Annotated in this window: 53 protein-coding genes (2 of these 53 only partly in view); 29 read left to right on the top strand and 24 right to left on the bottom strand. The window is 61.4% G+C overall.

From position 1 onward, the window contains the following. A protein-coding gene (locus QU606_RS02885; RefSeq protein WP_024077763.1) for a response regulator crosses the window boundary here: on the bottom strand, positions 1 to 298 show its 5' portion. It extends 149 nt beyond the left edge of the window; only the first 298 of its 447 coding nucleotides appear in the window; its start codon is at positions 296 to 298; its stop codon lies beyond the left edge, outside the window. Between the two features lie 245 nt (positions 299 to 543). Between QU606_RS02885 and QU606_RS02880 the strand changes: the two genes are divergently transcribed. From QU606_RS02880 to QU606_RS02845, 8 genes are all read left to right on the top strand, one after another. Next, entirely contained in the window at positions 544 to 2466 is a 1923-nt protein-coding gene (locus tag QU606_RS02880) for a putative nucleotidyltransferase substrate binding domain-containing protein (RefSeq protein ID WP_172831362.1), read from the top strand. Then, complete coding sequence (locus tag QU606_RS02875) at positions 2463 to 3170, top strand: PolC-type DNA polymerase III (RefSeq protein WP_304998101.1); 708 nt, start codon at positions 2463 to 2465, stop codon at positions 3168 to 3170. The genes QU606_RS02880 and QU606_RS02875 overlap by 4 nt, the downstream gene beginning before the upstream one ends. Before the next feature lie 98 nt (positions 3171 to 3268). Continuing rightward, positions 3269 to 3787, top strand: a complete 519-nt coding sequence (locus QU606_RS02870) for an RNA polymerase sigma factor (protein ID WP_304998100.1) — start codon at positions 3269 to 3271, stop codon at positions 3785 to 3787. Next, positions 3784 to 4752: a FecR domain-containing protein gene (locus QU606_RS02865; RefSeq protein WP_304998099.1), complete on the top strand. Its 969-nt coding sequence runs from the start codon at positions 3784 to 3786 to the stop codon at positions 4750 to 4752. Before QU606_RS02870 ends, QU606_RS02865 begins: the two co-directional genes overlap by 4 nt. A 204-nt stretch (positions 4753 to 4956) precedes the next feature. After that, positions 4957 to 7386 (top strand): TonB-dependent siderophore receptor, encoded by a 2430-nt coding sequence (locus tag QU606_RS02860; protein WP_304998098.1) that lies wholly within the window; start codon positions 4957 to 4959, stop codon positions 7384 to 7386. Positions 7387 to 7449: 63 nt separating this feature from the next. After that, positions 7450 to 8553, top strand: coding sequence for a PepSY domain-containing protein (locus QU606_RS02855; protein ID WP_304998097.1), 1104 nt, complete (start codon positions 7450 to 7452; stop codon positions 8551 to 8553). Beyond that, entirely contained in the window at positions 8550 to 8732 is a 183-nt protein-coding gene (locus tag QU606_RS02850) for a hypothetical protein (RefSeq protein WP_024077770.1), read from the top strand. Before QU606_RS02855 ends, QU606_RS02850 begins: the two co-directional genes overlap by 4 nt. A 95-nt stretch (positions 8733 to 8827) precedes the next feature. Further along, entirely contained in the window at positions 8828 to 9457 is a 630-nt protein-coding gene (locus tag QU606_RS02845; protein WP_069077127.1) for a glutathione S-transferase, read from the top strand. 186 nt (positions 9458 to 9643) lie between these two features. Here QU606_RS02845 and creD read toward each other — a convergent pair whose 3' ends face one another. Genes creD through QU606_RS02825 form a run of 4 tightly spaced genes read right to left on the bottom strand, consistent with a single transcriptional unit; the run spans position 9644 to position 13687 of the window. Continuing rightward, the gene (creD, locus tag QU606_RS02840; protein ID WP_304998096.1) at positions 9644 to 11017 is read right to left on the bottom strand and encodes a cell envelope integrity protein CreD; all 1374 of its coding nucleotides are present in this window, start codon (positions 11015 to 11017) and stop codon (positions 9644 to 9646) included. Between the two features lie 52 nt (positions 11018 to 11069). Continuing rightward, complete coding sequence (gene creC, locus QU606_RS02835) at positions 11070 to 12509, bottom strand: two-component system sensor histidine kinase CreC (RefSeq protein ID WP_102625032.1); 1440 nt, start codon at positions 12507 to 12509, stop codon at positions 11070 to 11072. After that, on the bottom strand, positions 12509 to 13177 hold the full coding sequence (creB, locus tag QU606_RS02830) for a two-component system response regulator CreB (protein ID WP_024077775.1): 669 nt from the start codon (positions 13175 to 13177) through the stop codon (positions 12509 to 12511). The genes creC and creB overlap by 1 nt, the downstream gene beginning before the upstream one ends. A 9-nt stretch (positions 13178 to 13186) precedes the next feature. After that, a complete protein-coding gene (locus QU606_RS02825; RefSeq protein WP_024077776.1) occupies positions 13187 to 13687 on the bottom strand; it encodes an ATP-dependent zinc protease in 501 nt (166 codons plus the stop codon). A 173-nt stretch (positions 13688 to 13860) separates the two neighbouring features. Here QU606_RS02825 and QU606_RS02820 point away from each other — a divergent pair, with 173 nt between their 5' ends. Beyond that, on the top strand, positions 13861 to 14748 hold the full coding sequence (locus tag QU606_RS02820) for an acyltransferase (protein WP_069077124.1): 888 nt from the start codon (positions 13861 to 13863) through the stop codon (positions 14746 to 14748). Here the strand turns inward: QU606_RS02820 and QU606_RS02815 are convergent. Beyond that, the gene (locus QU606_RS02815; protein ID WP_024077778.1) at positions 14745 to 15317 is read right to left on the bottom strand and encodes a DUF2780 domain-containing protein; all 573 of its coding nucleotides are present in this window, start codon (positions 15315 to 15317) and stop codon (positions 14745 to 14747) included. The two genes, QU606_RS02820 and QU606_RS02815, sit on opposite strands and share 4 nt — an antisense overlap. 136 nt (positions 15318 to 15453) lie before the next feature. On the opposite strand from QU606_RS02815, the gene QU606_RS02810 reads away from it, so the two are divergent. Next, positions 15454 to 15912 (top strand): anti-sigma factor domain-containing protein, encoded by a 459-nt coding sequence (locus tag QU606_RS02810; protein ID WP_304998095.1) that lies wholly within the window; start codon positions 15454 to 15456, stop codon positions 15910 to 15912. A 75-nt stretch (positions 15913 to 15987) separates the two neighbouring features. Here QU606_RS02810 and fdhA read toward each other — a convergent pair whose 3' ends face one another. The 8 genes from fdhA to QU606_RS02765 all read right to left on the bottom strand — a co-directional run bounded on the left by fdhA (position 15988) and on the right by QU606_RS02765 (position 26216). Continuing rightward, the gene (fdhA, locus tag QU606_RS02805) at positions 15988 to 17187 is read right to left on the bottom strand and encodes a formaldehyde dehydrogenase, glutathione-independent (protein ID WP_017847873.1); all 1200 of its coding nucleotides are present in this window, start codon (positions 17185 to 17187) and stop codon (positions 15988 to 15990) included. Positions 17188 to 17368: 181 nt separating this feature from the next. Beyond that, the gene (gene purU / locus QU606_RS02800; protein ID WP_024077780.1) at positions 17369 to 18226 is read right to left on the bottom strand and encodes a formyltetrahydrofolate deformylase; all 858 of its coding nucleotides are present in this window, start codon (positions 18224 to 18226) and stop codon (positions 17369 to 17371) included. 142 nt (positions 18227 to 18368) lie between these two features. Beyond that, positions 18369 to 19001, bottom strand: coding sequence for a sarcosine oxidase subunit gamma (locus QU606_RS02795; protein WP_304998094.1), 633 nt, complete (start codon positions 18999 to 19001; stop codon positions 18369 to 18371). A 123-nt stretch (positions 19002 to 19124) separates the two neighbouring features. After that, complete coding sequence (locus QU606_RS02790) at positions 19125 to 22142, bottom strand: sarcosine oxidase subunit alpha (protein WP_024077782.1); 3018 nt, start codon at positions 22140 to 22142, stop codon at positions 19125 to 19127. After that, positions 22139 to 22441 (bottom strand): sarcosine oxidase subunit delta, encoded by a 303-nt coding sequence (locus QU606_RS02785; RefSeq protein WP_024077783.1) that lies wholly within the window; start codon positions 22439 to 22441, stop codon positions 22139 to 22141. Before QU606_RS02785 ends, QU606_RS02790 begins: the two co-directional genes overlap by 4 nt. Before the next feature lie 15 nt (positions 22442 to 22456). Next, positions 22457 to 23707, bottom strand: coding sequence for a sarcosine oxidase subunit beta (locus QU606_RS02780; RefSeq protein ID WP_010207084.1), 1251 nt, complete (start codon positions 23705 to 23707; stop codon positions 22457 to 22459). Between the two features lie 22 nt (positions 23708 to 23729). Further along, positions 23730 to 24983, bottom strand: a complete 1254-nt coding sequence (gene glyA, locus QU606_RS02775; protein WP_024077784.1) for a serine hydroxymethyltransferase — start codon at positions 24981 to 24983, stop codon at positions 23730 to 23732. Positions 24984 to 25487: 504 nt separating this feature from the next. Further along, on the bottom strand, positions 25488 to 26216 hold the full coding sequence (locus tag QU606_RS02765) for a TraX family protein (protein WP_304998093.1): 729 nt from the start codon (positions 26214 to 26216) through the stop codon (positions 25488 to 25490). Between the two features lie 90 nt (positions 26217 to 26306). Between QU606_RS02765 and QU606_RS02760 the strand changes: the two genes are divergently transcribed. After that, complete coding sequence (locus tag QU606_RS02760; protein ID WP_003176549.1) at positions 26307 to 27347, top strand: low specificity L-threonine aldolase; 1041 nt, start codon at positions 26307 to 26309, stop codon at positions 27345 to 27347. 103 nt (positions 27348 to 27450) lie between these two features. On the opposite strand, the gene QU606_RS02755 is transcribed toward QU606_RS02760, so the two are convergent. Beyond that, positions 27451 to 29268, bottom strand: a complete 1818-nt coding sequence (locus QU606_RS02755; RefSeq protein WP_024077786.1) for an NAD(P)/FAD-dependent oxidoreductase — start codon at positions 29266 to 29268, stop codon at positions 27451 to 27453. 277 nt (positions 29269 to 29545) lie between these two features. Between QU606_RS02755 and QU606_RS02750 the strand changes: the two genes are divergently transcribed. After that, positions 29546 to 30991: a cytosine permease gene (locus QU606_RS02750; protein ID WP_102625029.1), complete on the top strand. Its 1446-nt coding sequence runs from the start codon at positions 29546 to 29548 to the stop codon at positions 30989 to 30991. Next, positions 30988 to 31803: a nitrilase-related carbon-nitrogen hydrolase gene (locus tag QU606_RS02745; RefSeq protein WP_024077788.1), complete on the top strand. Its 816-nt coding sequence runs from the start codon at positions 30988 to 30990 to the stop codon at positions 31801 to 31803. The genes QU606_RS02750 and QU606_RS02745 overlap by 4 nt, the downstream gene beginning before the upstream one ends. Positions 31804 to 31806: 3 nt before the next feature. On the opposite strand, the gene gbcB is transcribed toward QU606_RS02745, so the two are convergent. Continuing rightward, complete coding sequence (gbcB, locus tag QU606_RS02740) at positions 31807 to 32907, bottom strand: glycine-betaine demethylase subunit GbcB (protein ID WP_024077789.1); 1101 nt, start codon at positions 32905 to 32907, stop codon at positions 31807 to 31809. A gap of 281 nt (positions 32908 to 33188) precedes the next feature. On the opposite strand from gbcB, the gene gbcA reads away from it, so the two are divergent. The 14 genes from gbcA (at position 33189) to QU606_RS02670 (ending at position 46470) form a co-directional block, all read left to right on the top strand. Continuing rightward, positions 33189 to 34484, top strand: coding sequence for a glycine-betaine demethylase subunit GbcA (gene gbcA, locus QU606_RS02735; protein WP_304998092.1), 1296 nt, complete (start codon positions 33189 to 33191; stop codon positions 34482 to 34484). A gap of 812 nt (positions 34485 to 35296) precedes the next feature. After that, complete coding sequence (locus tag QU606_RS02730; protein WP_069077121.1) at positions 35297 to 35791, top strand: type II secretion system protein; 495 nt, start codon at positions 35297 to 35299, stop codon at positions 35789 to 35791. Continuing rightward, positions 35766 to 36146, top strand: coding sequence for a type II secretion system protein (locus QU606_RS02725; RefSeq protein ID WP_024077792.1), 381 nt, complete (start codon positions 35766 to 35768; stop codon positions 36144 to 36146). The genes QU606_RS02730 and QU606_RS02725 overlap by 26 nt, the downstream gene beginning before the upstream one ends. Continuing rightward, complete coding sequence (locus QU606_RS02720; protein ID WP_304998091.1) at positions 36133 to 36639, top strand: type II secretion system protein; 507 nt, start codon at positions 36133 to 36135, stop codon at positions 36637 to 36639. Before QU606_RS02725 ends, QU606_RS02720 begins: the two co-directional genes overlap by 14 nt. 74 nt (positions 36640 to 36713) lie before the next feature. Beyond that, complete coding sequence (locus QU606_RS02715) at positions 36714 to 38210, top strand: lytic polysaccharide monooxygenase (protein WP_304998090.1); 1497 nt, start codon at positions 36714 to 36716, stop codon at positions 38208 to 38210. Between the two features lie 293 nt (positions 38211 to 38503). Beyond that, on the top strand, positions 38504 to 38935 hold the full coding sequence (gspG, locus tag QU606_RS02710) for a type II secretion system major pseudopilin GspG (protein WP_069077120.1): 432 nt from the start codon (positions 38504 to 38506) through the stop codon (positions 38933 to 38935). Between the two features lie 6 nt (positions 38936 to 38941). Continuing rightward, complete coding sequence (locus QU606_RS02705) at positions 38942 to 39406, top strand: transglycosylase SLT domain-containing protein (RefSeq protein WP_024077796.1); 465 nt, start codon at positions 38942 to 38944, stop codon at positions 39404 to 39406. Next, positions 39403 to 40587 (top strand): type II secretion system F family protein, encoded by a 1185-nt coding sequence (locus tag QU606_RS02700; protein ID WP_304998089.1) that lies wholly within the window; start codon positions 39403 to 39405, stop codon positions 40585 to 40587. The genes QU606_RS02705 and QU606_RS02700 overlap by 4 nt, the downstream gene beginning before the upstream one ends. 4 nt (positions 40588 to 40591) lie before the next feature. Further along, positions 40592 to 42229: a GspE/PulE family protein gene (locus tag QU606_RS02695; RefSeq protein ID WP_304998088.1), complete on the top strand. Its 1638-nt coding sequence runs from the start codon at positions 40592 to 40594 to the stop codon at positions 42227 to 42229. Then, the gene (locus tag QU606_RS02690; RefSeq protein ID WP_024077799.1) at positions 42210 to 42935 is read left to right on the top strand and encodes a hypothetical protein; all 726 of its coding nucleotides are present in this window, start codon (positions 42210 to 42212) and stop codon (positions 42933 to 42935) included. The genes QU606_RS02695 and QU606_RS02690 overlap by 20 nt, the downstream gene beginning before the upstream one ends. Next, positions 42932 to 43489 (top strand): hypothetical protein, encoded by a 558-nt coding sequence (locus QU606_RS02685; RefSeq protein WP_069077117.1) that lies wholly within the window; start codon positions 42932 to 42934, stop codon positions 43487 to 43489. The genes QU606_RS02690 and QU606_RS02685 overlap by 4 nt, the downstream gene beginning before the upstream one ends. Before the next feature lie 6 nt (positions 43490 to 43495). Beyond that, the gene (locus QU606_RS02680) at positions 43496 to 44032 is read left to right on the top strand and encodes a hypothetical protein (RefSeq protein WP_069077116.1); all 537 of its coding nucleotides are present in this window, start codon (positions 43496 to 43498) and stop codon (positions 44030 to 44032) included. After that, the gene (locus tag QU606_RS02675; protein ID WP_168232775.1) at positions 44029 to 44520 is read left to right on the top strand and encodes a hypothetical protein; all 492 of its coding nucleotides are present in this window, start codon (positions 44029 to 44031) and stop codon (positions 44518 to 44520) included. The genes QU606_RS02680 and QU606_RS02675 overlap by 4 nt, the downstream gene beginning before the upstream one ends. Positions 44521 to 44538: 18 nt before the next feature. Next, complete coding sequence (locus QU606_RS02670; protein WP_024077803.1) at positions 44539 to 46470, top strand: secretin N-terminal domain-containing protein; 1932 nt, start codon at positions 44539 to 44541, stop codon at positions 46468 to 46470. Between the two features lie 355 nt (positions 46471 to 46825). On the opposite strand, the gene QU606_RS02665 is transcribed toward QU606_RS02670, so the two are convergent. From QU606_RS02665 to QU606_RS02635, 7 genes are all read right to left on the bottom strand, one after another. After that, positions 46826 to 47047: an EF-hand domain-containing protein gene (locus tag QU606_RS02665; RefSeq protein ID WP_024077804.1), complete on the bottom strand. Its 222-nt coding sequence runs from the start codon at positions 47045 to 47047 to the stop codon at positions 46826 to 46828. 898 nt (positions 47048 to 47945) lie between these two features. After that, a complete protein-coding gene (locus QU606_RS02660) occupies positions 47946 to 48716 on the bottom strand; it encodes an electron transfer flavoprotein subunit beta (protein WP_024077805.1) in 771 nt (256 codons plus the stop codon). A 10-nt stretch (positions 48717 to 48726) separates the two neighbouring features. Continuing rightward, positions 48727 to 49947, bottom strand: coding sequence for an electron transfer flavoprotein subunit alpha/FixB family protein (locus QU606_RS02655; protein WP_024077806.1), 1221 nt, complete (start codon positions 49945 to 49947; stop codon positions 48727 to 48729). Next, complete coding sequence (gene dgcB / locus QU606_RS02650; RefSeq protein ID WP_304998087.1) at positions 49947 to 51890, bottom strand: dimethylglycine demethylation protein DgcB; 1944 nt, start codon at positions 51888 to 51890, stop codon at positions 49947 to 49949. The genes QU606_RS02655 and dgcB overlap by 1 nt, the downstream gene beginning before the upstream one ends. Before the next feature lie 171 nt (positions 51891 to 52061). Beyond that, positions 52062 to 54122 carry a dimethylglycine demethylation protein DgcA gene (gene dgcA, locus QU606_RS02645; RefSeq protein ID WP_024077808.1) on the bottom strand — a complete coding sequence of 687 codons (2061 nt, stop codon included), beginning with the start codon at positions 54120 to 54122 and terminating at the stop codon, positions 52062 to 52064. Positions 54123 to 54137: 15 nt separating this feature from the next. Next, positions 54138 to 54668, bottom strand: a complete 531-nt coding sequence (locus QU606_RS02640) for a 4-vinyl reductase (RefSeq protein ID WP_024077809.1) — start codon at positions 54666 to 54668, stop codon at positions 54138 to 54140. A gap of 51 nt (positions 54669 to 54719) precedes the next feature. Next, the gene (locus tag QU606_RS02635; RefSeq protein ID WP_024077810.1) at positions 54720 to 55697 is read right to left on the bottom strand and encodes a dipeptidase; all 978 of its coding nucleotides are present in this window, start codon (positions 55695 to 55697) and stop codon (positions 54720 to 54722) included. Between the two features lie 219 nt (positions 55698 to 55916). Between QU606_RS02635 and QU606_RS02630 the strand changes: the two genes are divergently transcribed. Next, on the top strand, positions 55917 to 56318 hold the full coding sequence (locus tag QU606_RS02630; protein ID WP_304998086.1) for a lysozyme inhibitor LprI family protein: 402 nt from the start codon (positions 55917 to 55919) through the stop codon (positions 56316 to 56318). 39 nt (positions 56319 to 56357) lie between these two features. Next, positions 56358 to 56774 carry a DUF3010 family protein gene (locus tag QU606_RS02625; RefSeq protein ID WP_304998085.1) on the top strand — a complete coding sequence of 139 codons (417 nt, stop codon included), beginning with the start codon at positions 56358 to 56360 and terminating at the stop codon, positions 56772 to 56774. A gap of 125 nt (positions 56775 to 56899) precedes the next feature. On the opposite strand, the gene QU606_RS02620 is transcribed toward QU606_RS02625, so the two are convergent. Further along, on the bottom strand, positions 56900 to 57211 hold the 3' end of the coding sequence (locus QU606_RS02620) for an AAA family ATPase (protein WP_024077813.1). 867 nt of this gene lie beyond the right edge of the window; the window shows 312 of its 1179 coding nt (coding positions 868-1179); its start codon lies beyond the right edge, outside the window; it ends in the stop codon at positions 56900 to 56902.

Raw genomic sequence — 57211 nt, 5'->3', positions numbered from 1 at the left:
CCGCGCGAGTGGATCCACGTACCTTGCGGATCAGTTCCAAGCCACTGCTGGGCTCCATGCGCAGGTCAGTGATCAACAAGCCGATGGAGCTGCTGGAGCTCAACAAGTCCCACGCCGCCTCACCGCTGTCAGCGGTCATGCAGCCAATATCATCCAGCCTCAGGATCTCCGCCAACAATTCCCGCGCGTCCTTGTCGTCGTCAACAATCAACACGCGTTGTGGCGGTAAATCAGGCTCCAGCATCACGGCGCTCAGCGCCTCGCGCTCGGCATCGCTCAAAATATCGTGGTCGGACATACGTTTCTCAGCAGTTCTATTCAACTCCCAGCACACTCGTCAGACATCTGCGGAAGGGCGATCAATGTGCACTTCGTCGGAAAGTTTGCCTAGTGGGTGTTCTACGGGGTTTGGACGATAGCCATGTAAGGTTTTTCCCTAGATTTACACCTCGTTGGTCGACCTAGACTTACGTCCAATGGGCACCCGCCGCGCAGGAGTCGACCATGCAGGACGATAACGACAAAAAAATTGCGGTCATGGTTATGAGTAAAGCTGATGCTTTCGCCCAGGCAGGAAAAACAGCGGTATTGCAGAATATCCACGGCACCCTGCAGTTCCTGCAACGCTTCCCGCCGTTCAACCAGATGGAAAACGCCCACCTGGCATTTCTGGTGGAACAGTGCCAATTGCGCTTCTACGCCCCCGGCGAGAGCATCCTCAAACCGTCGGGTGGGCCGGTCGAGCACTTCTATATTGTCAAACAGGGCCGGGTGGTCGGCGAAAGGCCCGACTCGGCCGAAACCACCTTCGAAATCACCACCGGCGAGTGCTTCCCCCTCGCCGCACTGCTTGGCGAACGAGCGACCCGCACCGAGCACAAGGCGGCCGAAGACACCTTCTGCCTGCAACTGAACAAACCGGCTTTTATCAAACTGTTCGCGCTGTCCAGCCCGTTTCGCGACTTTGCCCTGCGCGGCGTCAGCAGCCTGCTGGACCAGGTCAACCAGCAAGTGCAGCAAAAAGCCGTGGAAACCCTCGGCACCCAATATTCCCTGAACACCCGCCTGGGCGAATTGGCCATGCGCCATCCGGTCACGTGCAGCCCCGACACACCGCTACGCGAAGCGGTGACGCTGATGCATGAGCAACAGGTCGGCAGCATCGTGATCGTCGACGAGCACAAGGCGCCCTTGGGGATTTTCACCCTGCGTGACCTGCGCCAGGTGGTGGCCGACGGCACCAGCGATTTCACCCAGGGCATCAAAGGGTCTATGACCCAGGCGCCGTTCTTCTTGACCCCGGACCATAGCGCCTTCGACGCCGCCATCGCCATGACCGAGCGGCATATCGCCCATGTGTGCCTGGTGAAAGACCAGCGCCTGTGTGGGGTGGTGTCCGAGCGCGATCTGTTTTCCCTGCAACGTGTCGACCTGGTCCACCTGGCCCGCACCATTCGTAACGCACCCCGGGTGGAGAACCTGGTGGCGATACGCGGCGAGATCGGCCAGTTGGTGGAACGCATGCTGGCCCATGGGGCATCATCCACCCAGATCACCCACATCATTACCCTGCTTAACGATCACACCGTGTGCCGGGTAATCGAGCTGACCCTGGCGGAAAAAGGCGACCCCGGCGTGCCGTTCAGTTGGCTGTGTTTCGGCAGTGAAGGCCGTCGCGAGCAGACGCTGTACACCGACCAGGACAACGGCATTCTGTTCGACGCCAAGGACGCCGCCGAAGCCGCCGAGATTCGTGGCCGCTTATTGCCGCTGGCGCAGCAGATCAACCAGAGCCTGGCGCTGTGTGGCTTCAGCCTGTGCAAGGGCAATATCATGGCCGGCAACCCGGAGCTGTGCCTATCGCGAGCCGAATGGGCACGCCGGTTTGCCGCGTTTATCCGCGAGGCGACGCCGGAGAACCTGTTGGGCTCGAGCATCTATTTCGACCTGCGGGTGGTATGGGGCGACGAGCAAGGCTGCGAGCAACTGCGCCAAGGCATTCTCGACCAGGTCGCGGACAACCGGCTGTTCCAGCGCATGCTCGCCGAAAACGCCTTGCGCCAACGCCCGCCGGTGGGACGTTTTCGCGAGTTCGTGCTGACGCGCAAAGGTGGCGAGAAAGCCACGCTGGACCTCAAGGTGCAGGGCCTCACGCCGTTTGTCGACGGTGCACGCCTGCTGGCCCTGGCCAACGATGTCCACGCCATCAACACCCTGGAGCGTCTGCGCCAGCTGGTGGCCAAGGGCGTGATCGAACCACTGGATGGTGCCGCCTATGAAGAGGCGTACCACTTTATCCAGCAAACCCGCATGCAGCAGCACCAGTTGCAGACCCGGGAAAACCAGGCGTACTCCAACCGTGTCGACCCCGACAGCCTCAACCATCTGGACCGACGTATCCTGCGCGAATCCCTGCGCCAGGCCCAGCGCCTGCAAAGCAGCCTGACCTTGCGGTATCAACTGTGAGCCTGTTCGGTTGGCTGCGTGCGGCAAAACCCGGACTGGATGCGGCGCAACAGCGGCGCCTGGAACAGTTACCCAAACCTGCGCCGCTGGGCGACGTGTCGCTGCGTCAGCAGCGCTGGGTGGTGGTCGACCTGGAAACCAGCGGCCTGAACCTCAACCGCGACCTGGTGCTGTCGATCGGCGCCGTGGTGATCGAGGACGGCGCGGTGGATTTTTCCCAGCTGTTCGAGCGCACCCTGCAACGCACCGAGACCAAGCTCAGCCCCAGCGTACTGATCCACGGCCTTGGCCCCAGCGCTATCGCCGCCGGTAGCGACCCGGTGGAGGCGCTGCTGGATTTCATGGCGTTCGTCGGTGACAGCCCGCTGCTGGCCTTCCATGCACCGTTCGACCAACACATGCTCGGCCGCGCGCTCAAGGACAGCCTGGGTTACCGCCTGGCCCATCCGTTTCTCGACGTGGCCGACATTGCACCGCTGCTGTGCCCCGAGGCGAACATACGCGAAGCCGGGTTGGACCACTGGCTCGAGCACTTCAACCTGCAAGTCGGTGAACGCCACCACGCCAGCGCCGATGCCCTGGCCACGGCGGAACTGATGCTGATCCTGTTCAGCCGCGCGCGCCAGCAGCAGATCGACACCCCTCAGGCATTGCAAGAGCGTTTGAGCCAATGGAAACGGCGTAAACAAACGCCATCGTTTTAATAGCAACCGCCCGACAGACACCAATTGCGCCCGCCCCACGCCTCTGACACAATCGCGAATAATTCTCGTTAGTTTAAACTTGTTTATTCGGTGATGCCTTGTCGTCGGTCCAGTCCCCACACAGTGAGCTTGTTGGCGCGTTGTATCGCGACCATCGCAGCTGGCTGCTGGCCTGGCTGCGCCGTAACGTGGCCTGCCCGAGCCGCGCAGAAGACCTGAGCCAGGACACCTTCATGCGCCTGCTGTGCCGTGCCGAGTTGCGTGAACCCCGCGAGCCCCGGGCGTTCCTGGTGGCGATCGCCAAAGGCCTGCTGTTCGACTACTTCCGGCGCGCCGCCCTGGAGCAGGCCTACCTCACCGAACTGATGCTGATCCCGGAAAACGAACACCCCTCGCCGGAAGCACAGCAGCTAATCCTCGAAGACCTCAAGGCCATCGACCGCCTGCTCGGCAAGCTGTCGAGCAAAGCCCGCGCCGCCTTTCTCTATAACCGCCTCGACGGCCTCGGCCACGCCGAAATCGCCCAGCGCCTTGGTGTGTCGGTACCGCGGGTGCGCCAGTACCTGGCCCAGGGCATTCGCCAGTGTTATATCGCCCTGTATGGCGAGCCGTTGTGAGCGCGATCAGTTCAAAACCGGTTTCGGCCCGTGTGCTGGATGCCGCCATTGCCTGGCAACTGTCCCTCGACTCCGGTGACGGCAGCCCGGTGGAGCAGGAAGAGTTCGCCAAATGGCTGGCCAGTGATGAAGAACATGCGCGCGCCTGGCGCCAACTGGGCATGCTTGACCAGCGTTTCAGCATGGCCTCGGGCCCGGCGCGGGCGGCGTTGCTGCAATCGCGCGAGGGCATTCGCCAGCGCGTCCGCAAGCTTGGCAGCGGCCTGGCGAGTATTGCGCTGGTGTGCGGCCTGGCCTTGTTTGTCGGTGAACGCTACGTGCCGATTCACTATTGGCTGGCCGACCAACGCACCGCCACCGGTGAACAGCGCACGCTGAAACTGGCGGACGGCACGCTGATCAACCTCAATACCCACAGCGCCATTGACGTGCGTTTCGATGAACAGCGCCGGCTGATCGTGCTGCAGGAAGGCGAGATCTTCGTCGAAACCGGCCACCACGATGCGCGTCCGTTTTATGTGCAAACCCGCGACGGCAACCTGCGAGCGCTGGGTACGCGGTTTATCGTCAAGCGCGAAGACCACGCCACACGCCTGAGCGTGCTGCAATCGGCGGTCGCTGCCCAGCCCGAGGCATTGCCTCAGGAACAGATTTTCAAGCAAGGCCAGCAAGTACTGATGCGCAGCGACGGCCTCGGCCCGCTGCTGGCCCTCCCCCCCGCCACCGACGCCTGGACGCGCGGCATGCTGGTGGTCGACAACGCGCGCCTGGAAGATGTGGTGGCGGAACTGAGCCGTTATCGCCGCGGCCACCTGGGTGTGGATAAATCCGTGGCCGACCTGCGCATCACCGGCAGCTTCCCGTTGCATGACACCACCTTGGCGCTCAACGCGTTGTTGCCGACCTTGCCGGTGCAGATCGAGCAACACACGCCGTGGTGGGTGACGGTCACGGGTAAGCCTTAGGTTCTGTGTAGCTGGGCTATCGCTATCGGGGGCAAGCCCCCTCCCACATTTTGATGTGGGAATACCTTCAAATGTGGGAGGGCGCTTGCTCCCGATGAGGCCCGCAAGCACGCCGCAAAAAATAGTTTCACCCGGCCCTATCACTTTTCGATTCTCGTTCGGCACCTAGGCAATTGAGAAATATTTCCATTCAGGAGCCGCCGTATGTCCCGCACGCTAGACACTTTGTTGCGCCCCAGCCTGTTAGCCGTGGCCATTGCCCTCAGCACACCGCTGGCCAGCCCTGCGCTGATCGCCGCCGAACAAACCTCCAGCCTGCGTGCCTACAACCTGCCCGCCGCGCCCTTGGCCAGCACCTTGAACCAGATCGCCAGCCAGGCCGGCCTGGCGCTGACCCTCAACCCGACGCTGGCCTCGGGCAAGACCTCGGCGCCGGTTAAAGGCCAGTTCGATGCACAGGGCGCGTTGCGCGAAGCATTGCGTGGGACCGGGTTGCAGTTGGAGCAGAGCAGTGCCGGCACGTACACCCTGGTGGCGATTCCTGAGGGTGTGGTGGCATTGCCGATGACCAACATCACCGGCCAGGGTGATGCGGAAAGTGCCTGGGGGCCCGTAGACGGCTACGTCGCGACTCGCACCGCCGCCGGGACCAAGACCGACACCGCGCTGGTCGAAGCACCGCGCTCGATCTCCATTGCCACCCGCGAGCAAATGCAGGACCGCAACGTCCAGAACCTGGATGACGCGGTCAAGTACATGCCCGGTATTGTGTCCGCCAGCTACGGCAGCGACACCCGCTACGACTGGATGCGCGTACGCGGCTTCGAACCTACGCAATTCCTCGACGGGCTGCCCTTGCCGCGCGGCGTGTACGCCAACCCGAAAGCCGAAACCTGGAACCTCGACCGCCTCGCATTGCTGCGTGGCCCGGCCTCGTCGGTATACGGCCAAACCCCACCGGGCGGCCTGCTGGACATGGTCAGCCGCCGTCCCAGCGCAGAATCAAGCCATGCCATCCAGCTGCAATACGGCAGTGACAACTACCGCCAGATCAACTTCGCCAGCACCGGCAAGATCGATGATGAAGGCCAGTTCCTCTATGGCCTCAGCGGCGTGGTGCGCGATGCCGGCACCCAGGTCGATCACATCGACAACAAGCGCTACAACATCGCGCCCAGCCTGACCTGGAACATCGATACCGATACCAAGCTGACCCTGTTGTCGCAGTTCACTCGCGACGATACCGGCACCACCAGCCAGTTCATGCCGATCCAGGGCACCAAGATCAAATCGCCGCTGGGCGAGGTCTCCCACCACAAAAACCTGGGCGACCCGGACTACGAGTTCTACGACCGCACCTACTACGCGCTGGGCTATGCCTTCGAGCATCGTTTCAACGATACCTGGCAGTTCAAGCAGAACCTGCGCTACACCAAGTCGGAGTTGTCGTTCCAGCAACTGACCGTCGGTTCCTACGCGTTCTCCCCGGCTGATGCCGCGGGCAATATCAGCCGCTCGACCACCAACGTTGACGAAAACATTGGCCAGTTCGCTGTGGATAACAATTTCCAGGCCGACTTTGCCACCGGCGACATCACCCATACCCTGCTGCTGGGCCTGGATCACCAGCGCACCGACACCTCCTATCGCGCGATATACGGCACAGCCTCGGGTATCAACATTTTCAACCCGGTCAACACCCAGCCAACCCTGCGCCCGACAGATGTCAGGCCGTTTTACGACTACAACCAGAAAACCGTGCAAACCGGCCTCTACGTGCAAGACCAGATGGCCCTGGATAAGTGGCGCCTGACCTTGGGCGGGCGTGAGGATTGGGTGCATCAGGGCACCACCTACTTCAACGATAGCGATGCGACCAACACCGACCGCATCAAACACTTCAGTGGCAACGCGGCGCTCAGCTATGTGTTCGACTCGGGGTTCGTCCCCTACGTGTCGTACGCCGAGTCATTCCAACCGGCGAGCAACGCAGATACAAACGCGCTCAAGACATTCAAACCAACGGAAGGCAAGCAATGGGAAATGGGGGTCAAGTACCAGCCGCCCGGCTCCAATACGCTGTTGAGTGCGGCGGTCTACGACCTGACCCAAAAGAATGTGCAGGTGACCACCCTCGGTGCGGGGGGCCAGCAAATCAACGACCAGACCGGTGAAGTGAAGGTCAAGGGCCTGGAGCTGGAAGCGGTGTCTGACGTAAGCGAAAACCTCAAGGTCATTGCCGCCTACACCTTGGCAAAGTCGGAGGTGCAAAAAGGTATCTACAAAGGCAACCGCCTGACATTGATGCCTAATCAACAAGCCTCGCTCTGGACTGACTACACCTGGCACAGCGGCGTACTGGACGGTTTCGGCATCGGCTTGGGCGCCCGCTACACCGGCAATACCTATGGCGACCAGGCCAACACCTGGCTGGGCAAGGCTAACGCCTACACCGTGTTCGACGGCGCGGTGCATTACGACCTCGGCCGCCTCGACAACAGCCTGAAGGGCGCGTCGGTGAAATTGAATGCCACCAACCTGTTCAACAAGGACTACCTGTCGACCTGTGACGGCAACTACTGCTACTTCGGCGACCAACGCAGCGTCGTCGCCAGTGCCACCTACCAGTGGTAATCAGCTGAGTCAGCACCCAGGCCGCCCCTGTGGGCGGCCTGGGTGTGTCTGAAGGCTATACACATGAAAAGCAAAACCATCCGCCGCTGGTCCTTCGTCCACACCTGGAGCAGCCTGATCTGTACGGTGTTCCTGCTGCTGCTCGCCCTCACCGGCCTGCCGCTGATCTTTCACCATGAGATCGATCATCTGCTGGGCAATGAGCCGCAACTGCAAGCGATGCCCGTCGACACCCCGCAGTTGAACCTGGAACAACTGGTGGCCAAGGCCCAGGCCCATCGCCCCGGTGAAGCCCTGCAATACCTGGCCTGGGACGAAGACGACAAGAACGGCGTGATCGCGATCATGGCCGCCACCGCCGGCACCGAGCCCAACTCATCCCACACCTTCATGCTCGACGCGCGCACCGGCGAAGCCGTGGAGATGCCGTCCGCGAACGGCGGGCTGACGCTGTTCCTGCTGCGCTTGCATGTGGATATGTTCGCCGGTCTGCCGGGCAAGTGGCTGCTGGCGTTCATGGGCCTGCTGTTTGTGGTAGCCATCGTCTCGGGTACGGTGCTGTACCTGCCGTTCATGCGCCGCTTGAAGTTCGCCACCGTGCGCCAGGACAAGTCCACGCGCCTGCGCTGGCTTGACCTGCACAACCTGATCGGTGTGGTCACCCTGACCTGGGCGCTGGTGGTCGGCGTGACCGGGGTGATCAGCGCCTGTGCCGATTTGATCATCGCCGCCTGGCGTACCGACAGCCTCAGCGCAATGATCGAACCCTACAAGAACGCCCCGCCGCTGACCCAACGCGCACCGGCTACCGAGCTGCTGAAGATTGCCGCCGAGGCAGCACCCGGCATGCAGCCGGACTTTATCGCCTTCCCCGGCACGCGCTTTTCCAGCGAGCACCATTACGCGGTGTTCATGAAGGGCAGCACGCACCTGACCTCGCACCTGCTCACACCGGTACTGATCGACGCCAGCACCCTGGCCGTCACCGCCATCGCCGAACGGCCGTGGTACATGGACGCCATGGGCATGTCCCAGCCCCTGCACTTTGGTGACTATGGCGGCATGCCGATGAAGGTCCTGTGGGCGGTGTTGGATGTGCTGACCCTCATCGTGCTGGGCAGTGGCATTTACCTGTGGGTCGTGCGGCGCAAGGCAGGCAAGGCATGAAGCCAAGGCAGTCGAGTTTCTGGAAGGTGTTTGGCATTCCGCTGGGGATCGGCCTGCTCAGCGCCGCCGGGTTATTTGCAGCGTTGCTGGGGGATGGGGGATGGGATTCGTTGAGTTGGGTGGGGTTGGGCATACCGGCTGCCATTGGTAGTTGGGCGTTGTTCAAGGGGCGTGGCTGAGTGCGCTATCGGGGGCAAGTCGAATCGTCACACTCCCCCTCGCCAGCCACCGCGCAACCCTCTAGGCTAGCCACAGCCCATTCAGAGGAATGCCCATGTCCGCTCCCAGCATGACCTTGTTCCATAACCCCGCTTCCCCGTTCGTACGCAAAGTGCGCGTGTTGCTGATCGAGACCGGCCAGCAGGACCGTGTAGCGTTGCAGGCCTGCATGCCGACACCGGTCACCCCTGACGCGCAGGTGGTACAAGGCAACCCCGTGGGCAAGATCCCGGCCCTGCGCCTGGCCGACGGCAGTGTGCTGCACGACAGCCGGGTGATCCTCGATTACCTCGACCACCAGCATGTCGGCAACCCGCTGATCCCTCGTGACGGCTCGGCCCGCTGGCGCCGCCTGACCCTGGCGTCGCTGGCCGACGGGATCATGGATGCCGCCGTGCTGGTGCGTTACGAGACCGCCCTGCGTCCAGTGGAAAAACACTGGGCACCGTGGCTCGACGAGCAGCGCAACAAGATCCGCCGCGCCGTCGCCGAACTGGAGCAGGATGCCATCGCCGAACTGGCCAGCCACTTCGACATTGCGTCCATCAGCGTGGCCTGCGCCCTGGGCTACCTCGACTTCCGCCACCCGGACCTGCAATGGCGCTCGGATAACCCCAAGCTTGCCGCCTGGTACGCCGAAGTCAGCCAACGGCCTTCGATGCTGGAGACCCAGCCGCCGACCTGATGTTCACACCGACCCAATGTGGGAGCGGGCTTGCCCGCGATCGCGGTATGTCATTCAGCACATCTGTTTCTGAACCACCGCTATCGCGGGCAAGCCCACTCCCACATTGGACGGTGGTGGTATTGAGGAATGTGGCGATCCTTGCGGCTAACTGCGCCCCTACTTGCTGATCCTCCCGCAACCCGATCATTGCACCGCCTCCAGGTCGAACGTCAACGGCTCGGCCGGCTTGCGCTTGCCCACGCCATACCAATCCAGTTTGCGCGTCAGCACCATCACCGTACCCAGCAGCCCGAACAGCAGCAGCGAGCCCATCAGCAGCGCGTAATCCTCGGCACTCAGCAGCCCGTACAACAAGCCATACAACGCCGCCAACCCCGCCGAAAACCCCAAGCCATGGGCAACGCTGCGCAGCACATGGCACACGTAGAAACCGATCAACAGCACGCAGGCACTTGCCGATATCAGGTACGCCAGGGCAAAGCCCAGGTGCTCGGACAATGACAACAGCAGCAAGTAGAAAAATGCCAAGGCAACACCCACCAATGCATATTGAATCGGGTGCACCGCCAGGCTCTTGAGCACTTCGAAGAGGAAGAAACCGGCAAAGGTCAGGGCGATAAACAGCAGCGCGTATTTGATCGCGCGGTCGCTCTTGAGGTACTGGTCCACCGGGTCGATGAAGTTCACGCCAAAGCTGCGGTTGTTGAAGTCGTTGCAGCCCTGCCCGTCCAGGCAGGTTTGCAGGGCTTGTTCGAGGTTGGTGGAAAAAAAGGAGGTCTGCCAGTTGGCCGTGAAGCCGTTGTCAGTCACTTCGCGCTGGGCCGGCAGGAAGTTGCCGATAAAGCTGGGGTGCGGCCAGTTGGAGGCCAGGGACACCTGGCTGGTCTTGCCCACCGGCACCACTTGTAGTTGCTCGGTGCCTTGCAGGCGCAGGTCGAAAGCAAAGTCGATCACACCTGGCTTTTTACTGTCCTGCTCCGGCAACGTCACATGCACGCCCTCCCCCAGCCAGTCCACTAGGGAGCCCGGTTCGAATTCCAGGCGCTGGCCGCCCAGCTCCAACTTCAGCGCATTTTCGATGCCGCGAATGTCGCTGATGCCCACTGCCAGAAACGCCGCTTCAAAACGGTAATCGGCGAAGTCTTCGGTGATACCCAACTGTGCAGGCAGCTCGAAACGCCCACTGATACGGTTGTCGGCATGGAACAGCCGCGCCTGGTAAATACCCCGTGCGCGCAGTTCGGTCTGCACTTTGCCGTCGAGCTCAAAACGGTCCGGCAGGAAATACAGACGACCCCGCTCTTCACTGGTGACCTCGTAGCGCTTGTTGAGTTTTTCATTGAACTTCCACTCGCGCACGGTCTTGCGATACGGCACCACCATCACCGGGCCGGTGAGGCGCTGGGCATAGCTGGAGCTGCGGGCGATGTCCATCAGGACACCATCGCGCAGTTGCTGGCGGTCGCTGATGATGCCGTTGATCATCAGCAACGGAATCAGCAACAGCAGGATCAGCAGCGCAATCGCGCCAAGTTTGAAAAGCAGGCTGCGGTTCATGGGGTCTCTCCCTGTTTTGATGGGGAGAGTCTGCGCAGCCCATGTGGGCGATTTATGTGGGCAATGTGGAGACTGTGTGGAGATGCAGCACCACCTGCACGCCGCCAGGTACATTGCCGATCTGCAAGGCGCCGCCGTGCAGCTTCATCACTTCCTCGACAAAATTGAGACCCAGGCCGGTGCTCTTGCGCCCGCTGGCCGGTCGCGGCAACGAGTAGAAACGCTCGCTCAGGCGCGGCAAGGCGTAGTCGGGAATCGCCGCGGCCTGGTTAAACAGGCTGATCTGTACATCGTTGTGCCGGGTGTTTGCGCTGAATCTCAAGACGCCACCAGGCGGGGTGAAGTCCAGGGCATTGTCCAGCAGGTTGCCCAGGGCCTGGCGCAGCAGGAAGGGCTCGCCGAACACCTGCACATCGGCGGCAATCGTCTGTTCGACTTGCAGCCCAGCGCCTTCAATTCGCGCACATTGGGCGTTGAGTACAGCATCGACCAAGGCCGCCAGCGGGATGCTCACCTGTTCTTCCAGGCCCTGGCGCTGCTCCACCTGCGCCAGGCTCAGCAGACGCTCGATCAACTGCTGCAAACGCGCGCTTTCGCTGTCGATATTGCCGACGAAGCGCTGCTGCTGCTCACGGGTCATATCACCCTGCAACAGCTCCGCCGCGCCGCGAATTGCGGCCAATGGGCTTTTCAATTCGTGGGTCAGGGTGTGCACGTAATGCTCGACGTACGCCTTGCCCTCCAACTGCGTACGCATATGCTCCACGGCAGTGGATAACTGCTTCAGCTCGCCGCCGCGGTAATGCGGCAACTCGGCACGCCGGCCTTCGCTGACGGCTTCGGCGTAGGCGGTCAGGCGCCGCAGGGCAACGCTCAACCACCACGACAACACTGCGCCCAGCAGCAAGCCGAGGATGACCAGCCCGGCGCCGTACCAGAGCAGGCGCCGCTCGGTGCGGTCGATATACGGCTGCAATGAGCTGTTGGGCTTGGCCACGGTGACCACGCCGATGATCTGGCCATTGTCGCGAATCGGCGCCCCCACGTGCATCACCGAGGAGGTGGGGTCGTCGGCTTCGCTGCGGGTGGAGCGCGCGCCGTATTCACCGCGCAGGGTGAGGTACACATCGTTCCATTTGGAGTAGTCCTGGCCCACCGCTTCGCCACTGGAGTCAAGCAACACCTTGCCCTGGGCGTCCGTCACGTAGATGCGATGGTTGACTTGGTTTTTCGGCAGGCCCCAGATGGTCGCTCCGGGCTGGCGGTTGCCGTAGGCCTTGAGCAGCTCCGGCCAGTGGCTTTGGCCGAGGGTGCCATTCCTGACGTCATCGCGCAGGACTTCAGCCAGCAGGTTGGCCGTATCCACCAGGGTTTCTTCGGTCGACTGGCGCACGCCGGGGCGTATTTCCTTCATCACCGTATTGAGCACGAAGTAGCCGGTCAGGCCGATGAACAGCGCATACACCAGGAAAATCCGCAGCCCCAGGCGCATCAGCTGTGGCTCGGGCTGTAACTGTAGCCGAGGCCGCGATGGGTCTGGATCGGCTCGGCATCGGCGGCCACGCTGCGTAATTTGCTGCGCAGGCTCTTGATATGGCTGTCGATATTGCGCTCATAACCGGCATCGGCGGGCACGCCCACCGCGTCCAGCAGTTGCTCGCGGCTGAACACGCGCTCAGGTTGCTCCAGCAGGCTTTGCAGCAGGCGAAACTCATGGCGCGTCAGGCTCAAGGGATGGCCGCGAAAGCTGATCTGCATGCGCTCCAGGTCGACCTGGAACACAGCGGGCGCCACGCCGGGGCCGACACGCTTGAGGATCGCCCGTACGCGCGCCGCCACTTCCCGCGGGCTGAACGGCTTGACCACATAATCGTCGGCACCGATCTCCAGCCCCACCACCCGATCGATCTCGCCATCCCGTGCACTGAGGAACATCACCGGCACCTCACTGAAACGGCGCAATTGCTTGCAGGTTTCAAAGCCGGTGATGTCCGGCAGTCCGATGTCGAGAATGATCAGGTCGGCCGGGGTCTGGCGTTGATGGGCCAACGCCTCCTGGCCAAGGCTCAGCCAGGTGGTGGTGAAACCCTCGCCTTGCAGGGCGAAAATCAATGTGTCGGCTATCGCCGCTTCGTCTTCGACAATCAGGATATGGGGCATGGGTTCAAATCAGCAGTCCGGTTTGTCGGCCGTGTAACGACGGGCCGGGTTGACCGCTGCGCCGAACTCACGCAGGGCCTTGGCGCCGATCAGCAACGGGTAGTTGAAGCTGCTGCGGTCGGTGAGGTTGACCTCGACGGTACGCTTGACGTTACCCAGGCACATTTCCAGGTCGATCACCGGGCGCTTGGCCACGGTGGCTTCGTCTTTTTCGTCGTCTTCGTCGGCGCGGCTCTTGATCTTGCTGATGCGCGACACCTTGTGCTCGTAGACTTTGTTGCCGGCGTCTTTACCACCGAGGCGGAAGCGCACCCAGTCGTCGCCATCACGGGTAAACGTCTCAATATCCCGGGCCGACAGTGAGGCGGTCAGCGCGCCGGTGTCCATCTTGGCCTTGAAGGTTTCGCCGATCTCCGGCAACTGGATGTATTCGTAGCGACCGTAAAGGGTCGGCTCGGCGGCCATGACAGGCAGGGCAGCCAGGGCGAGGGAGGCAAGAAGCAGTTTCACGAAGTGATTTCCTCGGAAAGAAGTAGGCGGATTCTAGACCGCAAAGACAGCACTTAGTTAGTCACACCCACCATAACCGGCACATTGTGAAACATTCGTACGGCCATTTGCGATTTGGCCTATAGACTCAGCTTGCTTATGATGGCCCGCCCACAAGATTCCAAGAGTTACTTATGCGCCGCCTGCTCACCGGCTGTTTGGTCACACTGCTGCTATTGCTCAACACCTTGGTGCTGTTTGGCCCACTGATGGTCTTTGCCCTGCTCAAGCTGGTGGCCCCAGGGCGGTTTCGCGACTATGCCTCATGGGCGGTGATGTGGATCGCCGAGACCTGGGCCGAGATCGACAAGCTTATTTTCTCCTTGTGCATCCCCACCCGGTGGGACATTCGCGGCGGCGACGAACTGCGCGGCGACACCAGCTACCTGGTGATCAGCAACCACCAATCCTGGGTGGACATCCCGGCGCTGATCCAGGCCCTCAACCGCCGCACGCCGTTCTTCAAATTCTTCCTGAAAAAAGAGCTGATCTGGGTACCCTTCCTCGGCCTGGCCTGGTGGGCGCTGGATTACCCGTTCATGAAGCGCTACACCAAGGCGTTCCTGGCCAGGCACCCGGAACTGGCCGGCCAGGACCTCAAGATCACCCAGCAAGCCTGCGAGCTGTTCAAGCGCCAGCCGGTGACGGTGGTCAATTACCTGGAAGGCACGCGGTTCAGCGAGGCCAAACGCAAGCAGCAGGATTCGCCATTCACGCACTTGCTCAAGCCCAAGGCGGGCGGCGTGGCGTTTGTGCTGGCGGCCATGGGTGAACAATTGGACGCGGTGCTTGACGTAACCGTGGTCTACCCGCAGCAAAAGATTCCGGGGTTCTGGGATTTGATCAGCGGCGCGGTGCCGAAGGTGATCATTGATATCCACACCCGTGAGCTGGACCCGGCGTTGTGGCAAGGGGATTACGAGAACGATCCAGCGTTTCGCCAGAGCGTCCAGAACTGGGTGAACCAGCTCTGGAAGGAGAAGGATGCGCGCATCGCTCAACTGCGCGCAGAGCGTATTTAGCTACCGGTGCCCCAAGCCTGGGCCAGTTTACCCAGCAGCGAGCTGTTGGCGCCCTGCCCGCCCAGGTATTGCAGGATCAGCGGGGCAAACTGGCCGACCATGCCACTGTCCATGCCCAGCGCACTGAACGCGGTATTCAGGTCGTTGGTGTTCTTCACGTTACCCAGCAGGCCGTCCAGGCCGCTGGTCTTGCTGCCACCGTTCTGGCCGAGCATCCCGCTCAAGGCCCCGAGGCTGCCCAATGCATTGTTGCCCGACAGCTGGTCAAGGCCCGGCACGCTGTTACCCAGTTGCGAATAGTCGTTGCCGCTCAGTTTGTTCTTGGCCAGGCCCAGCATGGCGCCCGTACCGCCCACGGCTTGTTCGGGGGTGATGTTCAGTTGCGAGGTCAGCGTGGTCAGCAGGTCCGCCGTCTCGGACGACGGTGCGGCGGCTGCGGCCTTGTTGTTACCCCCTTGCATGCCGGAGATGGCATTGGCCGCGTCGCCAAGGCTGAACCCTGCGGCAAACACCGGGGCGGCGGCCAGGCTCATCAGGCAGGAAAGGGCGAAACCGCGTGAAATCTTCATCGAAACAACCTCTGGATGTAGGGGTAAAAGCAGGCGTTTGACTGGGTATCCGGCACATTGTTCCGAGGCGTCCCAGGAACCCAATGGCTGGGGCAGAGTCAATGAAATGACTCCAAAACCTGTCAGGAACAATTCCATGAGCGCGACCCGCCCCCCCATGATTGAGCCAAAACCACCCTTCTGGAGCCGTCCACGCCTGTTTATCGGCGCCTGCGTGGCCGTGATCGCCGGCCTCGGCGTCGCGTTCTACACCCAGGACAACGTCAAGTCCACCGCCACCCTGATCACCACCACCCAACAGCCGGCGGCGCAGATCATGGCGCACAAGGATTACCTGGAAGTGCAACCCATCGCCATCACCACACCCGCGCCGGACCAGAGCCTGGAACTGTGGGCGATTCCCAATGGCGGCAAGCCCGTGTCACTTGGGCTGTTACCGGAAGATGGCGAAGGCATCATCGGCTTGAACCCAAGGCAGCAGGCCTCGATCAGCAAGCCCGTGGAATTGATGGTGAGTGCGGAGAGCAAAGGGGGCTCGGTGAGCAAGCAACCGACGGGCCCGACCGTCTACCAAGGTGCCTTGGCCAACCGTTGAGATCCCAAACACCACAACCCAAATGTGGGAGGGAGCAAGCCCTCTCCCACATTTGGGTTTTCGTATGCCTGGGATTTATGCCGCGCTGAACAACTTATGCGGATCAATCACAAACTTCTTCGGCACGCCCGCATCGAACTCGCCATACCCACGCGGGGCGTCATCCAGGCTGATGACTTCAACCCCCACGATGTCGGCGATGTGAATGCGGTCCCACATGATCGCCTGCATCAGCTGGCGGTTGTACTTCATCACCGGGGTCTGGCCGGTATGGAAGCTGTGGGATTTGGCCCAGCCCAAACCGAAGCGGATGCTCAGGCTGCCCATTTTTGCGGCAGCGTCGACAGCACCTGGGTCTTCGGTGACATACAGGCCGGGAATGCCGATCTTGCCCGCCACGCGCACCACGCCCATCAGTGAGTTGAGCACCGTCGCAGGGGCTTCGTGCTTGACGCCGTCGTGCCCGTGGCCGCGGGCTTCGAAGCCCACGCAGTCAACGGCACAGTCCACTTCAGGCTCACCCAGCAGGGCGGCGATCTGTTCGTGCAGCGGGGTGTCGGTGGACAGGTCGACCACTTCAAACCCTTGCGCCTTGGCGTGGGCCAGGCGGATAGAGTTGACGTCGCCGATAATCACCACCGCCGCGCCCAGCAGGCGCGCGGAGGCGGCGGCAGCCAGGCCGACAGGACCGGCACCGGCGATGTACACCGTGCTGCCTGGCCCCACGCCGGCGGTGACGGCGCCGTGGTAGCCGGTGGGCAGGATGTCGGAGAGGCAGGTCAGGTCGCGGATTTTCTCCATGGCCTTGTCGCGGTCCGGCAGTTTCAGCAGGTTGAAGTCGGCGTAGGGCACCAGTACGTATTCAGCCTGGCCACCGGTCCAGTCGCCCATGTCGACGTAGCCATAGGCGCCGCCGGCACGGGCCGGGTTGACGGTGAGGCACACACCGGTGTGTTGTTCTTTGCAGGAGCGGCAGCGGCCGCAGGCGACGTTGAAGGGAACGGAAACCAGGTCGCCGATCTTCAGGTTTTCGACGTCACTGCCCTTCTCGATCACTTCACCGGTGATCTCGTGACCGAGCACCAGGCCGGTCTGGGCAGTCGTGCGGCCACGCACCATGTGTTGGTCGGAGCCGCAGATGTTGGTGGAGACCACGCGCAGGATGACGCCGTGCTCAATCTTCCTGCCACGGGGGTCCTGCATTTTGGGATAGTCGATTTTCTGTACTTCGACCTTGCCGTTGCCGAGATACACGACACCACGATTACCAGACATGCTTTCACCTCGCTGTTGTTTTTATGGAACTGCGTTGCCCGTAGGGTGGGCAGCGCGTTGAGTGCTCGGGTACAGATGCTGTTTCTTGTGTTGTTTGTGAGGGCCTCATCGGGGGCAAGCCCCCTCCCACATTCGACCGCATTCCAAATGTGGGAGGGGGCTTACCCCCGATTGGCGTCAGTCAGAGCACCACCGTCCTATTGGCGTTCAAAAACACCCGCCGCTCAATGTGATACCCCACCGCCCGGGCCAAGGTAAGCCCTTCGATATCGCGCCCCTTGGCAATCAAATCCTCGGGATAGTGGCTGTGATCCACCACCTCCACGCCCTGGGCGATGATCGGTCCTTCGTCCAGATCGTTGTTGATGTAATGCGCCGTGGCGCCTACCAATTTCACCCCCTTGTTGTACGCCTGGTGATACGGCTTGGCGCCCTTGAACCCCGGCAACAAGGAGTGATGGATATTGATCGCCTTGCCATCCAGCTTGCGGCACAGCTCCGGCGACAGCACTTGCATGTAGCGCGCAAGGATCACCAGTTCGGCGCCGGTCTCTTCGATCACTTGCCACACCTGACGCTCCTGGGACGGTTTGTCGTTCGGGTCGAGAGGGAAATGGTAGTAGGGAATCTGGTGCCAGTCGGCCAACGGTTTCAAATCAGGGTGGTTGGACACCACCGCGACCACGTCCATCGACAGTTGGCCGATCCGCTGGCGGTACAGCAGATCGTTCAGGCAGTGATCGGCCTTGGAGACCATGATCACCACTTTTGGCCGGTAGTTCGGCGCCGTCAGCTCGAAGATCATGCCAAAGGCTTCGCCGCGCGTGGCCAGGCCGGCGCGAAACGCCTGCTCGTCGAAACCGTCGGGCTGACGGAACTCCACGCGAATAAAAAATCGGCCCGAGAGGCGGTCATCGAACGAGTGGTGCTCGGTCACATAACAGCCCTGCTCGAACAGGTAGCGGGTGACCGCGTCCACCGTGCCGAGCACGCTGGGGCAGTCGGCAGTCAAAATCCATGTATCGGGTGCGCGGCTCATTACAGTTAACTCCTCATACAGCGATGCTGCTGACTGTAGGTGCGAGCTTGCTGGCGAAAAATCCAAGGGCGCCGCGTTCATTCAGGATGCGCGCGTTATCGTTGACGTTTTTCGCGAGCAAGCTCGCTCCTACAGGGTCATATCAGGCTTGAACGCTCAGGCCGAATTCAGCCGAGGCGTCCTGCAACCACAGCCACCAGTAATCCGAGAAGCTGCGACGGATCACCAGCTCCCAGGTGTCTTCAGCGGTATGGCGGATCACCAGTTGCGACTTGGCGAACACCGTGCCCACCGCCTTGCCCACCGGGAAGTTATTGGGGTGCACGTCGTAGCTGGTGGACTTCATCAGCACATCACGCACGTTCGGGCCGCTCAGTTCGAGGATCTGCTGGCCGCCGCTGACGTTGACGACCTGGATATGCAGGTCGCCCAGCGCAGCACGCAGGTTTTGTTCGGAGGCGAATTCTTCACCGCTGGGCACGACCAGCAGCCACTCATCCGGGCCGAGCCATTGCAGGCTGGTTTCGCCTTTGACGATGACCTGCAGGGCGCCAGGCAACTCGATGCCCAGGGCTTTGTGTACGCCAGCGGCGAAGGCGGCGTCATGGCCGTCGCCACGGATGGTCAGGTGGCCGAGCAGTTTCTTTTCACGCACGGTCACGCCGGCGTTCTTGCGGCCCTTGCCGACCAGGCTGGCGAGGTCGGCATGGTGCAGCGACGACTCGGCCTTGGCGCCGGTGGTGGGGCGTTGTTGGTAAACATTGGCTGCTGTCATAAAGCACCTGTTTTGAATTCTGTGGTGACTGTTCTGGCCTCATCGGGGGCAAGCCCCCTCCCACATTTGGAATGCATTCCCCTGTGGGAGGGGGCTCGCCTGCGACGCAGGCGACCCGGTCTATCAGATGTTCTGCCGCTCGCCTTTCGGGTCAAAGAACACCGAAGACACGATCTCCGCCTCGATCACACTGCCATCCGCTTGCGGCGAGAACACCCGCTCACCGATGCGCTTCAAGCCGCCCTTGACCACCGCCATCGCAAACGAATAACCCAGGGAGTTATGCGCATAGCTGGAGGTGACGTGGCCAACCATCTTCATCGGAATCGCCTGCTTCGGATCGAACACCAACTGCGCGCCTTCCGGCAGCCACACTTTTGGATCGACCGGCTTCAAGCCCACCAGTTGCTTACGCTCTTCGCGCACGCAGTCTTCACGGTTCATGCCGCGCCAGCCGATCCACGAGAACGGTTTGGTGCGGCCTACGCACCAGCCCATGTTCAGGTCGTCCGGGGTCATCGAGCCGTCAGTGTCCTGGCCAACGATGATGAAACCTTTCTCGGCACGCAGTACGTGCATGGTTTCGGTGCCGTACGGGGTCAGGTTGTACTTTTTGCCCGCCTCGACGATTTGCTCCAGCACGCCCATGGCGTAGTCGGCCTGCACGTTGACTTCGTACGACAACTCACCGGTAAACGAGATACGGAACACCCGCGCCGGCACACCGCCAACCAAGCCTTCCTTCCAGGTCATGAACGGGAAGCCGTCCTTGTCCAGGTCGATGTCGGTGACTTCCGCCAACAGCTTGCGGCTGTTGGGGCCGGACAGAGTCATGGTCGCCCAGTGGTCGGTGACCGAGGTGAAGTACACCTTCAGGTCCGGCCATTCGGTCTGCTGGTAGATTTCCAGCCACTGGAGTACGCGAGCCGCGCCGCCGGTGGTGGTGGTCATCAGGAAGTGGTTGTCGGCAAGGCAGGCGGTGACGCCGTCGTCGAAGACCATGCCGTCTTCCTTGCACATCAGGCCGTAGCGCGCCTTGCCCACATCGAGCTTGGTCCAGGCGTTGCTGTAGATGCGGTTGAGGAACTCACGCGCATCCGGGCCCTGGATGTCGATCTTGCCGAGGGTGGAGGCATCCAGCAGGCCGACGCTGTCGCGCACAGCCAGGCATTCACGTTTCACGGCGGCGTGCAGGTCTTCGCCATTGCGTGGGAAGTACCATGGGCGTTTCCACTGGCCGACATCTTCAAATTCGGCGCCGTTTTTAACGTGCCAGGCGTGCAGCGCGGTGTAGCGCACCGGCTCGAAGATATGCCCACAGTGACGGCCCGCTACCGCGCCAAAGGTCACCGGCGTGTAGTTGGGGCGGAACATGGTGGTGCCCATCTGCGGGATGGTCACGTTCAGCGAGCGCGCGGCAATCGCCAGGCCGTTGACGTTACCCAGCTTGCCCTGGTCGGTGCCGAAACCCAGCGCGGTGTAGCGCTTGACGTGCTCGACCGACTCGAAACCCTCGCGGGTAGCAAGCTCGATGGCGGCGGCGGTGACGTCGTTCTGCAGGTCGACAAATTGCTTCGGCGCCCGTGCGGTAGCTTTCTCGTGAGGCACTTGGAACAGCGCCAGGGTCGGCTCTTCAAGACGGCTCAAGGCTTTGGGCAACGTGCCTTCCACCGGGGTAAAGCCGGCTTCGCTGGCCGCGCGCACGCCGCCTTCGAAACCGTCCGCCAGGGAATCGCCAAGGCCGTAGACGCCATTGATGCCACCGACGCACACGCGTTTCTGCGGGGCTTCGCCCGGTACAAAACCGAGGATGTCTTCACGCCAGGTCGGTTTGCCGCCCAGGTGCGAGGCCAAGTGGACCACCGGGCTGTAGCCGCCGGAGCTGGCCACCAGGTCGCAGTCCAGCCACTCGCCGGGGCTGGTGACTTTGTGGGCTTTCACATCGATGGCAGCCACCCGAGCGGCGGTGACGTGCTTACTGCCACGGGCCTCGATCACGGCGCTGCCAGTGAGGATACGAATGCCTTTGGCGCGCGCTTCTTCCACCAGCGCGCCACGTGGGTTGTGACGGGCATCGGCCACGGCGACCACCTGCAGGCCAGCGTCGAACCAGTCCAGGGCAACGCGGTAGGCGTGATCGTTGTTGGTCGACAGCACCAGTTTCTTGCCCGGTGCCACGCCGTAGCGGCGCACGTAGGTGGAGACCGCGCCGGCGAGCATATTGCCCGGTACATCGTTGTTGCCGTACACCAGCGGACGCTCACACGCACCGGTCGCCAGGACCACACGCTTGGCACGCACACGGTGGATGCGCTGGCGCACCTGGCCAATCGGTGCACGGTCACCGAGATGGTCGGTCAGGCGCTCGTGAATGGTCAGGAAGTTATGGTCGTGGTAACCGTTGACGGTGGCGCGGGGCAGCAGCACCACGTCCGGCAGGGCTTTCAGTTCGGCGATAACGCTGGCGACCCATTCCGTGGCGGGCTTGCCGTCGAGGCTTTCGCGGGAGTCGAGCAAGGAACCGCCGAACTCTTCCTGCTCATCGGCGATGATCACGCGGGCACCGCTGCGCGCGGCGGCCAGTGCAGCCGCCAGGCCAGCAGGGCCGGCGCCGACCACCAGCACGTCGCAATGACGGTTGAAGTTGTCGTAGGTGTCCGGATCGTTCTCGGTCGGCGAGCGGCCAAGGCCGGCAGCCTTGCGGATGTACTTCTCGTAGGTCATCCAGAACGATTGCGGGTACATGAAGGTTTTGTAGTAGAAACCCGGCGGCATCAGCTTGCCGCCGACCTTGCCAAGAATGCCCATCATGTCGTTGTTCACGCTCGGCCAGCCGTTGGTGCTGGTGGCAACCAACCCCTGGTACAGCGCCTGTTGCGTAGCACGCACGTTGGGAATCTGGGTGGCTTCGGTGGCACCGATCTGCAGCACCGCGTTCGGCTCTTCGGCCCCGGCGGCAAAGATGCCGCGTGGGCGCGAATACTTGAAGCTGCGGCCAATGATGTCGACGCCGTTGGCCAGCAATGCAGCGGCCAGGGTGTCGCCTTCGAAGCCTTTGTAGCTCTGGCCGTTGAAGCTGAAGGTCAGGACTTTGTTACGGTCGATCCGGCCACCGTTGGACAGGCGATTGATCTGGCTCATACCTTCTCTCCAGAAGCCTTGGCGGTGAATTGCGGCTTGCTGCCAATCTTGTAGGTTTCAAGAATTTCGTAGGTCACGGTGTCGCGGGTCGCGTTGAAATACTGGCGGCAACCGGCGGCGTGAATCCACAGTTCGTGGTGCAACCCACGCGGGTTATCGCGGAAGAACATGTAGTCGCCCCACTCTTCATCGGTGCAGGCGTTCGGGTCCAGCGGGCGCGGGATGTGCGCTTGGCCGGACGCGTGGAATTCCTCTTCGGAGCGCAGTTCGCCACAGTGAGGACAGAAGATATGCAACATAGGGAATTTCTCCTGTTAGTGGGCGACGGCCGCAGCGCCGTGTTCGTCGATCAACGCACCGTTGTGGAAACGGTCGATGGAGAAAGGTGCAGCCAATGGGTGCATCTCACCTTTGGCCAGGCTGGCGGCAAACACGTTGCCTGAGCCTGGGGTGGCCTTGAAGCCACCGGTACCCCAACCGCAGTTGAAGAACATGTTCGGCACCGGGGTCTTGGAGATGATCGGGCAGGCATCCGGGGTAGTGTCGACGATACCGCCCCACTGACGGTTCATGCGCACCCGCGACAGCACCGGGAACATCTCGACGATGGCCTGAATGGTGTGTTCGATCACCGGGTACGAGCCGCGCTGGCCGTAGCCGTTGTAACCGTCGATACCGGCGCCGATCACCAGGTCGCCCTTGTCGGACTGGCTGATGTAACCGTGCACGGCGTTGGACATGATCACGCTGTCGATAATCGGCTTGATCGGCTCCGACACCAACGCTTGCAGCGGGTGGGATTCGATCGGCAAACGGAAGCCGGCGAGGGACGCCATGTGCCCGGAGTTACCCGCGGTGACCACACCGACGCGCTTGGCGCCGATAAAACCCTTGTTGGTTTCCACGCCGATGCACACGCCGTTTTCCTTGCGGAAGCCGATCACTTCGGTCTGCTGGATCAAGTCCACGCCGAGGGCGTCGGCCGCACGGGCAAAGCCCCAGGCCACGGCATCGTGACGGGCCACGCCGCCGCGACGTTGCACGGTGGCGCCGAGTACCGGGTAGCGCGTGTTTTTCGAGCAATCCAGGTACGGAATCTCGTCGGCCACTTGCTTGGCATTCAGCAACTCGCCATCCACGCCGTTAAGGCGGTTGGCGCTGACGCGACGTTCGGAATCACGGATGTCCTGCAGGGTGTGGCACAGGTTGTAGACGCCACGCTGGGAGAACATCACGTTGTAGTTCAGGTCTTGGGACAGGCCTTCCCACAGTTTCATCGCGTGTTCGTACAGGTGCGCCGACTCGTCCCACAGGTAGTTGGAGCGCACGATGGTGGTGTTGCGCGCGGTGTTACCGCCGCCCAGCCAGCCTTTCTCGACCACGGCCACGTTGGTGATGCCGTGCTCTTTGGCCAGGTAGTAGGCGGTTGCCAGACCATGCCCGCCGCCGCCGACGATGACCACGTCGTAGACCTTTTTAGGGGTCGGCGTGCGCCACATCTTCTGCCAGTTTTCGTGATGGCTGAGTGAGTGCTTGAAGAGGCCGAAGCCCGAGTAGCGTTGCATAGTCATTACTCCAAAACCGCGCTCAGCGATAAACCGGGAAATCAGCGCACAGGGCAGACACGTGCTTGGCCACGTTGGCCTCGACGTCGGCATCGCCGAGGTTGTCGAGGATGTCGCAGATCCAGCCGGCCAGCTCGATGCACTGCGGCACCTTGAAACCACGCGTGGTCACCGCCGGGGTGCCGATGCGCAGGCCCGAGGTCACGAACGGCGACTGCGGGTCGTTCGGTACGGCGTTCTTGTTGACGGTGATGTGGGCGCGACCGAGGGCGGCGTCCGCCTCTTTGCCGGTGAGGCCCTGACGGATCAGGCTGACCAGGAACAGGTGGTTATCGGTGCCGCCGGACACTACATCGTAGCCGCGTTTGATAAACACGCTGGCCATGGCCTGGGCATTGTCGATCACTTGTTGCTGGTAGGCCTTGAAGCCTGGCTCCTGGGCTTCCTTGAAGCACACCGCCTTGCCGGCGATCACATGCATCAGCGGGCCACCCTGGGCGCCGGGGAATACGGCAGCGTTGAGTTTCTTCTCGATTTCTTCGTTGGCCTTGGCCAGGATCAAACCGCCACGGGGACCGCGCAGGGTCTTGTGGGTGGTGGTGGTGACCACATCGGCGTACGGCAGCGGGTTCGGGTACAGGCCAGCGGCGACCAGGCCAGCAACGTGGGCCATGTCGACGAACAGCAGCGCCCCGACCTTGTCGGCGATCGCGCGAAAACGTGGGAAATCCAGGGTCTTGGAGTAGGCGGAGAAACCGGCCACTACCATCTTCGGTTTGTGTTCTACGGCCAGGCGCTCGACTTCGTCGTAGTCGATCAGGCCAGTGTCGGTGTTGATGCCGTACTGCACGGCGTTGTACAGCTTGCCCGAGGACGACACTTTGGCGCCGTGGGTCAGGTGGCCGCCGTGGGCCAGGCTCATGCCGAGGATGGTGTCGCCGGCGTTCAGCAGCGCCAGGTAAACCGCACTGTTGGCGGAGGAGCCGGAGTGCGGCTGTACGTTGGCGTAATCGGCGCCGAACAGCTGCTTGGCGCGCTCGATGGCCAGGGCCTCGACCTTGTCCACGTGCTCGCAACCACCGTAGTAGCGCTTGCCTGGGTAGCCTTCGGCGTATTTGTTGGTGAGGCCGCTGCCCTGGGCTTCCATGACGCGCTTGCTGGTGTAGTTCTCCGACGCGATCAGCTCGATATGATCTTCCTGACGTTGCTCCTCGGCATTCATCGCCGCCAGCAGTGCATCGTCATAACCCTGGATCTGGTCTTTCTTGCTGAACATCGCGTCTCTCCCAGCCTTTCGTATTGTTGAGGCCCGTGCACGGTGGCATAGCCCTTTGATGCGATGGTAGGGCTGGCGCAGGCAGGTCAAATGCCTACGGACGCCACGCAAAGGTGCGTTTACGACATTGCCTGCAAATGACCCTGGCCCCTGTAGGAGCGAGCTTGCTCGCGAAAAACCTGAGGGCGCGGTGTTCATTCAGGCAATCCGCATGATCGTTGACGTTTTTCGCGAGCAAGCTCGCTCCTACAGGAGGTCAGGCGATGATCTTGCGGACGAGTAGCAGCAGCAGGAAATGCAGGGGATAGAGGGAATAGGCCCAGCGGCGCATGGCTGGCGGCGAGGCGCTGCGGGCATGTCGCAACAGGACCAATCCCGCCAACGGCGCAATCAATGTGGGAGGGGGCTTGCCCCCGATGGCGGTGTGTCAGCTGCGGCATGTGCAAGCTGATCCACCACCATCGGGGGCAAGTCGAACCGTCGCACCGCCCCTCCCACAATGGGTTAGGCGATGATCTTGCGGACGAGTAGCAGCAACAGGAAATGCAGGGGATAGAGGGCATAAGCCCAGCGGCGCATGGCTGGCGGCGAGGCGCTGCGGGCATGTCGCAACAGGACCAATCCCGCCAACGGCGCAATCAGGCACGCCACCAACCCCATCAGCGCCACCGGCGTGCCGCTATCGAGCAGGATCTGCCATTGGTTGGCGGCCACGCACACCAGGCCCGGCAACAGGCTGAAATACCAAGGCCTGCGAAACACCAGCAGCATCGCCAGTGGCAGCAATACACCAAAGAAACCGAACATTAACTGCGTCGAAAATACCGCGGCTATCGTGACAGCGATCAGCGCCAATCCTCGATCAACCAGCGCCTTCTGCTGCCATCCTCGGGCAACCAGCAACCCCAAGGCCAGGGTCGGCAGCACATTCAACGTATCGGCATCGTCGATAAACATCCGGTACGGCACTTCGCTGATCACACTGAACAGCAACAACCAACCCAGGTAGCGCCACTGGCCGGTCACGGGCGCGCTCCTGACCCGATGCAGATTCGCCGCAATCGCCAGGCAAAACCACGGGAACGCCAGGCGCCCTGGTACATACAGGCCATCCAGGCTCAGGCCGACGTAGCGCAGGTGATCGAGCACCATGCACAGCAGCGCCAGCCACTTGAGCAAATCCAAAGCGCCATCACGGACACGTCCGACAGCCATCGTTTCAGTACCGTGCATAATTCCCCAGTGACTTTGCATTTACAGTGCGTGCGCACGCCCGACAATCTTGGTTAAAGTGCGCACCAACATCGACCACAGGAATGGGCCATGACCGACAAGAGCCAGCAATTCGCCAGCGACAACTATTCCGGCATCTGCCCGGAAGCCTGGGCCGCCATGGAACAAGCCAACCACGGCCACCAGCGCGCCTATGGCGACGATGAATGGACCCACCGCGCCGCCGACGGTTTCCGTAACCTGTTCGAAACCGACTGCGAAGTATTCTTCGCCTTCAACGGCACCGCCGCCAACTCCCTGGCGCTGTCTTCGCTGTGCCAGAGCTACCATAGCGTGATTTGCTCGGAAACCGCCCACGTCGAAACCGACGAGTGCGGCGCACCGGAGTTTTTCTCCAACGGCTCGAAACTGCTCACTGCCCGCACTGAAAACGGCAAGCTGACCCCGGAATCGATCCGCGAGATCGCCCTCAAGCGCCAGGACATCCATTACCCCAAACCGCGCGTAGTGACCCTGACCCAGGCGACGGAAGTCGGCAGCGTCTACACCCCGGAAGAAATCCGCGCCATCAGCGCCACCTGCAAGGAACTCGGCCTGAACCTGCACATGGACGGCGCGCGCTTTTCCAACGCCTGCGCGTTTCTCGGCTGCTCACCCGCCGACCTGACTTGGAAAGCCGGGGTGGACGTGTTGTGCTTCGGCGGCACCAAGAACGGCATGGCCGTGGGTGAAGCCATCCTGTTCTTCAACCACAAGCTGGCCGAAGACTTCGACTACCGCTGCAAACAGGCCGGCCAACTGGCCTCGAAGATGCGCTTCCTCTCCGCCCCCTGGGTGGGCCTGCTGGAAAACGACGCCTGGCTCAAACACGCACGCCACGCCAACCACTGCGCGCAGTTGCTCAGCAGCCTGGTGGCGGATATTCCCGGCGTGGAGTTGATGTTCCCGGTGCAGGCCAACGGCGTGTTCCTGCAACTGTCGGAACCGGCGATTGCAGCGTTGACGGCCAAGGGCTGGCGCTTCTACACCTTTATCGGCAAAGGCGGCGCACGGTTCATGTGTGCGTGGGATACCGAAGAAGAACGCGTGCGCGAACTGGCGGCGGATATTCGCGAAGTCATGGGTGCCTGAAACGACGGCCGCGCAAGCCCGCGTCGCAGCCTCATGACCTGCGACGCGCAGCTGGAGCCACTTGCGCGCCTATCGCTCCCGCACCTCACTCACACACCTATGCTCACAAGGCTTTGGGCTGAAGCGCTTGCCATTCATCAATGGGGCCGCGGTTGGTGAGCAAGGTCCCACCGTTGAAGTGCACCGCCAGTTTATTTACGGCGTTCAAGGCCGTCGTTACCGCCCCTTCCGCCCAGCCCCCCGTCCAGGAAACATCGTCCCCGGCGAGAATGAACCCATCGGGTTGCCCACTCGACACACCGTTCATGAACTGGGAAAACAGCAAGCGCTGGTACTCGTATTGTCCCGGCAGGTTCATTTTGAACGCGCACAGGAAAAACGGCTGCTCTTCCCAGTTGATCTCGACAAAGGGATTGGTCATGCCGAACTCAGCCGCCAGGTTCAACTGATGAGGGGCGTACACGCTATCCAGCAAGCTTGTGCATAACTGCACATGAGACGGCAGCGGCGCACTGCGATCACCCAGGAATTTGAGGCTGTCGTCATTCCAGGTGTAAGACAAAAACATGCCACTGCCTCTGTGAGGCCCTTCGCTACGGCCGTAGTCCAGCAGGTAGGTGCCACGGGTGATTCGGTCCGACAACGTCACGCTCATCTTGTGCTGCAAATCCACGCCCACGTCGGTCCAGAACGGTCGTTTGGTTTGCGCGAAGATTTTTGCCGACTGCATGTAATGGGTGTACATCACCGCTTCCCATTCCTTGGGGGATAACAGGTCATTCATCTGATTGAAGCGGGCAGCGCCGTCCATATAACGGAATTTATCGAGGATCCGCTTTTGAGGGGTATAGACCACGGCAGGAAAGGTGTATTGGCGCTCGCCTGCCAGATGATGATCAAACACCCACACGTCGAATTTGCCATCCGGCCGCCGCAGGATCTGCCGCACTTCCTGCTTCAAAGGCTGAGCGATGACCTGGGTGGTCAGGCCTCGGACGGTGGTACCCGCAGGCCAATGAACCATAGCGTCGCCAAAAGTCTCTGGGGCACGCGTCCAAAGTCGGTTTGGCAGCTCACTGGAGCCGTCGTACATCAGCTTGTGGTTGGTATCCAGCCCGGTATACAGCACCCGTAACACCTCCAGGAAGCAGTTCGGGTAATCGGTGTTCCAACCGCCTGTGCCGAAGCCGATCTGGCCGAACAGATCGATATCTTCGCGGCTCCAACCCGCCTGCTCGACCATCGCGGCAAAAAAACTGAGGTTGTCCCAACCCGCATCAAGGATCGCGTTCCACAGGGCTTTGATCTTGGCTTGATCCAGGCTGCCCTCGGACATTGCCGTTTCCATCTCGGTGAACTTGATCGGGTTCTGCTCAAGAAACACGTTGAATAACTTATCCTCGATCTCAGCGTAATCAGGCGGCAGGTTATCGCGTTCGTAATAGACCTGTTGTTGCTGATAGTCGACGACCGTACTGGGGGTAAACGCCGACCCCGGATTGGGAAAATCGGTCGAACGGGCCGTCATGCCAACTTTGTTGAAATAGTGCATCAACGCCTTGCCTGAAACAGGAAAGCGCATGGCACCCAGCTCGCAAATGACACTGTTATCCGGATCTTGCGGATTACCTGCCACATGGGAATACAGTCGCCCACCGATGCGGTCACTGGCCTCTACCACCACCGGGTGCAACCCCATGCGCATGACTTCATAGGCCGTCACCAGGCCGGCGACCCCGCCCCCGACGATCAATACCTGGCTGCCATACGCCAGGTGGGATACCCGCGCCAACGGCGTGCCCTGACTGGCGGCCGTCTCAAGAAACCGGGCGTAATGAAAAGGAAAGTCTGGAATCAGTGCAGTGACATCGTTGGCAAGCAAGCGCGCTGCACCTTTACTGCGAGAGGGAATAGCAGACATGGTCATCATCCTTGGCATGAAATGAGGACGTCCACCTACTGCTTCAATGCGAAGGGCGAATACGACGGCTGAGATGCTCAGCGTAGTTAGTTGTAGGAAATGTCTCTATATCACTTGGGAATAAAAAACTGATGCGTCATACAGGCCTTGTGTCAGCAGGCTTCAGGCAATCAGTTCAGAAATTCGTGAAGTGATTATTTGCGAATAGCGATTCAATTGTCTTTTTAGTTACAAGACTCTTCGTAGCCTCACTTAATAAAAACAGACCGTGATGCCTATGAACGCGCCCTCCAACCGATCGGCTGCCCCGCCCTCCGCCACGCTGAAAATCGAAACCCGTTCCATTGACTACGTGCCGCGCAATGAGCGCCACGGCAAGGTCTGGCATCAGGCGCCGTTCTGGTTCACCGGTAACTTCGTACTGACCACCCTGGTCACCGGGTTTACCGGCGCAGCCTTGGGGCTGAGCCTGGTGTACGCGATCCTGGCGATAGTCATCGGCGTGTGCCTGGGCACGTTTGCCATGGCGTTCCATGCCAACCAGGGGCCGCGCATGGGGTTGCCGCAGATGATCCAGTCGCGGGCACAGTTCGGCCTGCGCGGGGCCATCGTGCCCTTTATCGCCGTGGTGTTCGTGTACATCGGCTTTAACGTGTTCAACGTGATCCTGGCGACCGACGCCATCAATACCGTGCTGCCCGGCAACCGTGCACCGTGGTACGCCTTGATGATCATCCTGGCAGTGGTGATCGCCGTGATCGGCCACGACCTCCTGCACACTGTGCAACGCTGGCTGACCTACGTGATGATCAGCGTGTTCGCGGTCCTCACGGTCGCCGCCGTGATGTACCTGCAGGCCGACACCGCGGTGGTCGACGCACATTTTTCCTGGTCGGCCTTTCTGATCCAGCTTTCAGCCGCAGCGGGTTACCAGATCAGCTACGCCGTCTACGTCTCGGATTACTCGCGCTACCTGCCGCATAACACGCCGTCGCGCAGCGTCATCTTCTGGACCTACCTGGGGGCCGCCGGCTCGGCGCTGTGGCTGATGTCGCTGGGGGCCTTCCTCGCCTCGGCGCTGCCCTCGCCCGACGCCATCGGCAGCGTACAGGCCGTGGGCAACCAACTGCTTCCGGGGTTTGGCACCTTTACCGTGTTGATCGCAGTACCCGCGCTGGTCGGCATCATGGCGGTCAACTGCTACGGCGCGATGCTCACCGGGATCAGTGCCATTGACGGTTTTGTACCGATCAAGCCGCGGATCAGGAGCCGCATCGTTGGGATCAGCCTGGTGGCCGCGGTGATTTTTGTGATTGCCTTGAGCATCCCCGAGAGCTACCTGAACAGCTTCAACACCTTCGTCCTCTTGATGCTGTATTTCCTGGTGCCCTGGACAGCCGTCAACCTCGCAGATTTCTATGCCATACGAAAAGGGCACTACGCAATCAGCGACATTTTCAACCCGGCCGGTATCTATGGGCGCTGGTCGAGCGCCGGGCTCATTGCCTATTTCCTCGGCCTGGCGGCAATGATTCCGTTTATGTCGCTGGGTTTTTATCAAGGACCGATCAGCGTGATGCTGGGCGGCGCCGATGTTGCGTTCGTCGTCGGCCTGGCGGTCTCGGCAATGGTCTACTGCATGATGAGCCGCCACCTCGACCACGCCGCCGAAGCGCGGGCCGTGCAAGCCAGTGAGCGAGCGTTGGAAGGAGACCTGTCGTGACCCTGCTACGCGTGGTTTGTCATCAACTGGCGCCGCGTATCGGCGATACCCACTACAACCGGACGCTGACCGAGCGCTCGATTCGCGCAGCGGCCAGCCTTAATGCGCAGGTGATCGTCCTGCCTGAGCTGGTTCAGAGCGGCTACATGTTCACGGACCTGGAGGAAGCCCACGAGGCCTCCGAGACACGCGACGGTCCGACCCTGAGCCTGTGGAAAAGCCTCGCGCAAGCGCTGGGGATCATCATCGTCGCAGGCTTCTGCGAGCGCCTGAGCGCGGGACGCGTCGCCAACAGTGCCGCGCTGGTCGAACCCAGCGGGCGGTTGACGGTGTATCGCAAGGCGCACCTGTGGGACCGCGAAAAACTGATCTTCACCGCCGGTGATGCGCCGCCTCCGGTGGTCGACACCGCCGTCGGGCGGATCGGCATGATGATCTGCTACGACCTGGAACTGCCGGAGTGGGTACGCCTGGCAGCACTGGCGGAAGCCGACCTGCTCTGCGCCCCGGTGAACTGGCCGGACGGCCCGCGCCCCGTGGGTGAACGGCCGGCAGAGATCGTGCGGGTCCAGGCCAATGCGGCGGTCAACCGCATGTTCATCGCTGCGTGCGACCGTTATGGCGAAGAACGTGGCGTCAATTGGGTAGGCGGTTCGGTCATCGTCGACGCCGATGGCTACCCGCTGGCCGGAGCAGCCTCCCAGCCGATGGAACAACAATGGGTGGCCGACCTGCCACTGGCACAGGCCAGGAACAAGTCAATCAGCGACCACAACCATGTTCATCGGGATCGTCGGCCGGGGCTGTACTGAGCCTCAGAACTCGATGCGCACATCGCCCTTCGGCACACTGCAGCACGACAGGATGTAGCCTTCGGCTTCGTCCTCCTCGGTGATCCCGCCGTTGTGGTCCATCTCGACCTCTCCCCCCAGCTTCAGCACCTTGCATGTGCCGCAGATCCCCATGCCGCAGGCTTTCGGGATCAACAGGCCCAGCTTGGCGGCCGCCGCATGTACGGTTTCACCCGGGGCCACGCGAATGCTCTTGCCCGAGGCAATGAATTCCACTTGGTGCAGGTCTGCCAGATCGATTTCCGGCGCATCGGCGGCTTGTTCGGCCTGCTCCACGGCATCCGCCCGCGCTTCCGGCGGCGTAGCGCCAAAGGACTCCTCGTGATACCGCGCCATGTCGAAACCGGCCACTTCCAGCAGGCGCTTCACCGCGTTCATATACGGCGTAGGCCCACAGCAGAACACTTCGCGCTCCAGGAAGTCCGGCACCATCAGTTCCAGCATCTTGTGGTTCAGATAACCGCGATAACCCGCCCAAGGCTCACCCAACCCGTGTTTCTCGCAGATCAGGTGCAGGCTGAAGTTATCGATCCGCGACGCCATATGCTCCAGCTCGCGGTGGTAGATGATGTCTTTGGGCGAGCGGGCGCTGTGGATAAACGTCATGTCGACGTTGGCGTTGGTGTCGTAGAACCAGCGGGCCATGGACATCACCGGGGTAATCCCCACGCCGCCACTGAGGTACAGCACTTTCGGGCTGGGGAAGTCGATGGCATTGAACAGCCCGACCGGCCCGTGCACCGCCAGCTCCTGGCCCTCATGCAGGGTGTCGTGCAGCCAATTGGAGACCTTGCCGCCCGGCACGCGCTTGATGGTCACCGAGAAGCTGTAGGGCACCGACGGCGAGCTGGAAATGGTGTAGGAGCGCATGATCGGCTGGCCGTCGATTTCCAACTCCAGGGTGACGAACTGCCCCGGCTTGAAAAAGAACAGGATCGGCTGGTCGGCCATGAAGCAGAAGGTGCGCACGTCCCAGGTTTCCTGGATGACTTTGACGCAACGGACAATGTGCCGACCATTGGCCCAGGTCTGGGTGGTTACCGGATTCAGGAAATTATTGGACATGTTGTTCTCCACCGCCGAGGTCGGCCTTATGGTGGCGATTCTGCGTAACGCGAGAACCGCCCACTTACCTATCTGCGACATTCACATACTTATCGCGACCAGCCCCCATACCACGGGGCTTGCGCGTCGGGATCAGAGTGGGCCATGTCGCTCATGGATAAGGTTCGCCGCATCAGCAGCCCCACACTCGCTCCCAACAACGACGCTTTCTTTACGCCTTGCTGCACACCTGATCAGCCACTATTCGCCGGCCACACAGAATGGCCATGAGGACACACACGATGGACGTCACCGCAACCTTAAGCTTGGGCGATCCGCTGGAACCCGCACGCAAGGCCACCGCGCAGATGCTGCAAGAGCGCGAGCACACGTTTTCGCTGCCACAGCCGTTCTACTCTGATGACCGGCTGTTTGATATCGACATGCAGGAGATCTTCCAGAAAGAGTGGTTGATCGCCGGCATGACCTGCGAGATCCCCACCAAGGGCAACTACCTGACCCTGCAAGTGGGCAAGAACCCGATCATCGTGATCCGTGGCGCCGAAGGCGTGGTGCATGCGTTCCACAACGTCTGCCGCCACCGCGGTTCGCGCCTGTGCACCAGCGACAAGGGCAAGGTGGCCAAGCTGGTCTGCCACTACCACCAATGGACCTACGAACTGGACGGGCGCCTGCTGTTCGCCGGCACCGAGATGGGCGCCGACTTCGACATGAAGCAGTACGGCTTGAAGCCGGTGAACGTGAAGACCGCCGGCGGTTATATCTTTATCAGCCTGGCCGAGAACCCGCCGGCCATCGATGATTTCCTGTCGACCCTGAACCACTACATGGAACCCTACGACATGGAGAACACCAAGGTGGCGGTGCAAACCACCTTGATGGAAAAGGCCAACTGGAAACTGGTGCTGGAAAACAACCGCGAGTGCTACCACTGCAACGCGTCGCACCCGGAACTGCTGAAAACCCTGCTGGAGTGGGACGACGTCACCGACCCGCGCGCCGACCAGGCCTTCAAGGACCACGTGGCCGCCTCCGCCGCTGCCTGGGACGCCGAGAAGATCCCTTACGCCCACGCCAGCTTCGGCCTGCGCAACCGTATCGTGCGCATGCCACTGCTCAAGGGCACCGTGTCCATGACCATGGACGGCAAGCAGGGCTGCGCCAAGCTGATGGGCCGCATCAAGAACCCGGACCTGGGCTCGATGCGCATCCTGCACCTGCCGCACTCGTGGAACCACTGCATGGGCGATCACATCATCGTGTTCACCGTGTGGCCGATCAGCGCCCAGGAAACCATGGTCACCACCAAGTGGCTGGTGCACAAGGACGCCGTGGAAGGCGTGGACTACGACGTGGAACGCATGCGCCAGGTGTGGGACGCCACCAACGACCAGGACCGTCGCCTGGCCGAGGAGAACCAGCGCGGTATCAACTCCAGCGCCTACCAGCCGGGCCCGTACTCCAAGACCTATGAGTTCGGCGTGGTGAACTTTGTGGATTGGTACAGCGAGCGCATGTTGAGCAACCTGGGCGCGGCGCCGGCGCCTTACCTCAAGGGCGTGGCTGCACACGAATAACCGATACCCACCGCTCAAAAATGTGGGAGGGGGATTGCCCCCCTCCCACACTTGAACCTCACACTGCTTAATATTTGATCAAATCTCTCGCAGACCACTGCCAGCCTGCCCTCCAGCCTTTGCCCAACAACTTATCCACAAAGCCACCCACAGCAATTGTGGGCAACTGCGCTCACCCCGCAAAATAAACCGAAGAAAATCCGTGACTTATTCAGACCACCGGGTTTCGCCGCCCATTGATCACTTTTCGATCAATACCCTGAAAGGCCCGTCGCCTATGGCCTGTAGCTGAACGCAAACACCTTATCCACAGAACCGCCAACAGACTTTGGGGGCAACTTCACGCCTTCTGTGGAAAACTGCTGCAAGACGCGATAAATAGGGGCTTACAGCCTTTTACAGGCGCAAAAACACACAATCGATCAATATTTAACCAAGACTGGCAAAGCCACGTATTACCTGGCCCGTAGCCGATAGCGAACATCTTATCCACAGAACCGCCAACAGACTTTGGGGGCAAGTCGACCGCAGGCAGCGGCCTTATCCACACTAAAATCCCCGTAAAAACCGTAACTTAGGGTGATCACTTTTCATACAGCGCGCTACAGGCGTGATTTTACGTGGCCTGTGGACAACCGCGAACACCTTATCCACAGCCACGTGCACAGCCATTGTGGGTAACCACCGTTTATCCGCCAGTTGTACAAAAAACACTCTGTTTAAAACTTCATCTACACTCACCCTTGCAGTTACGTCCATTGGCCTGGGTTAGTGCTGAAGTCCTTGGCGGGTTAGAGGGAGGTTGAACAGTGATGTGGCAGGGGCCTCCCAGCCATCACTGCGCTAAAGGTTTTACGCTGATTGAATTGCTACTGACGCTGGCCTTGCTGGCCACGCTGTCGACAGTGGCTTATCCGCTGACGGCGTTGATGGGTAAACGCGATCGAGAACTGGACTTGCAACGGTCGTTGCGGGAAATACGCCGCGCGATTGATTCCTACAAAGAGGCCGCCGACGACGGCCGTATCCAAAAAAGTATCGGCGACAGCGGCTATCCACCCACCTTGCAAGCCTTGGTCGAGGGGGTCACCGACCAGACCGACCTCAAAGGCAAGAAACTCTTCTTCCTGCGCCGCATTCCCCGCGACCCCGTCTGCGAGTGTCCCGAACTGTCGCCTGCCCAAACCTGGCAACTGCGCAGCTACCAGAGCAGCGCCGATAACCCACAAGAGGGGAAAGATGTCTTTGACGTTTCATCCCGCAGCACACGGGAGAGTTTGAATGGAACGTTATACAGCCAGTGGTAATCGGGGTTTTACCCTGATTGAACTGCTGGTGGTCATGGCAATTATCGCCACCCTCATGACCCTGGTGACCCCCCAGTACTTCCGCCAGCACGCCAAGGCCCAGGAAACCGTGCTGCGCCATAACCTGTCTTCCATCCGCCAGGCGCTCGACCAATACCGCGAAGACCACGGTGCCAATCCCGAGTCCCTGCAAGCCCTGGTGGACCGCCGCTACCTGCGCGAAATCCCCCTCGACCCGCTGACCGGCAAGCGCGATACCTGGCAATTGCAACCTTCCGACGAACAAGGCCTGGGCGATGTGCGCAGTGGCGCCCCCGGCAATGCGAATGACGGGAGCGCCTATGCGGATTGGTAAACAGCGTCAACACGGTTCGGTGTTCATGGGCATGTTGGTGACGGTAGCGGTGGTGGCCGTGATGCTGATGGAAGTGGGCACGCTCACGGCCAGCGTGTTGCAGCGTGAGCGCGAGCTGGAGCTGCTGGCGCGGGGGAATGAAATCCGCCGCGCGATCGGCCTGTATTACAGCGCCGGCCACACCTTTCCGAAATCCCTCGATGACCTGGCGGTCGACCGCCGCCAACCGACCGTCAAGCGCTACCTGCGCCGGGTCTATGCCGACCCGCTGAGCGGCAGCACCGAATGGGGCGTGGTGGCGGGCCCCGGCGAAACCATCATGGGGGTGTTCAGCAAGGCCAAGGGCACGCCGTTCAAACAAGGTAATTTTTCAGTCAAGGATCAGAGTTTTACAGGGCAAGGTAGTTATCAAGGGTGGGTGTTTCTGTACGGTCCTGGACAGAGTAACCCCGCAACCCGCACCACTCCCATGGGAGATCAGACGACCCGATGATGCCAATGCACTCACACAACTGATCGTTCCAGCAGTTCGGAACTTGTTTATCTGAATTGAAGGTGGATTCGAACATGAATAACTACGCGAAAAGACTTTGCACATGGACATTGGCGGCGCTGTGTCTGGCGCCGGCCTTGAGTTGGGCACATGGCGCGGTGGATCAGCCCATATCACGCCAGGTCTACTGCAGAACGCTCCCGGATTTCTGGTCGGGCAACCCCAGCGATGCCGGTTGCGCTGCCTTAGCCAAGAAAAGTGGTCAGTATCCAGGCCAGCAGTGGAACGAAGTGGCGCATTTGATCAAGGAGCCCGGTTATAACGATCCGGAAACGGTTAAAAGAGAAGTGCCAGACGGCACGCTTTGCGCGGCGGCAGATATAAAAAAAGACGGCCTGAACATTGTGTCAGATGATTGGTATCGGACCGACGTCGTTCCCTCCAATGGCATGATCGACGTTCGCATCATCGGTACAGCGCCGCACGTTCCCAGCTTTGCGAAAGTGTTCCTGACAAGACCTGGTTTTGATCCGACCCGATCACCGTTGACCTGGAATGACTTGGTCCTTATTCACACCGAACAACTGCCCACGGCCCAAACCAACTGGGGCAGCAATCCTCCTGCGCTACCTTCCTCCGGGTATTTCAAGTTCCCGGTACCTATCCCCTCGGGGCAAATAGGCAAAGCGACCCTGTTCGTTCAGTGGCAGCGTATCGATCCGGCAGGCGAGGGTTTCTATAACTGCAGCGATATCAACATTGCAGGGGGTGGAGTCCCGGCACCATGGGTGGATCTGGGTCAATTCATCGATGCTGTCATGAACGAGCTCAAAGCCGGTGATTCCGTGCACTTCCGTATCCTGGACAACACACCGCAAGCCAAAGAAGTCGTAGACATCACCCTCCCCATTACCCCAAGCAACCTGGACCCCAAAATATGGGGCCGGCAGTTGGCGGACCAAATCAATCCAAGCATCGCCAAAGTTGGGGAAAAACAGGGTAGTAACATTGTGTTCAACCCAACTGATCCGAGCGTCAACTCTGTGTTCACAACGGCCAAGGGTTACTCCAAGGCGATGGCCATTATCCCAGGCGGCGAAAAGCCGATCGATCCACGCGCACCTGAAGCCGTGATCGACTCCCACGCGCCCGTTAAATCAGGTGACACGTTCACCATGAACGGCAGAAACTCCAAGTTTTACAACAACGGTCCAATCCGGTGGCAGTGGGACAACGACTTCCTCGGCGGTAACTTTCATGAATCGACAGCCACGTTCACTGCGCCAACGGTGGATAAAACCACCACCGTCAATATCAGCCTGACGGTATATGACGGCAGCAACTATAAAAATGACCGAGCAACGACTACGGTTACGGTCAACCCCGGCAGCGGTGGAGGGGAATACCCTGCGTATGTGCCGGGGACCAATTACAAGGCCGGAGACAAGGTGTCCCATAATGGCAGCAACTATGAATGCAAACCTTGGCCGGCAACCGGTTGGTGCTCACTTCCAGCGTATGAACCGGGGCACGCAAATGGCAATTGGGTAAACGCTTGGAACAAGCTATAACCATTAAGCCGCCTACTTGATACATTCAGCGCCGCATACCTTATGCGGCGTTTTTATAGGCGTTATTCATTCACCGGCCCAATATAAGAGCCAAAGGTTATAGCCAAATCCCCGGCCCCCTATATTTATCAACGCTATAATTGAACCCATGCAAAAACCGCGAAGAGACTAAGTGTCACAAGACCCAGCGTTATAGAACATATGAAGTCCTACCGGCGGTGCCCGCCAAACAGCGGGCCGGGAGAGTTACACACAACCGCCGTACCTTGGCACTCCCAACAGGGTATCTCTCCATGCGCACTCGCACCTTTATCCACAGCCCCGCTCGCGGCTTCACGTTGCTGGAGTTGCTGGTCGTCCTGCTGATCATCGCCCTGCTTGCCGGCTACGTCGGCCCGAAGATGTTTGATCGCCTGGAACTGGCCAAGGTCCAGACCGCCCAAGGCCAAATGAAGTCCCTCGCCGATGCCCTGAACCAGTACCGCCTGGACAACGGCAATTACCCGGACGAAACACTCGGCTTGAATGCGCTCACTACACGCCCCGCCAACGCGAACAATTGGCAAGGCCCCTATTTGAAAGTGTTGCCGCCAGACCCCTGGGGCAACCCTTATCTCTACAAGAATCCCGGTACACCGCCCAACGATGCAGAAATCATCTCCTTGGGGCGCGACGGCAAGGCCGGTGGCGTGAACACCTACGCCGACATCGTGTACGGCTTGTGACCCACCATGCACACACTACGAATCGCCCTGACGTTGCTGTGCCTTTCCGGCGTCGCCGAGGCCGACTGCTGGCAGCTGGCAGCCAGCCGCTACCACGTCGACCCCCTCTTGCTGTACGCCATCGCCAAGGTCGAATCCGGCCTCAACCCCAGCGCGCGCAATATCAACAGCGACGGCAGCCAGGACATCGGCCTGATGCAAATCAACAGCCGCCACTTGCCCGCACTGGCTCGATTCGGCATCTCCGAACAGCACCTGCTCACCCAGCCCTGCACCAGTGTGATGGTCGGCGCATGGATCCTTGCCGGTTTTATCCGCGAGCAGGGTTACGGCTGGCAGGCAATCGGCGCCTATAACGCGGGGGCCAAGGCGGATCGACAAGCGCAGCGTTCACGCTATGCCCTGGCGGTATGGCGCTACTACTCCGAGTTGTTGCAGCAACGCCAGCAACTGGCCAGGCAATCACCATGATCGACATCGACGCGCGCATCATCCGCGACGGCCATTTGCAGTCCCTGCGCCTGCAAGCCCTCGATATCGCCCAGGCACGCCAGCAACTGCAGGCCGACGGCGCCCAGGTCATTTCATTGAAAGCCCGCCGCCCACTCAAGCTGCCCAGCCGCCGCACCCGGTTCGCCCTGGGCCTGTTTATCCAGGAACTGGTGGTGCTGCTCGATGCCGGCCTGGTGCTGGTGGAAGCCGTGGAAACCCTGCGCGACAAAGCCCCCCAGGGCATCAACCGGCAGGTCATGAGCGATCTGCTCGCGTCCATGTACGAAGGCAACTCGCTGTCCAAGGCGATGCAGCTCAAGCCACAGACCTTTCCTTCGCTGTTGAGCGCCACCGTGGCGTCCTCGGAACACAGCGGCCAGTTGGCCGTCGCCCTGCGCCGCTACCACCATTTCGAGGCGCACCTGGAAACCGTGAAAAAACGCGTCAGCGGCGCCCTGATGTACCCCTTGGTGGTGCTCAGCGTGGGCGCGTTGATCCTGCTGTTCCTGCTGTTCTTCGTGATCCCGCGTTTTGCCTCGGTGTTCGACGCGGTCGCCGACCTGCCAGCGACGGCGCGCTTCATGGTGTGGTGGGGCGCGTTGGTGGAGGCGCGAGGCATGGAGCTGCTGCTTGGCGTGGTCCTGGCGATTGCCGGGCTGGCGTTGCTGTTTCGCAGTGCCGGTTTCAAACGTCGCGCCGCCAGCCTGTTCTGGAAAATCCCCAGCCTGGGCGCCCAGCGCACGTTGTTCGTGCTCGCGCGGTTTTATCGCACCGCCGGCATGCTGCTGATGGGTGGGATGCCGGTGGTCACGGCCGTGCAATTGTCCGGTGCGCTGCTGCCCGTCGAGCGTCAAGCCGACCTGCACCAGGCCCTGACCGATATCCAGGCCGGCCAGCCCCTGTCCACTTCGCTGGCCCGCCACCAACTGACCACCGCCGTCGCCGAGCGCCTGTTGCGCGTGGGTGAGCAGAGCGGCGAGCTGGCGGCCATGTGCGAGCGTATCGCGCAGTTCCACGATGAAGCGCTGGAACGCGCCATCGAGCTGTTCAGCAAAGTCTTCGAGCCCCTGCTGATGCTGGTGGTGGGCGGGCTGATCGGCTTGATCGTGTTCATGTTGTACATGCCGATTTTCGAGTTGGCGGGTTCCATCCAGGGGTAGCGCGATGAGCGAACAGACACGGCAATGGCAAGCACTCGCGGCGCAACGGGGCCTGTCCCTGGCCGATTACCTGCGCGAAGTGCTGCACACCGTGCCCGACCAGTTGCCCATGATCGCCACCACCCTGGGCCTGATCCCCATCGAGCCCGCACACCTCGCCGAGCACTGGCGCTTCGACCTGCTGGCGCTGCCCCAGGCACTGATCCACAACGTGCTGCCCGTGGACTATCAGGGCCGGCCCTGCCTGGTACTCGGAGAGCCTTTCACCCTGCGTGATCGCCACTGGATTCAATCCACCCAAAGCCTGCGTGCCTTGCCCCTGGCCATGAGCCTGCCCGATGCGGTCAAGGCCCAATTGAGCCTGGCCGAAGCGAGCCAGCGGGTCATGCAACCCTTTGGCGAGGACGACGAAAACGTCCGGGTCAGCCAAACCGCCCAGGAAATTTCCCTGAGCAGCATCGCCCGCGACGACAACCCGGTGGTGCGCCTGGTCAACTCCATGCTGTTCGATGCACTGCAAAGCCGCGCCAGCGATATCCATGTGGAAAGCACGCCCCAGGGCCTGGTGATCAAGTACCGCATCGACGGCGTGTTGCAGCAGATGGGCCAGGCCAGCGGGATGGACATGGCCGAACAGGCGCTGTCGCGGATCAAGGTGTTGTCGGAGCTGGATATCGGCGAGCGGCGGGTGCCCCAGGACGGGCGTTTCAAGATGAAAATCCAGGGGCGCGAAGTGGATTTTCGCGTGTCGATCATGCCCAGCATCCACGGTGAAGATGCGGTGCTGCGGATCCTCGACAAATCCCAGCGCGGCGAGTCCCTGAGCCTGGAAACCCTGGGCTTGAACGCCGATACCATAACGCGCATCCGTGTGTTGGCCAGCGAGCCTTATGGGATGCTGCTGGTGACCGGACCCACCGGCAGCGGCAAATCCACCACGCTGTACGCCGCCTTGTCGGAGACCAATACCGGCGAGAAAAAAATCATCACCATCGAAGACCCGGTGGAATACGAACTGCCCGGCGTACTGCAAATCCCGGTGAACGACAAGAAGGGGCTGACGTTCGCCCGTGGCCTGCGCTCGATCCTGCGCCATGACCCGGACACCATCCTGGTGGGGGAAATTCGCGACGGTGAAACAGCGGGCATTGCCGTGCAGGCGGCGTTGACCGGGCACCTGGTGCTGTCGTCGGTGCATGCCAACAGCGCCTTCAGCGTGCTGGAGCGTTTTACCTATATGGACGTGGACCCGGCCAGTTTCGTCGAAGCCCTCAATGGCGTGGTTGCCCAACGCCTGGTGCGGCGCATTTGCCCGGACTGCGGCGTGGACGCGGAGCCCGATGCGGACCTCGCACGCCTGGCCCAGCTGCCCGAAACCCAGCTCAGGCAAGGCCATTACCGCGAAGGCAAAGGCTGCGAGGCCTGCCGCCATACCGGTTATCGCGGCCGGCTCGCCCTGGCGGAGGTGCTGAGCGTCACCGACAGCATCAAGGAGGGCCTGCTCCATCGCAGCTCGGCGTCAACCCTGCGCGAACTGGCGCGCGAAGCCGGCCACGTATTCATCCGCGATATCGCCCTGGCCCACGCGGCCCAGGGCGACACCACGCTCAAGGAGCTGCACCGTGTCATTTCCCTTTATTGAGCACGTGGTGTGGCTGCACAGCACCGGTGTCGCCTGGGCCGCGCGCGCCCGCGGGCGCAATGCGAAGGTGTGGGGTGCCCAGCAGGCCGGCGCCCCCCTGGGCGCCTGCGCCGAACTGTTGGCACAGGCCCCTCGCGGCCGCGTGCGCTTGCTTGATCGGGCCAAGGTGTTGCTGGGGTTTCCCCACGTGCACTACCTGATGCTGCCGTGGCAAACCGGCCTGTACAGCGCAGGCGACTGGCAAGGTTTCGCCGAGGCCACCTTCAACCAACAGGCCGGCATCGACCCTGAGCGCTGGCAGGTGCAGGTCGCCGCTGGTGCGTTCGGCGACGAGCGCCTGGCCGTGGCCGCCCCACGGGACCTGCTGCACGACCTGCGCGAGCTGTTCAAGCTGCAGCGGTTGCCCCTGGTGACCTGCGCACCGCTGCTGACGGCGGTGGCGCAGCAGTACTGGCGGCAATTGCCGGCTGATTGCGTACTGGCCGTGCCGGAAGCCGAGAGCCTCAGTTGCCTTTATCGGCACCAGGGGCGCGCCGATCAAGTGTGCGTGATATCGACACAGCCCGGCAGCACCTTGAGCGACAACCTCTTCACCGCCGACCTGCTGGCCCAGCGACAGGCGCCCGCCACCCGGGTCGTCGCCAACAGCCCCACCGAGCACTGGCTGGGCCCCCTGCACCCGTGGCTGGGAGCGCCGTTACCATGATTACCCGGCTGACTGCCCGCCTCGCTCGCGCCCGGCAACAGGGCTACGCCCCCCACGTCGACTTCCAACGGGCCAGCGCCACCCATCGACCGCTGGTGGCGGCATTGTGGCTGGTGGCGACCCTGCTGATCATCCAGGCATGGCAGCAATGGGACGCCATGGCGCAACAGCAACAACAGACCGATGCCCTGGAGCAGCGCTTTACCCAGTTGACCCGCCGCCAGGAGCAATTGATCCAGGCGGCTATTCGCCTGTCGCCCCGGCAGAAACAACAGGTGGCGGCCTTTACCCAACAGTCCAGCACACCCTTTGCGCTGATGAACGCCGTGGCGCGGGCCTGGTCCGGCGAGGTCGCCTTGACGCGCGTAGAGGTCAACACCCAGGCCCAGTTGCTGCACCTGGACCTGGAAGCCAAAGGGCTGGGTGACGCGTTTCGCTTTGTCGAGCGGCTCAAGGCCCAACCCGGTGTCCAGGTGAACCTGCAACAAAGCGCGCGCAAAACCACTGACCCACAGCACCCGGTGCAGGTCAAACTCAGCGTTGGCGCGAGGTAGCCCGCCATGGACGCGCTCACCCGCCACTGGCCGCGCCTGCGTTGGCACTTGATGCAAGCGCAACAGCGCCTGGGCTTTTGGGGCCTGTTGGCGCTGGGGGTGATGGCCGCGACGCTGGTGATCGAGGTCACGCTGATTCACCCGGCCGGCGTGGCCGACAGCCTGCGTCGCCAGGCCTTGGAGGCTGGCATCGCCGCACACCCCGAGCAGGTCCAGGTCACCGAGCCGGCCGTGGTTGAGCGCTTGCCCAGCGCTGAGGACTTCGCCCCGCGCCTGGAAAAACTGCTGGGCCTGGTCACTCAACGCGGCTTCATCATCGAACAGACCACCCTGGCGTACTCCGCCCCCGGCGACACCGGGTTGCAGCGCCTGGACCTGGAGATCCCCCTCTCCGGCCCCTACCTGCTGCTGCGCAGTACCTTGGTCGACATCGCTAAAGAGCCAGGCGTGCGCATTGAAAGCGTGACCCTGGAGCGCAAGGCAATCAGCAACGGCCTGCTGGACATCAGCCTCAAGCTGAGTGTGCTGGGGGTGGTGGAATGAAACTGCCGCTGTACTTGCGCGTGCTGTTGCTGCTGACCCTGGTCGGCTGCGCCTGGCTGTTCTGGGAGGACACTGCAGACAGCCCCGAGACAGCCTCGACGCCGGCGATCGCGCGGGCCGTCGACGCGCCCTCGGCCCCCGTCTCACCCGGCCCCCCGGACGAGGTTGAAGGGGTCGACCTGTTTCCCGCCCAGACCTGGACGCCACCGCCGCCGCCAACACCGGTCGACACTTCGCCGCCCCAACCACCGCCGTTGCCGTTCAGCGTGAGCGCGCAGTGGCGCTACGAAAACCAGCCGAAAATCGTGGTGCTGCGCGGCAATGGCCGCCAGTACACCCTGTGCCACCGCTGCGCGGTGCCCGGGCACATTGAGCCGGGAAAGATGCTCGATGCCCAGTACCGGCTGGATAAGCTCACCGACACCGCCGTGGTGCTGACCTTCATGCCGCTCAAGCATGCCAGCACCTTGCGCCTGGACAAACACTGACCGGGGAAGGACAGGATCATGGCGAGACATACGTTATTCCCCCTGAGCCTGGCGCTGACGCTGCTGGGGGCCTGTGAAACCCAGCGCGCCATCGAGCAAAGCGACGCGTTGCGCCAACAGGGCGACATCGTGCGCTCGGTCGAGGTGCTGCAAGCCGAAGCCAAGGAAGCGCCTGACGATGTGCGGTTGCGCACGGCACAATTCGGCAAATTGGAGTTGCTGGTCGCCCAATACAGCCGGGAAGCAAGTGCCGCCTTGCTGCGCGGCGATGATGCAGCCGCCATCCGCGCGCTGGAAACCATCCTCAAGTACGACCCCAGCAACCTCGGCGCACGCCAGGAAATCCAGAGCATCCAGGCGATGAAGCAGCTGCGGCCACAGCTGGAGCGGGCCTATGCCCTGCAACAATCGAGACCCGTGGAAGCATTGAACCTGGTGCGCCAGGTCATCGCGCAAAAACCCAATTACCGCGCCGCCCTCGATTTACGCAGTGCCCTCACCCGCCAATTGGTCAGCGCCGACTACCTCAGCCCCGACCTCAGTGACGCAATGCGCAAACCGCTCAGCCTGGACTTCAGCTCGCAGAGCCTGAGCACGATTTTTGAAACGATTGCGCGGCTGTCCGGGGTCAATTTCGTCATCGACAAGGACGTCAATCCCAGCGCCTCGGCAAGCATGAGCGCCAGCAGAACTACCGCCGAAGACGCGCTTAACCTGCTGCTGACCACCCAGGGCCTCGACAAGAAAATCCTCAACGCCAACACCATCCTCATCTATCCCCGGCGGGCGGACAAAGAGCGTGAATACCGTGAGCTGGCAGTGCGAACGTTCTACCTCAGCCATGGCGACCCCAAGGTCGTCGGCGCCGAAATCAAGCAAGTCCTCAAGCCCAAGGAAGTACTGGTGGACGAACGCCTCAACGCGGTGATCGTGCGCGATGGCCTCGACACCCTCAGCGCCGTGGAAAAACTGGTGGAGGCCATTGATATCGCACAGTCGGAAGTGACCATCGATATCCAGGTGCTGGAGGTCAGCCTGAATGACGAACGGAACCTGGGCATCGTCTACCCAGAAAGTATCGGCCTGTCGCTGGGCAACTTCAGCAACCTGCCCGGTGGGCTGGCGGGCACACCGATCAGCGCACTGCGCGGCGTGAACGGCGACAACATCCTGCTCGACGCGGGCAGCACCTCGGCGCGCATCAACATGCTGCAACGCAGCGGCAATACGGTGACCCTGGCCAACCCCAGGGTCCGCGTGCGCAACCGTGAAGAAGCCCAGGTGAATATTGGCGACAAGATCCCGGTGGTGACCACCACCACCGCCAACCAGGTCACCACGTCGTCGGTGACGTACCAGGACGTGGGGCTGCAGATCAACGTCAAGCCCAATATCAGCGTGAGCGATGAGGTGAACCTGGAATTGAACGTGGAAATGAGCCATATCACCAAGCGCATTCCCGGCTCGGACAATGTGCCGGCCACCTTCGAGCTGGGCTCCCGCGCGACCAAGACCTTGTTGACCGCGCGCAACAATGAAACCCAGATCGTCTCGGGGCTGATCCGCACGGCGGATATCGACGAAGGCTCAGGGCTGCCGTGGCTGAGCCAGATCCCGTGGATTGGCAAGAAACTGTTCGGCAGCAACCAGAACACCCAGCAGAAAACCGAGATCATCCTGCTGCTGACGCCGAGGATCGAACGCAACCTGGACCTGCCGATTTCCCAGATCAGCACCTTCCACAGCGGCACGGAGGCACGCAGTTCGACCGAGGGCATGATCCTGCGCGATACCACCAGCAATATGTTGCTCAAGTCCACCGGAGGCGGCGGCGGCACCCCGGCCCTACCACCACCGTTGATACCCCCGTCGGACAGCAACTGGCAGCCCCTGCCACCGCCGCTGCCAGCATTGGTGCCCAAGCCGGAATCGCCCCCGGCCTCACCGTAAGAGTCACGTCCGGGGTCGAGCTTCTGCGGAGGTTTTTGCCCAGGAACTGGTCTGGTATATGGTGCTCGCCGGCTGGAATGCGTGGCGTCATAGACAGCATTGAACCAGAGTGTCAGTGTGCCAAAACTTCCAGCACCTGCTGCTTGGCATACCCAACACTGCTGCACCGCTCGCAGGAGCAACAGCTCTATCTAAAACTCCTATTGCAAAACAATCCAGCCACACATGCCGACACGCACGATCTCTGCCTAAATATTCGTCACAGAAGAAATACAAAACGATCATCCGCCCACGAAGTTAAAATTCAAGGGCGGATGATTAAATCAAATACTTACAATACACCGTATACAACACACTAAAGCCCCAACAGCGCCGAAACCGCCACAAACTCTTTAAAGTCAACTTTACCACTGAGATCAAGATCAAAGCGTATAAGGGCACGCATTATTGCCTGATCATCCATCCCAACCCTAGCGCCAATGGCAACTAATAAATTATGAAGCTCTTCTTCGTTAAGTTGGCCATCACCATCAGCATCGCATTTAATAAATTCCGCCCTTAACTCTTCTCTGTTCATTTTATGTTCACCGTAGTAAGAATTTTCTGAAAGCCGCCATCCTCACCTCTCTCTTCACCCATACGTTAGCTATGAAGGCGACGAATTCTAGGTATGTTGTGCGTCATGCCTGCCATTTACACCTATTGCATCTTCTTGACACCTCTTGAACCCTAAAACTTCACGAGTACAAAATTGCACCAAAGTAGGTGAAAGACCACTGTTATAAACAACAGTCTTTAATACGCTTTTTAAATAACGGGTATAGCTATCTGTTACCGCGAGAAGTGATTGAGAACCGGCTCTTGGTTATTCAGCCTGAAGATCCGCACCCGCAGGCGCCCGATATGAACTCTTGAGCCTCTGCCAAAACTCAATCCTCCTTGTACCCTTCACTTTTAAAACCGCCCTGTTTCAATTTTTTCTGCCGTCAACGCTGCTCGGACGGGAGAACTTGGAGCCAAGCAGAAATCCAAAGTTTTCTGGCCATAGGTTCCACTGCCGTTTGGGGCGCGCGTCTTACATGAAGGTGCAAAACCTATGCTCCGCCGTTCTGCACGGCGGTCCACCGAGAATGGGAGGTCCCGCTAAATATCCGACTTAGCGCTGTCGCGCAGCAAACTGGAACCCCTGTGGCGAGCGGGCTTGCCCCAATGCCAGTCAGTTAAGGCTTTTTGTAGGAGCGAGGGGGACGCCTAGTTCTTGCTCGCGAAAAACGTCAACGATAACGCGTGTTTCCTGAATGAACACGGCGCCTGTGAGTTTTTCGCGAGCAAGCTCGCTCCTACAGAAGGCGATAGGCGCTTAACTGACGGGTATTGGGGCTTGCCACAACAAGCCCGCTCACCACAAAAGTGCGGTCGTTTGAGATAAAAGGGGAGGCAAGCCCCTCCCACATTTGTTTTGCAGTGTTTATGCGTTAACGCACCACGCCTTCTTCGATCAGCAACTTGAGAATGGCTTGGGCGCCTTCCTCGGCGCTTACACCCTTGAGCACCTGCCCACCGCCGCCGCTGGCCTTGGCCGTGGCGGCCTTCATGCGGTCGGCGCCGCTCTTGGCCTTGATCACCTTGAGCCGCTTGGGCCGAGGTTTGGCCGGTTGCAGCAGCGCACTGCCGAATAACTCATCCTCTTGAACCTCAACCTCATGGGCCGCCAGCTCACCGCGTTGCGCAGGGCCGTAGGCACTTTGCCGAGGTTTGGGCGCAGCGTTATCCACCGTCGCCAGGAACGGCAGGCGCACCTTCAAGCGGCGGCGTTGGCCGCGGGGCAAGGCTTGCAGTACATGGGCCACGCCCGCGTCGATGGACTCCACCTGCGCCAGCCCCACAATCAACGGCCAGCCCAGGTGCTCGGCGAGCAGGAACGGCAACATGCCCGACCCCTCACCGGTTTCCGCCTGGCTGCCAGTCAGCACGATGTGTGCCCCCGCGTCGCGCAGGTAGTCGCTGAGCGCCGGCAACACGTCGGCCCCCAGCGGTTGCTCAAGGACTTGCAGTTGCGGCAACCCCATGCCCAGGTAGCTGCGCAACGTGGGTTCGGCGATGTTGCCGGCATGCAGTACCTGCAACGTATCCCCTGCCAGTTGCAAACCCAGTTCCACAGCGCGTGCATCCTGTTCGGCGCGGCGCGGCCGGCCGGAGGTCGGGTGGGCGCCGATGGACACCAGGCTGATTACATTCGTCGTCATGGCCATTTCCTTAAGCCGCATCGCGCTTGGCGCCGCTGCGGTATGTCTGGACCGCGTCGATCAAGGCTTGCAGTATCGCGGCGCTTTCGCCGATCACCGACAGGTCGGCGCGCTTGATCATGTCGCAGCCCGGGTCGAGGTTGATCGCCACCACTTTGTCGCAGGCGCCGATACCTTGCAGGTGCTGGATCGCCCCGGAGATCCCCACGGCCACGTAGACCCGTGCGGTGACCCAGGTGCCGCTGGCGCCCACCTGGCGGTCGCGCGCCATGAAACCGTCATCCACCGCTACCCGTGAGGCGCCTTCGGTCGCGCCCAGTGCGGCGGCGGTCTGGTGGAAGAGTGCCCAGTCCTTGACCCCGTTGCCGCCGGAGAAGATGAATTCGGCCTCGGCCATGGGAATCGCCGCCGGGTCCACCGCCACCGCACCGAGGTCCTCGATACGCGGCAGGCTGCGCGCCAGGGCTGTGGATAACGCTACCGGCAGCACTTCGTGACGGGTATCGCTGACCGGATCGGCACACTCGGCGGCGGCCAGGATCAGGCGCGGCAGCGGTCGAGCCAAGTCTTGCTGGCCGGCACCCGCGCGGCCGATGCATTCCTCCCCCTTGATCTGCCACACCCGCGTGGCCGGGCGCTCCTTGAGGCTGGCGGCGAAACGCCGACCCAGTTCGCCGCCACCACTGCGGCTGTCGGGCAGCAACCAGTGGCGCGGGTTGAATTGCTGATCCACGGCCCGCAGGCCCTGGACGCGTTGCTCCGGTGAGTAACCGTCGAACTCGTGGCCTTCCAGCACCAGCAGACGATCGACACCGGCCGTGGCAAACGCGCTTTCCTTATGCTCGCCAAACACCACCGCCAGTACCGCGCCGTCGCTGCCGGCCAGTTGCCGGGCCAGGCCGAGCAGGTCTCGGTCATGGCTGCTCAAGCGGCCGCCGACCATGTCCGGCACCACGTTGATGTAGAACGCCGGGCTGGGCACCTGGTGCAACGGCAACTGCACTTCTACCGCGGCTGTACGCTTGGTCGCACCACCCTGCTGGGCGCCGCTGCGGTCGATGCGCTTGATGCCGTTGGGGCCGATAAAACCGACACCGTGCACGTTCTTGCGAATGACGCCGTTGGGCCCCATCCAGCTGTGTTGCAGCGGCTGCATCGCCGCATGCAGCGGGTGCAGACGGTTACGGGCAATCCATTCGGCCCGTGGGTCGCGGCGGATAATGTCGCTCATCAGTGCACCTCCGCAGGTTCACGCGGGATGGGAGCCTTGGCCGGCGTGGCATCTTCGAGCAAGGCGTCAGCCACCAACTCGGCGATGTCCTTGATCAGTGGGCGCGGTTCGACCACGCCTTCGAGCATCGCGGTGCACTGTGGGCACCCCACGGCCACCAGCTCGGCGCCGGTTTCGCGGATGTCGTCCATGCGCATATCCGGAATACGTTGCTTGCCGGGAATGTCCGTAATCGGCGCACCGCCACCACCGCCGCAGCAGCGTGAACGGAAGCCCGAGCGTTGCATTTCCTTGACCTCGATCCCCAGCGCCCGCAGTACTTGGCGCGGTGCTTCGTATTCGCCGTTGTAGCGGCCGAGGTAACAAGGGTCGTGATAGGTCACGCTGTTGCCCTTGTGCTGGCCCAGGTTCAATGTGCCGTCGCCGATCAGTTCGGCCATGTAAGTGCTGTGATGCTGCACCACATAGTCACCGTTGAAGGCGCCGTATTCGTTTTTCAGCACGTGGAAACTGTGCGGGTCGCACGTGACGATGCGCTTGAAGCTGTACTTGGCCAAGGTCTGGATATTGCGTGTGGCCAACAGCTGGAAGGTCGCTTCGTCGCCCAGGCGACGGGCCACATCGCCACTGTCGCGCTCCTCGAGGCCAAGCACGGCGAAGTCGACCTTGGCCGCTTTCAGCACTTTGACGAAGGCGCGCAAGGTCCGTTGGTTGCGCATGTCGAAGGCACCGTCGCCGACCCAGAACAGCACATCGGCGCTGCCTTTTTCACTGAACAGCGGCAGGTTCAAGTCTGCCGCCCAGTTCAGGCGCCCGCCCGGGGCAAAGCCGCCCGGGTTGTCGGTGGCGATCAGGTTCTCCAGGACTTCGGCGCCCTTGTTCGGTGTGGCGCCTTTTTCCAGGGTGAGGTGGCGGCGCATGTCGACGATGGCGTCCACGTGCTCGATCATCATCGGGCACTCTTCCACGCAGGCGCGGCAGGTGGTGCACGACCACAGCGTCTCGGCGTCCACCAGGCCGTTGACGATCGGTTGATGAGGATTACCGCTGTGTTCGCCGATCGGCTTACCGGGATACGGGCTGCCGGCGAATGCGGCATCGGTGCCGCCGGCGAGGCCGACCACCATGTCCTGGATCAGCTTTTTCGGGTTCAGCGGCTGGCCAGCGGCAAATGCCGGGCACGCGGCTTCGCACTTGCCGCACTGCACACAGGCGTCGAAGCCGAGCAGTTGGTTCCAGGTGAAATCCTTGGGTTTTTCCACGCCCAGTGGCGCGCTTTTGTCGGTCAGGTCCAGCGGCTTCAAACCTGTGGATCGGCCACCGCCAAAACGCTCGGCACGGCGGTGCCAGGCCAGGTGCAGAGCCCCGGCGAAGGCGTGTTTCATCGGGCCGCCCCAGGTCATGCCGAAGAACATCTCGGACACGCCCCACAGCACGCCAACGCTGAGCAACGCTGCCAGCAGCCAGCCGCCGAAGTCGGCAGGCAGGATCCCGGCCACCGGCAAGGTCACCAGGAAGAAGCTCACCGAGAACGCCATCAGGCTTTTCGGCAGGCGCATCCACGGGCCCTTGGACAGGCGTGACGGTGGGTTACGCCGACGCAGGTAGACGAACGTGGCGCCGACAAACATCAGCACCGAGGCCAACAGCAAGGCGTAGCCGAGGATGCGATTGTGCAGGCCAAAGCCATGCACCAGGATCGCCAGCAGCGCCGACAGCACAAAGCCCAGCGCCGTAGCGACGTGGGTGTTGGCGATGTATTTGTCGCGGGCAACCACGTGGTGCAGGTCGACCATGTAGCGCTTGGGCATGGCCAGCAGGCCGCCCAGCAGGTCGACCTTGGACGCGCGGCCACGGCGCCACATGTTCACCCGGCGCAGGGCGCCGAGGACGGCGAGGCCCAAGGCGGCAAACAAAAGAATAGGCAGCAAGGTGTTCAACATGGTGAAGCTCCCACAGACCACACAGGTCTACTGTGAAACCGGCCCTGAATGTGGGAGGGGGCTTGCTCCCGATGGCGGACTGTCAGTTGATACCGCTGTAGCTGACCCACCGCCATCGGGGGCAAGCCCCCTCCCACACTTGGACCGAGTACACATTGGTTCAAGGCCGGCTTAGAAATCCTTGCACAGGCGCAGGGCGTCATAGATGGCAGCGTGGGTGTTGCGCTGGGCCACACAGTCACCGATGCGGAACAGCAAGTACCCATCGCCCGTTTCGCTCAGGCACGGCTGCGGCTTGATCGCGAACAGGGCTTCAACGTCGATCTGGCCCTTGTTGCGCGAACCTGGCTTGAGGGCGTAGTAGATTTCCTCGTCCGGACGGACACCGTTCTCCACCACCACCTGGTCCACCACCCGCTCCTCCTTGGCGCCGGTGTATTCGTTCTCCAGCACCGCCACCAGCTTGTCGCCTTCGCGGTAGACCTTTTCCAGCATCATGTCGCCGGTCATGATCACTTCCTTGGGGTACATGCTGCGGTAGTAGGTCGGGAACGACGTACCGCCGATGGCCACGCCGGGCTTGATGTCGTCGGTGACGATCTCGACCTGGCTGCCTTTGTCCGCGAGGAAATCCGCCACTGACATGCCGGTGAACTCACAGATGGTGTCGTACACCAGCACGTTCTTGCCCGGCGCCACCTTGCCGTCGAGCACGTCCCAACTGCTCACCACCAGGCCTTCGGCTGCGCCCCAGTGTTCGTTTTGCTCGACATTCGGATGCCCGCCGACCGCCAGCACGACCACGTCCGGACGCAGGTCCAGAATGGTTTCAGCGTCAGCGGCAACCCCCAGGCGCAGGTCGACTTTCAAACGCGCCAGCTCCAGTTGGAACCAGCGGGTGATACCGGCGATCTGGTCGCGCTGCGGGGCCTTGGAGGCGGTGGTGATTTGCCCGCCGATAAATTCTTTCTTCTCGAGCAGGGTCACGTCGTGGCCACGTTCGGCGGCCACGCGCGCGGCCTCCATCCCGGCCGGGCCGGCACCGACCACCACGACTTTGCGCTTGGGCCCGGTGGACTTCTCGATGATGTGCGGCACGCCCATGTATTCACGCGACGTCGCGGCGTTCTGGATGCACAGTACATCCAGGCCCTGGTACTGGCGGTCGATGCAATAGTTGGCGCCGACGCACTGTTTGATCTGGTCGATCTGGCCCATCTTGATCTTGGCGATCAGGTGCGGGTCGGCGATGTGCGCACGGGTCATGCCGACCATGTCCACATAGCCGCCTTCGAGGATGCGCGTGGCCTGGTTCGGGTCCTTGATGTTCTGCGCGTGCAGCACCGGAACCTTGACCACTTCCTTGATACCGGCCGCCAAATGCAGGAACGGCTCCGGTGGATAACTCATGTTGGGGATCACGTTGGCCAGGGTGTTGTGGGTATCGCAACCCGAGCCCACCACGCCGATGAAATCGAGCATGCCGGTGTCGTCGTAATACTTGGCGATCTGCTTCATGTCCTCGTGGGACAGGCCGTCCGGGTGGAACTCGTCACCGCACAGGCGCATGCCCACGCAGAAGTCGTCACCGACCTCGGCGCGCACGGCTTTCAGCACTTCCAGGCCGAATTTCATGCGGCCTTCGAAGGTACCGCCCCACTCGTCGGTACGCTTGTTGACCCGTGGGCTCCAGAACTGGTCGATCATGTGCTGGTGCACTGCGGACAGTTCCACCCCGTCCAGGCCACCGGCCTTGGCGCGCTTGGCGGCGCTGGCGTAGTTGCCGATCACGCGCCAGATTTCTTCCGGCTCGATGGTCTTACAGGTGGCGCGATGCACCGGCTCGCGCACGCCGGACGGCGACATCAGGGTTGGCCAGTTAAAGCCGTCCCAACGCGAGCGACGGCCCATGTGGGTAATCTGGATCATGATCTTGGCGCCATGCTTGTGCATGGCGTCGGCCAGGTTCTGGAAGTGCGGGATGATGCGGTCGGTGGACAGGTTCACCGAACTCCACCATTCCTGGGGGCTGTCGATGGCCACCACCGAGGAACCGCCGCAGATCGCCAGGCCGATACCGCCCTTGGCTTTCTCTTCGTAGTACTTCACATAGCGGTCGGTGGTCATGCCGCCGTCGGTGGCATACACCTCGGCGTGGGCGGTACTGAGCACGCGGTTGCGGATGGTCAGTTTGCCGATCTGGATCGGCTGGAACATTGCTTCGAAAGCCATGGCAGGGTCCTCGGCTTACAACGGCTTGACGATGAACAGGCCGTCATCGTGGCCCTCTTCGGAGCCTCCGTAGACTTGCTCGGCCACGGTGCGAATCTGGCTACCACGCGCTTGCAGGATCTGGTCCATGGCACCGGCAAACCAGCCGGTGAACATGTAGTCGACCTTGCGCCCGACCTTGCCGTACACGTAGACGAACGCCGAGTGTTCCAGCTTGACGCTGGCGGTGCCTTTGTCGAGGTCGATGTCCTGGATCTTGAACAGGCCCCAGCCGCGTTGCGACAGGCGTTTCATGTAGTGCTCGAACACCGCGACGCCTTCCAGGCCGTGGCATTCGGCTTCTTTTTCACACCAGTGCCAGGCGGACTTGTAGCCGGCCTTGTAGAGGATCTCGGCGTAGGCTTCGGCGCCCAGCACTTCTTCGATGCCCATGTGGTTGTTGACGAAGAAATGGCGCGGTACGTACAGCATCGGCAGGGCGTCGGAAGTCCAGACACCGGTTTCGCTGTCGACTTCGATTGGCAATTGCGGGGCGATCTTGGCCATGGAAACTTAACTCCAGAAAAATTCGTAGTGGTATGCCCGGGGGTGTTTGGCTTATTCGCCCCAAACGTCCTTCAAGACGTTGACCCAGTTCTCGCCCATGATCTTGCGCACCACACGCTCAGAGTGGCCGCGCTTGAGCAGGGTCTCGGTGAGGTTGGGGAACTCGCCCACGGTGCGGATGCCCAGCGGGTTGATGATCTTGCCGAAGCTGGTCAGGCGGCGGGCGTAGCCCTTGTCATGGGTCAGCATTTCGAAGAAATCCTGGCCATGGCCCTGGGTGAAGTCGGTGCCGATGCCGATGGCGTCTTCGCCGACGATGTTCATGGTGTATTCAATCGCTTCGGCGTAGTCGTCGATGGTGGAATCGATGCCCTTGGCCAGGAACGGCGCAAACATGGTCACACCGACAAAACCGCCGTGGTCGGCAATGAACTTCAGCTCTTCATCGGACTTGTTGCGCGGGTGCTCCTTAAGGCCCGATGGCAGGCAGTGGGAGTAGCACACCGGTTTTTTCGATTCGAGGATGACTTCTTCGCTGGTCTTGGAGCCGACGTGGGACAGGTCGCACATGATGCCGACGCGGTTCATCTCGGCGACGATCTCGCGACCGAAGCCCGACAGGCCGCCGTCGCGCTCGTAGCAACCGGTGCCCACCAGGTTCTGGGTGTTGTAGCACATCTGCACCACACCGACGCCGAGCTGCTTGAAGATCTCGACGTAGCCGAGCTGGTCTTCAAACGCGTGGGCGTTCTGGAAGCCGAAGATGATGCCGGTCTTGCCCTGTTCCTTGGCCTTGCGGATGTCGGCGGTGGTCTTCACCGGGATCACCAGGTCGCTGTTCTCGCGGATCAAGGTCTGGCTGGCGACGATGTTGTTGATCGTGGCCTGGAACCCTTCCCACACCGACACGGTGCAGTTGGCGGCAGTCAGGCCACCTTTGCGCATGTCCTCGAACAGCTCGCGGTTCCACTTGGCAATGATCAGCCCGTCGATAACGATGCTGTCGGCGTGCAATTGCGCTGGGCTCATCAGGCGTCCCCTTATTGGCGATTCATGCGCCGAATCGTCTGCCGGCGCTTTGGGGCCAGCATATGCCCAGGGGCAACCTGAGCCGGGTGCAAAAACGACAGGGGAATTGCCGAAAGCGTCAATCCGCGACAAAGGCTGTTAAGAGGTGTCTGACTGGCGGCTGTTCTTTGTCTTACGCTTGAGCCAGAATTCGGTCATCCACTGATATGAGACGGCGCAATGAAATCGATTTTCCTGGCTTTGGCACTCATCGCAACCGGCGTCCACGCCGCCGAAGACACCGACAGCACGCCGTGCGACGGCATCGAAAACGACAAGCAAACCCTGGAATGCGCCACCTACAACAAAACCACCGCAGAACAATTGCTCAAGGATAACTACCAGGTCCTGCTGGAGCGCATGGGTTCGACCTATGGCCGCAACAAGTCAGAGCTCGCCGACATTACCGCTCGTCTGAAGGACGCCCAGCAGAAGTGGGAAAAGCTGCGTGACGCCGATTGTGCGGTGGATACCTTCCCAGCGGTGACAGGCACCAAGGAATATGCAATTGCGCAGAATGATTGCCTGGCGCGGATGAGTGATGAGCGGTCGGAGTTTCTGGAGTCGATTGGGCAGGAATAAGCGACAATCCCTGCCTCTCTCTTTGAACCAAGGCTACTCATGACTCTCTGCGGCATCGAAATCAAAGGCAGCGAAGCGATCTTCGCCGTTGCCTCCCTGGACGACCAGACACTGACCCACGTCGCCCTGGCCACCAAGAAAATCGCCCTTGAAGACGACGATGAAGCCGCCAACGTCAAAGCCTTCGCCGCCCAGGTGAAGGCGTTCGTGCAGGAAAACGCCCTCCAGCGCATCGCCATCAAGAAGCGCAGCAAGAAAGGCGAATTCGCCGGCGGCCCGACCACGTTCAAGATTGAAGGGGTGTTTCAACTGCTGGAGGGGGTTGAGGTGACGCTGCTGTCACCACAGACCATCAACGCGCAGAACAAGAAGCACAACTTTGACCTGCCGGCGACACTGAACAAGTATCAGCATGAGGCCTTCAAGACGGCGTGTTCGGCACTGCTGAAGAAATAAACCACACCAAACACCCCATGTGGGAGGGGGCTTGCCCCCGATAGCGGACGGTCAGTTGATACAGCTTTGGCTGACCCACCGCTATCGGGGGCAAGCCCCCCTCCCACATGGGATGTGTGTTGTCTTTAGTGGGGGGCATGGCGCTTGTGCCGCAGCCAGTCGCCGAATGTCTTGTCTTCCAGGGCATACCCGCCCCGGCTCGACTTCCACACCAGTTCCTTGTCGCGCAGGGCATCGATGCAGGCCTGGATGGTCTGGGTACCCGGTACCACGTCGCTGCCCATATCTTCCAGCGCCTTGCTGACAGCCGTGAGGGTGCTGTCGGTAAATGGCGCGAAGGGTTCGTTGTTTTGAGAGCGCTCCACCATCACCTCCAGCACGGCGCGCTGCGGGATGGTCAGGGCGTTCCAGGCGCTTTCGAACTCGGTCCATACACC

The organism is Pseudomonas sp. OVF7 (assembly GCF_030644265.1).
Taxonomy (GTDB): domain Bacteria; phylum Pseudomonadota; class Gammaproteobacteria; order Pseudomonadales; family Pseudomonadaceae; genus Aquipseudomonas; species Aquipseudomonas gorinensis.
This window is presented reverse-complemented; position numbering and strand designations above follow the sequence as displayed.

Bases quoted from the DNA above. Each gene is read 5' to 3' on its own strand.
- QU606_RS02705 (WP_024077796.1), top strand. From the start codon at position 38,942: ATGCACACACTACGAATCGCCCTGACGTTGCTGTGCCTTTCCGGCGTC.
- dgcA (WP_024077808.1), bottom strand. From the start codon at position 54,122: ATGGCTTTCGAAGCAATGTTCCAGCCGATCCAGATCGGCAAACTGACC.
- dgcB (WP_304998087.1), bottom strand. From the start codon at position 51,890: ATGTTGAACACCTTGCTGCCTATTCTTTTGTTTGCCGCCTTGGGCCTC.
- QU606_RS02750 (WP_102625029.1), top strand. From the start codon at position 29,546: ATGAACGCGCCCTCCAACCGATCGGCTGCCCCGCCCTCCGCCACGCTG.
- QU606_RS02660 (WP_024077805.1), bottom strand. From the start codon at position 48,716: ATGACGACGAATGTAATCAGCCTGGTGTCCATCGGCGCCCACCCGACC.
- QU606_RS02630 (WP_304998086.1), top strand. From the start codon at position 55,917: ATGAAATCGATTTTCCTGGCTTTGGCACTCATCGCAACCGGCGTCCAC.
- QU606_RS02670 (WP_024077803.1), top strand. From the start codon at position 44,539: ATGGCGAGACATACGTTATTCCCCCTGAGCCTGGCGCTGACGCTGCTG.
- QU606_RS02635 (WP_024077810.1), bottom strand. From the start codon at position 55,697: ATGAGCCCAGCGCAATTGCACGCCGACAGCATCGTTATCGACGGGCTG.
- QU606_RS02640 (WP_024077809.1), bottom strand. From the start codon at position 54,668: ATGGCCAAGATCGCCCCGCAATTGCCAATCGAAGTCGACAGCGAAACC.
- creC (WP_102625032.1), bottom strand. From the start codon at position 12,509: ATGCGCCTGGGGCTGCGGATTTTCCTGGTGTATGCGCTGTTCATCGGC.
- creD (WP_304998096.1), bottom strand. From the start codon at position 11,017: ATGAACCGCAGCCTGCTTTTCAAACTTGGCGCGATTGCGCTGCTGATC.
- QU606_RS02760 (WP_003176549.1), top strand. From the start codon at position 26,307: ATGACCGACAAGAGCCAGCAATTCGCCAGCGACAACTATTCCGGCATC.
- QU606_RS02810 (WP_304998095.1), top strand. From the start codon at position 15,454: ATGAGCGCGACCCGCCCCCCCATGATTGAGCCAAAACCACCCTTCTGG.
- QU606_RS02755 (WP_024077786.1), bottom strand. From the start codon at position 29,268: ATGTCTGCTATTCCCTCTCGCAGTAAAGGTGCAGCGCGCTTGCTTGCC.
- QU606_RS02685 (WP_069077117.1), top strand. From the start codon at position 42,932: ATGATTACCCGGCTGACTGCCCGCCTCGCTCGCGCCCGGCAACAGGGC.
- QU606_RS02700 (WP_304998089.1), top strand. From the start codon at position 39,403: ATGATCGACATCGACGCGCGCATCATCCGCGACGGCCATTTGCAGTCC.
- QU606_RS02720 (WP_304998091.1), top strand. From the start codon at position 36,133: ATGCGGATTGGTAAACAGCGTCAACACGGTTCGGTGTTCATGGGCATG.
- QU606_RS02625 (WP_304998085.1), top strand. From the start codon at position 56,358: ATGACTCTCTGCGGCATCGAAATCAAAGGCAGCGAAGCGATCTTCGCC.
- QU606_RS02785 (WP_024077783.1), bottom strand. From the start codon at position 22,441: ATGTTGCATATCTTCTGTCCTCACTGTGGCGAACTGCGCTCCGAAGAG.
- QU606_RS02850 (WP_024077770.1), top strand. From the start codon at position 8,550: ATGAAGCCAAGGCAGTCGAGTTTCTGGAAGGTGTTTGGCATTCCGCTG.
- QU606_RS02765 (WP_304998093.1), bottom strand. From the start codon at position 26,216: ATGCACGGTACTGAAACGATGGCTGTCGGACGTGTCCGTGATGGCGCT.
- QU606_RS02795 (WP_304998094.1), bottom strand. From the start codon at position 19,001: ATGACAGCAGCCAATGTTTACCAACAACGCCCCACCACCGGCGCCAAG.
- QU606_RS02730 (WP_069077121.1), top strand. From the start codon at position 35,297: ATGTGGCAGGGGCCTCCCAGCCATCACTGCGCTAAAGGTTTTACGCTG.
- QU606_RS02820 (WP_069077124.1), top strand. From the start codon at position 13,861: ATGCGCCGCCTGCTCACCGGCTGTTTGGTCACACTGCTGCTATTGCTC.
- glyA (WP_024077784.1), bottom strand. From the start codon at position 24,983: ATGTTCAGCAAGAAAGACCAGATCCAGGGTTATGACGATGCACTGCTG.
- fdhA (WP_017847873.1), bottom strand. From the start codon at position 17,187: ATGTCTGGTAATCGTGGTGTCGTGTATCTCGGCAACGGCAAGGTCGAA.
- QU606_RS02655 (WP_024077806.1), bottom strand. From the start codon at position 49,947: ATGAGCGACATTATCCGCCGCGACCCACGGGCCGAATGGATTGCCCGT.
- QU606_RS02845 (WP_069077127.1), top strand. From the start codon at position 8,828: ATGTCCGCTCCCAGCATGACCTTGTTCCATAACCCCGCTTCCCCGTTC.
- creB (WP_024077775.1), bottom strand. From the start codon at position 13,177: ATGCCCCATATCCTGATTGTCGAAGACGAAGCGGCGATAGCCGACACA.
- gbcA (WP_304998092.1), top strand. From the start codon at position 33,189: ATGGACGTCACCGCAACCTTAAGCTTGGGCGATCCGCTGGAACCCGCA.
- QU606_RS02780 (WP_010207084.1), bottom strand. From the start codon at position 23,707: ATGCAACGCTACTCGGGCTTCGGCCTCTTCAAGCACTCACTCAGCCAT.
- QU606_RS02665 (WP_024077804.1), bottom strand. From the start codon at position 47,047: ATGAACAGAGAAGAGTTAAGGGCGGAATTTATTAAATGCGATGCTGAT.
- QU606_RS02815 (WP_024077778.1), bottom strand. From the start codon at position 15,317: ATGAAGATTTCACGCGGTTTCGCCCTTTCCTGCCTGATGAGCCTGGCC.
- QU606_RS02790 (WP_024077782.1), bottom strand. From the start codon at position 22,142: ATGAGCCAGATCAATCGCCTGTCCAACGGTGGCCGGATCGACCGTAAC.
- gbcB (WP_024077789.1), bottom strand. From the start codon at position 32,907: ATGTCCAATAATTTCCTGAATCCGGTAACCACCCAGACCTGGGCCAAT.
- QU606_RS02880 (WP_172831362.1), top strand. From the start codon at position 544: ATGAGTAAAGCTGATGCTTTCGCCCAGGCAGGAAAAACAGCGGTATTG.
- purU (WP_024077780.1), bottom strand. From the start codon at position 18,226: ATGAGCCGCGCACCCGATACATGGATTTTGACTGCCGACTGCCCCAGC.
- QU606_RS02855 (WP_304998097.1), top strand. From the start codon at position 7,450: ATGAAAAGCAAAACCATCCGCCGCTGGTCCTTCGTCCACACCTGGAGC.
- QU606_RS02725 (WP_024077792.1), top strand. From the start codon at position 35,766: ATGGAACGTTATACAGCCAGTGGTAATCGGGGTTTTACCCTGATTGAA.
- QU606_RS02675 (WP_168232775.1), top strand. From the start codon at position 44,029: ATGAAACTGCCGCTGTACTTGCGCGTGCTGTTGCTGCTGACCCTGGTC.
- QU606_RS02680 (WP_069077116.1), top strand. From the start codon at position 43,496: ATGGACGCGCTCACCCGCCACTGGCCGCGCCTGCGTTGGCACTTGATG.
- gspG (WP_069077120.1), top strand. From the start codon at position 38,504: ATGCGCACTCGCACCTTTATCCACAGCCCCGCTCGCGGCTTCACGTTG.
- QU606_RS02860 (WP_304998098.1), top strand. From the start codon at position 4,957: ATGTCCCGCACGCTAGACACTTTGTTGCGCCCCAGCCTGTTAGCCGTG.
- QU606_RS02695 (WP_304998088.1), top strand. From the start codon at position 40,592: ATGAGCGAACAGACACGGCAATGGCAAGCACTCGCGGCGCAACGGGGC.
- QU606_RS02715 (WP_304998090.1), top strand. From the start codon at position 36,714: ATGAATAACTACGCGAAAAGACTTTGCACATGGACATTGGCGGCGCTG.